Genomic DNA, 57,671 nt, shown 5'->3' with positions numbered 1-57,671 from the left:
CATTTCGGTACTATCCGTGCGCAATACACTCGCATTGATAACCAAGACAGTGAGACAGACAACGTATTCACTCTGCAATACGTGATGACATTTGGAGCGCACGGTGCTCATGCGTTCTAAGCTAACATTGAATAAATGCAGCTTGGTGATGATGGCGGCAGGATCTGCCATCATCTCTTCGCCAGCTTTGGCTCTCAACATTTTCGTTTGTGAGCCAGAATGGAAAGCCTTTCTTGAAAGCCACGCGCCAGATGCCAGTATTTATTCAGCGACAACGGTCAAGCAAGACCCACATTACGTACAAGCTCGCCCTTCTTTGATTGCGAAGATGCGCCAAGCGGACATGGCAATGTGTTCGGGCGCAGAACTAGAGGTGGGGTGGTTACCTATGCTGCAAGTTCGTAGCAGCAATGCGGCGGTGCAAAATGGTGCGCCGAGCATGATCTACGCGACGGACTTCGTGCGCATGTTAGATACTCATGCTCACGTTGACCGTAGCATGGGAGATATACACGCTCACGGTAACCCACATGTTCAATTTGCGGCAAATGACATGATTCCATTATCTCGTAAAGTCACGGAGCGCCTAAAAGCGATTGATCCCGACAACGCACAAAGTTACCAAGTGAATGGTATGAAGTTTCGTGCTCATTGGCGTAAAAAGCTTAAAGAATGGAATGAGAAAGGGGCTGCTTTAAAGGGTAAGCAAGTTGTCGGTTATCACGCGACGTATCGTTATTTGTACGATTGGCTCGGAATGAAGCAGATTGCCGATCTCGAACCTAAACCGGGCATTTCACCGACCACATCTCACCTGCAATCACTTACCAAGTTAGATGCTGACAGTTTTGATGCGATTGTTTACTCCTCTCATCAGGATCAGCGTCCAGCGAACTGGTTGCAAGATCATACTGACAAACCTGTGATTCAACTGCCATTGACCGTTTCTGAGAGTGAAAGCTTGGATGAGATGTACGATCAGGTCATTGATGATTTACTGGATGTGTTAGTGCCGCCCGTTCCTGAGAAGATCTAAGCCATGGCTGATTATGCATGGCTTTTACCTGCGGTTTTGTGTGGTTTAATTGCGTTAGTTGGCAACATCGTTCTGGGGCAACAAGTTCTTAATCGTCAGATCATCTTTATAGATTTGGCGGTGGCGCAAGTCGCGGCATTGGGGGCAGCACTAAGCCACTACTGGTTGAGCCAATACGCGCTGTTCTCAGGCTCATTCTTTGGCGAAATGATTGGCCCTTGGGTGATGTCTTTGATGCTTTGCGGTTTGATCGCCTTAATGGAGAAACGATACCAGCAGCATTTAGAGCCCATGATTGGCAGCTTGTTTGTCGTGTCTGCATCGCTGGCAATCCTGCTGGTGAGCAAAGACCCACACGGCGGAGACTTTATTCAAGGCATTCTTAATGGGCAACTGTTATGGGCGACTTGGGCAGACGTTTGGCCTTTGGCACTCATTACCACTGCGATGTTGCTATTAGTTTGGTTAAAACCTGCGTTTATGCGCGGTAGTGGTTTTTATCTGATCTTTGCTATTCTGATGCCCATTACGGTCAAGTTAACCGGCATTTATTTAGAATTTGCTTTGTTGGTGATTCCAGCTTTATGTGCGGCAGCATTGAAGGGAACTCGATTCTTTGTCGCTAGTATCAGCATTGGTATTGTTGGGATCTTATCGGGTATTGCCGCATCGGCTCGCTATGACTTACCGAGTGGTGCGAGTATTGTGATCACCCTGTTTATTGCTGGCATGTTGTTTAATCTCTTGCTTCAGCCTTTTCTGGTGAAAATAACAAAACCAGCTTTTGTAAGAGATTAAGAGACAAGTAATATTGGTTTGATGAAGTAGTATTTGAGTAATCAGACCAATACTTTTCTATCCAAGTCCTCCAATCGTTTAACTTTGCGCCCTCCAACACACTTTCTTACGTTGATCTTGCCATAGTCATCAAGTTGCCTTGATTAGTTCACATCCGACTCCCAGACTGTTTCTATAGTTTTTATAAGATATAAAAGACCCTGCGTATGAGAAGCGCAGTTGTAACGCGACTAGGCATAAAAACAAAAAACGCTAGGGATACAAGCGAATTTGTAATCTCAACATTTAAGGAAGACCAAGATGAAACCGGAAAAAGTAGCAGTAGTCACTGGTGCGGCTCGTGGTATTGGCCAAGCGATTTGTGAACAATTACTGGAGGATGGATTCCATGTTGTCGGGCTAGATATAGCGCCCGTGGAATGGAGTCAGTCGGCGCAGCTAAGCAGTTATCAAGTCAACTTGTGTGATGCCGAAGCCGTCAGTGAAGTAGTAGAAAGTGTTGTAGAGCAGCACGGAAGAATCGATGCTCTGGTTAACAACGCGGGCATCACTCGAGATGCATTGTTGCCAGATATGTTAGAGCAAGACTGGGACAGCGTGATCGACGTGAACCTAAAAGCGGTGTTCTTACTCACCCAACGTGTTGCTCCTGTCATGCTAGAGCAGGGCACAGGCAGTATTGTTAGCATTTCTTCTATAGTGGGAACGGATGGTAATATCGGCCAGAGCAACTACGGCGCAAGTAAAGGCGGCGTCATCTCAATGAGCAAAGGCTGGGCGAAAGAACTTTCAAGAAAGGGTGCACAGATACGCGTCAACTGTGTCGCGCCAGGCTTTATCGCCACCGACATGACCAAGAACCTGCCAGAGAAAGTCATTCAAATGATGGAAGGCAAAACCCCATTAGGGCGCATGGGCTCAGTTCAAGATATTGCCAGTGGCGTCTCTTTCCTAACCTCAGACAAGAGCGCCTACATCACAGGCCAAGTGCTCAAGATTGACGGTGGGTTGGTATTATAGCTCGTTAATCAAAATCTAAAATAAAAATGCCTTTTACTTATGTAAAGGGCTTTTTTGTTTGAGGAACCCGACTTATGCGAGTACTACTAACTAATAGAAAGCTTCGATGCCGCTTCGAGTTGAGTTTTTGAAGCAAAAGGCCAATACGTTTGAATAGCGTCTCCTCTTAAACACTGCATTCCCTAAAGCACCGTATTCCCAAAAGAAAAGCCCACCGAAAAGCGGGCTTTGTTCTCTTTTAGTAAAGAGAAGAATAACTAGTAGCTCGCTTGAATGCTGACACCGCTATAGTTTGAGTAACCTTGAATCATGACGTGATAACGTCCACTTTGCGTCGCACTGACCGTACATGTTTCATTGTTACCGTATTTGAAAGGTCGGCAGTCCCATGCATTCAGTGCTGGTTTTGCTCCAAAACGGAGATACAAATCCGCATCGCCACTGCCACCATACATTTGTACGGTTAAGCGCTGCCCAGTTTCTACATCAACATAGTAATACGCTACTTGACCAGTTGAACCACTTAAACCACTTACTGGCACGCCCGAGGTTAATTTGCCTTCTGGGTCCGGTGTTGGATCTGGGCCACCGCAGTCTTGGCCACAATCTGCATCCGTTAAGCTATAAAGTAGCTTGTTCACGCTGCCTCTTGTGTCCGTCACTTTTCCGCTAGTTGCGCGGCTAACGAGCAAGGACTCTACTTGGCTTGGAGACAGTGAACGGTTTTCTTGAAGATACAATGCTGCTACACCCGCCACATGTGGCGTCGCCATCGAAGTGCCACTAATGGTTTTGTAGCTACCGTCATACCATGCAGATTTGATTTGTGAACCTGGCGCAAATACATCCACACAACTGCCCCAGTTTGAAAAGCTCGAACGTGCGTCCGTGCTGGTGGTCGAGCCGACAGTTACTCCGGAAGCAACGCGTGCTGGAGAATAGTTACACGCATCGGCGTTGGAGTTACCTGCTGCTAGTATAAAGCTGACACCTGACTGAACCGCACTTTGCACCGCACTATCCAGAGCGACGGATTGACCGCCGCCTAAACTCATGTTGGCGACTGAAGGTCCGGAAGCGTTCGCAGCCACCCAGTCCACACCGGCAATAACACCAGAAGTAGAACCCGATCCGGTACAGCTCAATACTCTCACGCCGACAAGGTTGACGTTTTTCGCAACACCATACAAGCTGCCGCCAATGGTGCCAGCTACGTGTGTGCCGTGTCCATTACAGTCACTTGCATCTGCATCGTTATCGACAAAGTCATACCCTGAAACTGAGCGACCACCGAACTCAACATGCGCGTTATTCACACCAGTATCGATAACATAAGCCGTTACCCCAGTCCCATCAAAGTTGGCACTGTAGTTGTTATCGAGTGGCAAGTTTCGTTGGTCGATTCGGTCTAGTCCCCAAATGGCATTGGTTTGATTTGCGTCTGCCGAGACTATTGGGTCAAGCGATAGGATTCTGTCTTGCTCAATGTAGTCCACACGAGGATCAGAACGCAGATCTTTTAGTTGCTCAGGACTCAAGTTAGCGACAAATCCACTTATCGAGTGGTCAAAAACCGACTCCACTTGTATCGAATACAAACCAGACATGCGGTCTACGGATTGTTGCGTGAATTGCTCGAATTCCGTTGAATTGCTCACCATCATTTGCGGCTGTTGAAATACCACAATATAGCGATCTGCAATGGCGATGTCGTCCGGTGCAAGCATCAAAGTGGCAGGCAATGTGTCGGGAGCTTGTTGTAACTCTGCACTGTCCGCAATCTCATTGGGTTGCGAAAAAGCGAGAGAAGAATGAAAACAGAGCGCGGAGGTGATACAACAACTTAGTAGTTTCTTTAACATAAAATGTTCCTTGAAATCATAGTCTTGTTGATTTTTACCTAGTACCAAACTGTCAACACGAAAACACAGACAATCAGCGTAGTGCGTGCTGAAGTGACGTTACACAAGTCAAACTAGACAATGAGCAATCATATGCATAACTGATAATAATTCGCATACTCAGAAACATGATCAATAACCAAGCTTTATTGAAATTGAAATGCAAAGATTCATTTAGACTTAGAGCAAAATCCCTAAAATAGAATAATTCTACACACCTGACATATTGCCTGTTATATGACTTCATATTACCGATAATTTACGCAATAAAAACCTAACTATCCTTTTATTGGTCATAACTCAAATCGGTTGATAGATGTTAATATAGCCACCTGATTTCTGATGTTTTTAACTCATGGTTACTATCCAAGTTCAATATCGTTTCTGTAATAAAACAGAGCCCGTTCGTGAACATGGAAAAGGGCATTCTGGCTCTCCTCGCTCCAGATGTATCGAGTGTCGAAAGAGCTTTAACTCGATTACGTTTACGAAGCCCGCAAGCCAGATGTAAAAGAAAAAACTGTTGATATGTCAATGAATAGCTCTGGCGTTAGGGAAACAGTACAAGTGTTGAATGTCGCATACAACACAGTATTGAGTACTTTAAAAAATCTTGCCAAGGTAAGTAACCTCAATGCCTTTCGATAAAGCAAATATAAGACTAATTTGTAAACTTGAAAGGCTAGCTGTATTGGTTGAGGAATATGAGGAAAACACTTCCCCATTTAAGAACTGCAACACACCTTTGCCCCTTCTCGTGTTTCGACTGATTCCCCTTCCACCATTTTGTGCCACTATTTGACTAACTTTTTCTCATGTCATCAAAGTGCGTGATAAATTTTAGGCTCATCTGGTGACACAGATGGTAATCACTCATCAAGCGGTGAACTGCGCTTCATAAGACTACACGTCGCACGTCCAGAGACGAGTTACGACGCTTAGCTTTGGGATGCCTAGACTTGGGACAAATTAGCGGCTTAGATTCACTTAACTTGGTGTCTAAAATTGCTGGTGTGAATCATATTTTTACTAGGCCTAAAAGTAATCATCTGACCATTGATGTAATTTGTTACACTTGCTATTTCTAATCAGCTTTCAAAATGAATTCAGCACAATATAATCCCTACTATTCTTAGGTCATTGGCTCGTTTCTCAGTGAATTTATTTAAAACCCTAGCTCTTTCAATCACAGTATTTTTAGTAGGCTGTGCGTCTGGTTCAGCAATCATAGTTGGTGAGGCCAGACCCCCCATTGAACCTCAAGCCGTGACTTTGTACCTTGACGCGCCACTCAGCTACGAAAAAATTGCTTTGGTTAGCGCCGCAAGCAATGCTGGCTTTACAAAACAAGACTCTGTCAACTACGCAGTTGAAGAATTAAAAAAGCAAGCAGCAAAACTTGGGGCTAATGGGGTCATCTTACAGGCAACAGCTAGCAATAGTTCCGTTATGCTTGGCGGGCAGGGAACCGACTATCAATATCTGATTCCAGTTTCAGAGCAAGGAGTTAATGGACTCGCGATCTATACGGAGTAGTTACATGCTCAATACGATTCGAGGTTGGTTTGGAGAAAAGAAAACCGCTGCTACTATGTGGATGTCACTCAACACATCCACATATCAAAGGTTTCATGACCTGTATATCCCTACCTTTCATGGGACGGCCCAGATTGATCACCTATTGATTTCGCCATTTGGGATTTTTATCGTAGAGACGAAGAACCACAAAGGTTGGATATTCGGAGATAGGAACTCTCAACAATGGACACAATTACTTTTTGGAAAAAAGTACCGCTTCCAAAATCCGTTAAGGCAGGCATATCGTCAGAAAAAGGCGTTGGCTGCTTACTTCGGTATTGATGAAGGCCTAATTAATACGATTGTCTACTTCTCGGGAGACTGCGAACTAAAAACAGAGCTTCCTGCAAACGTACTAAATTGCAGTCTGGCACGTTACGTAAAGCGTTTTAAGAATATTGTGCTTACAGAGCATGAAATCGACGATCTATTACTTCGGGTACATCAACACATTGAAAACTCGACTACAACACGACGTCAACATGTGAAAGATCTCCGTTCTAGGCATAATTCAACGTCAGTATGCCCTAAATGCGGCTCATCTCTTGTTAAACGAGTAGCGCGTTCAGGCCCAAATGTTGGGAAAGCTTTCTTGGGTTGTGAGAGTTTCCCTCAATGTCGATTCACAAAGAATTAGACTAATTACATCCGTTCGCTGCGAGTACGATTTTCCTACAATGACATAATTAATGAGCCAGATTTAGTGGCATCCAATCATTGAAATCAGACTACCTCCAACCAATGCAACGTCTGTTTCGCTGAATATGGTTAGGGAAGCCCATCTCTACTAACATCTCTACTAAATAGTTCTCGGACTTGTTCCTAAACCGTTCGAGAGTTCCTTAAGTGACATTATCCGATTAAGAACTATTACTTACCTCCATCTATGCGTGTTCGCAGTGCCAATGAATCTTTAAAGTCGCTTATTCTTGTAGGCAACATAACGTTTACTGTTGGTACTTCTTAATTTAGAAGTGTCCAGAACCTTCGCAGTGGGCACTTTCTAACGCAAAAGTGCCCCAAAATGAGTTAGAACGATAATACGCCTCATTCTGCTTGTTGGTTTTTTCCCTACTAAAAATAATGGACAAGTAAAAGATCTGTCCCCCCTAGGCTTTTTGGATGAATGCCTATGAACACACCTTTTTCTATTCAATAGATTGATTAACAGGTTTATAGTTGTCGGAGTACCATTCTGTTTTGTAAGGAAATTTGCAAACATGTCAGTTGAATTAGTTAAAGAGCAAGTTCGAAGGTTCCTTTCCACCGATACTCCCGAAGTACTTGCTATCAAAGGCGATTGGGGAGTCGGTAAAACTTATAGTTGGGAGCAGTACATCGAAGAGTTCAAAATCGAATGCGCTTTAAAATCATACTCCTACGTTTCATTGTTTGGGATTAAGTCTATTGCTGAGCTAAAGCAAACTACATTTTTAAACACGATTGATACCAAGCGAATTGGAGAAGCGCCTAACATCAAAGGCTACTCTAAGAAAGTTGCTGACTTGGTGAAGGATACAAAGATTCCCTATGTGAGTAAGTATGTCGGGGGTATTGGCAGTCTTATTAATTCAGTGTCTCAGCTGGCGATGAACAAGACAATAATTTGCTTTGATGACTTAGAGCGCCACAGCAAGGGAATCACTATCAAAGACTTCATGGGGTTAGTTTCTTTCTTCAAGGAACAAAAAGGTTGCAAGGTTGTTTTGTTGCTTAATGAGGAAGCTGGTGACGATGCTTTCAAAGATTACAGGAAGTACAAAGAGAAAATCGTAGATAGACAACTTCACTTCGAACCAACCGCTGAACAGTGTTTCGATATAATGTTTGCTGACGAATTCGAGTTTAGAGATTATGTTCGTGATTGCTGTATTGGATTGAACATCAAAAACAAACGAGTCATCAGAAAGATTGTTGAGCAAACAAATGAGTTTTTGGAGCTTGTTGATGGTTTCGATGAAAGTATCAAGAAGCAAGTGATTCACTCCACTATAGTGCTCAGTTGGTGTTACTACTGCCATGGTGCTGATGAGGTGCACATTCCAGATTTTGCGTTTGTAAGCCAATCAGGGACGAGAAAGGAAAACGAGGAATCGGGATGGACGAAAGAAATAACGGTTCGTTGGAATATGACGTTAAATCGATATGGTTACGGATATACCGATGAAATCGACTTGGCTGTTGCTCGTGGTATTGAGCAAGGTTTTCTTGACAAAGAAAAGTTGATTCCTCTTTGTATGCATAAACAAAAAGAGTTAGAAATTCAGAAAACTAGTGAAAAATGGGAGCATGCTTGGAAGCTATTTCACGGCTCTTTTGGCAATAACGAAAGCGATATTGCTTTAGCTTTTGAAGAGGGAATGCGGGATATAGCACCTAGTACTTCGGCTTCTCAATATAGTTCTGGATTGAAGGTGTTACGAACGATCGGGCGAAACGATAAAGCGGATGAATTGATTGAGCTGTTCATCGACTCTAGGCGTGATAATCCTGAAGCTCTTGATGTTGATAGTGTATTTTCATTTGAAGTTAAAGATAAATTGTTTGTTGAAAGGTTACGTGAATCATATTTAGAGTTAAAACCAGAACCGACAGTGCAGGATATATTGGACTTGAGACGTGGCTCAAATTCTTATAGCTCGTCTGAAGCAGCTGTATTGGCTAAGCTCGAAGTCAATGAAATTTATGAATTATTTATGAGCTTTAAAGGTGAAGAGTTAACGGAATACATTCGTGTCTTTTTATTGCTTGCAGGAAGCAACGAAGATTTGGCAACTAAGGTTCATGAAGTTCTGGAGAAAATATCAAGTATCAGTGACTTAAACGCATACCGGATGGGTAAGTTTCGAAACTAGTATACGCATCGAAACTAGTATACTCATCAAAACTGTACTTGAGTAACGACTTTTTGATAAGCATTTCAAACATCCAGACCGATTGTTATTGTGCCAGAGATATCATTGGTTGATAGTCAAAGTGTATGCTGAGCGAGTGTAGTGGGCTAGTCGCACGTAGGATAGTCGTATACTTGCAGTACTTGAAATAATCCGAGTAATTAGAGTGCTCCAAAGGTCTTAACTCAGAATTGTCCAGTTAGCTTGAACTAGAACAACAAAGCGCTCTTCACAGAAAATGAAGGTCGTTTATCTCGTCTTAACAGCCTTTCAAGTTGTTTGAAATGAGGTATCGAGATCCGCTTCGCTCTTAGTTACGTTCAACCTTAGCTGCTACTTTTCATCAACAAATAGAGATGAGTTACCATCAAGGAGCATAGAGAAGCGAGTGAGCACTATTCTCTCAAATGAACACTAAACTCCTTCTTTGTAGCCTGTCACCTTCAAACTACTTCCTCTAGCGCTAACAATTAATTCAAATGTGCGCTGGTTAATGATTTTTCTGTAAGTAACACAATTGAACGTGATAGAAGTAACAAAATGGCCTCTTAGCGGTAACGTTCCCGAAAAGTTTATATATTATCGCCCTCATTGATACAAGTAGTAGAGACGCTCTGAGTCTGAGCGCTCTCAAATTCAGGCTTTAGATGGACATTTAAAGTCACCATAAGTTTGCGATTTTTCTTGGGAACGTTTGCAACATGCCTAAGTATAAATTTACGTGAGACTATGGAAATGAAACTACACACTTTGACGATGGCAGTAGCGCTTGGACTGGTTACTGCACCTGTATTCGCAGCAACAGATGTTGACGCTCTTGAAAAGCGAATTAATGAATTAGAACAGAGACTTGAGCAGACAGAAAAAGCATCCACAGAAGCAAATGAGAAAGCCTCAAGCTTTGAGTTTCATGGCTACGCTCGTTCCGGGCTACTGATTAATGACGATCTGAATGGTGCAGTGGGTACTGGTCCTTACATGACGGCAGCTGGTGCTATTGGCGCTCCAGTTGGGCGATTAGGGGTAGAGGATGATCATTATGTGGAAGCAAACCTTATTCACAAACGTTTTGCAGATGATGGTTCCAGCGCATTGTTCCGAATCATGTTGGCAGATAGTACGGAAACCAATAACGAATGGACGGCGAGCGAGAGTCAATTAAACGTTCGTCAGGTATATGCTGAGCTAAACAAGTTGAGTATGTTCTCTGAATCAAGAGCTTTTGCTGACGCGACGTTTTGGGCTGGTAAACGATTTGATCGTGATAATTTTGACATTCACTTCTTTGACTCGGATATTGTTTTCTTATCTGGCACTGGTGCTGGTGTGTATGACGTCCAAATGAGCGAATCATGGAAAGCAAACTTCTCGATCTATGGTCGTGATTTTGGTGAGATTGATAGCTCGTCAACGGATGTTGAAAACTATATCGCGACAATGAACAACCGCTTCGGTAATTGGCAATTGATGCTGAGCGGCATGACGTCAGCTGATAACAATGATCGCGTAGAAGGAGCAGCGGACAAAGGTTTACATGCGATGTTTGCCTACCATGGCGATAACTTCTTTGGCATGAGTGAAGGCTTCTCTAAAACCGGTATTTTGATGGGTGATGGACTGGGAGCGGAACTTAAAGGCATCGGTTCAAACGGAGATTTGTTAGAAGACGCAAAAGCCGTACGCTTGTTCAGCTATGGTGTAACACGCATCGGCGACAACTGGCGTGTAGCACCTGCGTTGCTAGCAGAACACAGCCAAGATCGCTTTGCTAAAAATGATGAATTTACGTGGGCATCGTTCAACATCCGCTTAGCGCAAGAGTTTACGCAGAACTTTGAGATGGTTTATGAAGGCTCATACCAATACATGGACCTAGACAATGCGATTGATAAAGCAAGTGGCAGTTTTTACAAAGCGACAATTGCACCAACGCTTAAGATGTCTACCGCAGCAGGTTTCTTTGACCGTCCGGAGCTACGTTTTGCTGTTAGCTACGTTGATTGGAACGAAGACTTAAATGGCTACTCGATTAGCCAGGATGCGGGCGCTGCAACGATGGGTGATGGTGGTGAAGTTCTGTTTGCACTGCAAATGGAAACTTGGTTCTAAAGGGATCTAACCGACAAAGAGTAATAAGAAAAGCGCCAACTGATTTCAGTTGGCGCTTTTTCATTAACAGGACTGACGCTCAATTGTTTTGAAGGTTAGTACCATCTTACTCATTTCAAAACTTCTGTTGGCAATTCTATCTAGTAGCAGTTTCGCACCATTTTCACCTGCTTTATCAAATGCATAGTTAAATGTTGATAAGGTTGGGGTGCACACTGATGCGAGCTCATCATCACCAACTCCTAGCACTAAAACGTCTTTACCCGGTGTTAACCCGAGCTCTTGAATCGCTCTCATCGCACCAATAGCAATACGGTCTGTCGCACAGAACAAGCCATCTAGCTTAGGGTTCTTTGTTAAATGTTGTTTTGCCAATGAATAGCCAGAATCGATGGTAAAGTCACCACGAGCATGGAAGTCGATCTCAAAACCATGGTGTTGCAGCGCTTGAACAAATCCTTCAGAGCGTTGCTTATCTACCGCGATATCGTCACCTTGCACACCAATAAAACCCATAGTTTGGCAACCTTTTGCAACCAGTCTATTTCCCGCTTCAAACCCTACTCGTGCGTCATCATGAATGATGCTTGGAATGTTAAACATGGAACCATCTTGACCGACGAGCACAACTGGAACGGCTGAGTTTTGAATTGCTTTTACCAGCTTGGAATCGAGGTGGGTGGCGTAAAGAATGATCCCTTCAACCCGTTTTTGGTTAAAGATCTGAATGTATTCCAGTTCTTTTTCGTGGGCTTGGTGAGTGCTAGCAAGTAAGACATGTTTCCCGGCTTTTTCAAGGACATCGGTTAATCCATCCACACCTTGGGATGTGGCATGAGAGGAAACCCGAGGAACAATGACACCAACCAGATTGGTCTTTTGAGATTTTAGATCTTTAGCGACTTGGTTCGGCACATAGCCACACTCCGCTACTGCTTGGCGGACCTTCTGTTTTGTCGCTTCTTTTACGCCATACTCATCGTTTATAACCCGTGACACTGTTGATTTTGATACGCCAGCCAGACGGGCGACATCATGCAGACTCGCCATTGTTCCTATCCATTCTGTTTTTCGTTTTTGGGATTGTTTGCAAAGAGAAGATGAAAAGCTCTTTGATAAGTAGCGATTCTAACCTCCTATACTGCTCTTAGGGAGAGAATTTGACGATCATTCTCACATTCTCTCTGCTTTATCTTTGATCATTTGGTTTTATTGAGCAAAAATCTGTTTTGCAAACGTTCCCGAAAATTTCGCAAGCTCAGATAATAATCCAATGGGGTATGAAATGAATTATCCGGCAGTAGCAAAAGAGTTGTTAACTCTATTAGGTGGTAAAAGCAACATCACCGCACTTGCGCATTGTGCGACACGCTTACGCCTTGCCGTTGCAGATGAGCAAAAAATAGATGAACAAGCGATTGATAACCTTGAAGGAGTAAAAGGGCAGTTCAAAGTTGCGGGTCAGTACCAAATCATTTTTGGATCAGGCATCGTAAACCAAGTTTATGCAGAAATGGCGAAGTTGACGGGGATGAATGAAATGTCCACCAACGACGTTGCGTCTGCTGGCGCAGAGAAACAAAACATTGTTCAGCGCGCGGTGAAAGGGCTGTCTGATATTTTCGTCCCAATCATTCCCGCAATCGTCGCTGGTGGTTTGTTGATGGGTATCTATAACCTATTGACTGCTCAAGGCTTGTTCATTGATGGCAAATCTTTGATTGATGCCAACCCAGGACTGACAGACTTGGCGAACATGATCAACACGTTTGCGAACGCGCCGTTTGTTTACCTGCCTATTCTGCTGGCATTTTCAGCCAGTAAGAAGTTTGGCGGTAACCCATATTTAGGGGCGGCGCTAGGTATGTTGATGGTTCACCCTGACTTGCTGAATGGTTGGGGATTCGGCGGCGCATCTGTGTCTGGCAACATTCCGGTTTGGAATATTCTTGGCTTTGAAATCCAAAAAGTGGGTTACCAAGGTTCGGTGTTACCGGTTTTGGTATCGGCATTCATTCTTGCGAAGGTTGAGCTAGGCTTACGTAAAGCCATACCTTCTGTTTTAGACAACCTTTTAACGCCATTACTGGCGATTTTCATAGCGGGTTTGCTGACGTTTACTGTCGTCGGTCCGTTCACGCGTGATATCGGTTTCCTATTGGGTGATGGTCTGAACTGGCTATACAACACTGCTGGCTTTGTTGGTGGTGCGGTATTTGGTCTTATTTATGCTCCGTTTGTTATTACTGGTATGCATCACAGCTTCATTGCGATTGAAACTCAACTTCTTGCGGATATTGCGACGACGGGTGGCACTTTTATCTTTCCTATTGCGGCGATGTCTAACGTTTCTCAAGGAGCGGCAGCGTTGGCGGTGGGCGTGATGAGCAAAGATAAGAAGATGAAAGGTATTGCGATTCCATCTGGTGTTACGGGTTTGCTGGGTATTACAGAACCGGCTATGTTTGGTGTTAACTTAAAACTACGTTACCCATTTATTGCGGCAGTTTGCGCTGCGGCGTTATCAAGTGCGTTCATCACAATGTTTAATGTGAAAGCTCAGGCATTGGGCGCAGCTGGTCTTCCAGGCATCATTTCCATTACGCCAGAGAAGATTGGGTACTACATCGCGGGTATGGTGATCGCGTTCTTGACCGCATTTGTTCTCACCATTGTTCTTGGTATGCGTGACCGCGCTAAAGTCGGTAGAAAAGCAGCGGCTTAATCTGAACTCCTTAGGGGTGGAGTCCCCCAAAATCCACTTCTTTTCCTAAATGTTTGGGGTGCTAGCCAAGCACTAATGGCTTGGCTAGCCTTTTTCAATTTTTACTTGGTAGTGAAGGTGTTCAACACGTTGGACTATCAGGGCTTTAATTTCAAGGTAAGCAAGATGAATCAAGTGTGGGTAACTGGTGATGCTGTTGTCGATCTAATACCGGAATCTGATACTTCTTTACTCAAATGTCCCGGTGGTGCACCAGCGAATGTCGCCGTAGCTATTGCTCGTCTATCTGGTAAGAGTGCGTTTTTTGGACGTGTGGGTGATGACCCATTTGGTCGCTTCATGCAATCAACGCTCGATCAAGAGGGCGTGAGCACGGAGTTTCTCGTTAAAGATCCTGAGCAAAGAACATCAACAGTGGTGGTGGATTTAGACGAGCAAGGTGAGCGCAGCTTTACGTTTATGGTAAAACCGAGCGCTGATCAGTTTATGTCTGTTGAAGACATCCCAAACTTTAAGCAAGGTGACTGGCTACACGTTTGCTCAATTTCACTGGCAAATGAGCCAAGTAGAAGCAGCACGTTTGAGGCGATCAAAAGAGCAAAAGCCGCTGGTGGTTTCATTAGCTTTGACCCTAACTTGCGCGATGAAGTGTGGCAAGATCAATCAGAGATCCAAGCTGTCGTGATGAAGGCTGTAGCGATGGCTGATGTGGTTAAGTTCTCTGAAGAGGAGCTTTTGTTCTTAACTGACTCAACATCGATGGCGCAAGGTTTACAACAAATAGCCTCTTTGAATATTGCTTTGGTCTTGGTGACACAAGGTGCTAAAGGCGTTTGGCGCGTCTTTGAAAATCAGAGTGAGCTGATCACTGGTCAAGTCGTTAGTCCGATTGATACCACAGGTGCGGGTGATGCTTTTGTCGGAGGGCTACTGGCATGTCTGTCTCAGCATGACGATTGGAAAAATCATCCTGTTGTTAGCTCTGCGATTCAATGGGCAAATGGCTGTGGTGCATTAGCGACGACGCAAAAAGGCGCAATGACTGCGCTTCCTACCCAGACAGAGTTGCTGCAATTTATTGGGCAATGATCTCCAGATCCAATTTCAGTTGAGAAAAATTATGAGCTTAAACAACCGTTGGACTGTAGAGCAAAGATATCGCCGACTTGAGCAAATCCCTCAGTGTGATATCGAAGAAATGACACTTTCACGTCAGCAAGATAAAGGCTTTCCTAGTTTTCATATCGCCCCTAGATTTGGGCTGTTAAATGACCCAAATGGGTTGTGCTATTTCAATGGTGAGCACCACATCTTTTACCAGTGGACGCCTGTGGGACCAGTCCATGGAATGAAGTATTGGTACCACCTTTCTACTAAAGACTTCATCCATTTTACTGATCATGGTGTGGGTCTTCATCCCGACCAAGACTACGATTCACATGGTGTCTATTCGGGCGGTGCTTTGGTGGAAAACAACAAGGCTTTGCTGTTTTTTACTGGTAATAAGCGTGACCAAAACTGGAATCGAATTCCAACACAGTGCTTTGCCACCATGGATTCAGATGGCAACATTGAAAAGCATGGTGTGGTCATTGAGAACGAACATTACACGGAGCACTTTCGTGATCCAAAAGTTTGGAAGAAAGGCGACGACTATTTGATGGTGGTGGGTGCTCAAACCAAAACCGAGCATGGTTCAATGGCGCTCTATCAAAGCAAAGATTTGAAAACGTGGCAGCATAAAGGTCCAATTAAGACCAAGTTTTCTGACCTTGGGTACATGTGGGAGTGTCCTGATTTCTTTGAGATTAATGGTCAATCGGTGATGCTGTTTTCTCCACAGGGCGTGAGCAGTAGTAATCCTTATGATTTCAAAAACATCTATTCTGTCGCATATATCGTGGGTGATCAGTTGAACCTAGAGTCGATGACTTTAGAAAACCACCAAGATATTTTGCAGCCAGATTATGGGTTTGATTTCTACGCCCCACAAACCTATTTAGATGAGAATGGGCGTCGCATTCTTATTGCATGGATAGGGTTGCCAGAAATCGATACACCATCGGTCACACACCAGTGGGCAGGAATGTTGTCTCTTCCTAGAGAACTAACGTTGAAAGATGGTTTTCTTGTTCAAACTCCGCTCCCTGAGCTGAAGAATTTAAGAAAAGAAGAGGTGGTCTTTGCACAATCCCATACACTGGAAAGCACCAGTTGTTTGATCCAACTAGACCTTGAGGGCGATGGCTTTGAACTTGAGCTGAGTAACCTCAAAGGTGACAACATCGTCTTTAGTGCGACAGAGCACGAGTTTATGCTGGACCGTCGTCATATGTCTCATTTGTACGCAGAAGAATTTGGTGGTATTCGAAAAGCACCAAGATTGGACGCTAAGCAGACGATTGAGATGTATATCGACAATTCTGTCATCGAGATTTTCATTAATGGCGGCAAACACACGATGACCAGTCGTTTCTTTATTGATGACCTCAATACGGTAACGTTGAGAGGGTTGGAGCAAGCAAGGCTTTTCCCTTTGAAAGGTATTACAGGCTTGTTTGAGTCATCTTTATAATTGGTCATATCAAGCGGAGTGCCTTTTGATATACGAGCCTTTTGATATAACAGCTCCTCAGTAGGCATCAAAAACGCCCTTCATATCTCCATGAAGGGCGTTTTTTGTTCAAAATACCTAGGTAGATTATCTTTCACGCACGTAGGTCGTTTGAACTAAAGTATCCAAAACAACTTCACTCTTGGTGACTTTGAAGTTTAGCGGTTGTTCTAAATCCCCAAATAGAGGTGCGCCGCCGCCAAGTAGGATAGGGAAGCGCGTGATCACCATTTCATCGATAAGATCTTCTTTCAGGAAGTTCTGAATCGTCACTCCGCCGTCGATGTAAAGATCGTTAAAGCCTTTTGCGTTTAGCTCCGCAAGCACATCTTTTTGCTCGCCTTTTACTAGAAAGACTTTGTCTTCGTAGCCTTGTGGCACTTCTGTCATGGTATTGCTGAGTACAAACACAGGTTTGCTGTATGGCCAATCGCAATCAAAGCTCAGTACGACATCTAGGGTGTTGCGCCCCATTACCAAGCCATCAATACGCTCCATCAGTGAGAAGAAACCAGTATCAATGTTGTCTGGATTTGGTACTGAATGTAGCCAGTCGAGTTTGCCCTGCTTATCTGCGATGTAACCGTCCAGACTGGTTGCAATAAATACGATATTTGCCATGAGTACCTCATCAAAATGGTGATGCTTGAGCCAAGCTAAAGTATGGTTTAAAATTAATTCTACAATGTAGAATAAGTGTGAGTTTATCGAGAAGATCAAATGTCTGTCAACGAAAAGAAACGCGGGAGACCAGCCGCTAAGCAGTCGCAGTTAAGCGCAGAAAGCATCCTAGATACAGCTAAGTCATTGATGAAAAAGGATAGCAAGGTACCAAGTATTCGCTCGTTAGCGACGCAATTAAATGTGGATCCTATGGCGATCTATTACTACTTCAAAAACAAGAATGCGTTGCTTGAAGCGTTGACCACATCGCTGGTGGAGGAAATTTATCAACCGAAAGTGAATGAAGATTGGCAAGGCGAACTCAAAAATTTGTGTGTTAGCTACATTGAACTGCTGCGTGAGTACAACGGGTTATTGCAAACCATGCTGAGCATGACATCGTATGGCCCTGCTCAAGTGTTTACCGAGCGCTATCAAATCATTGTTCAGCCTTTGGCACTGTCTCCGCAAGTGGAGAAAGACAGTTTGGATCTATTGGCAGATTACCTACACGGGTTCGCTTTCTCGATCAGTTGTTGCCACGATACGAGTTTGATTCAGACGGAGATGATGGATGGGCCGTTGAATCTGATCTGTTCTTCGTTATTGGCATCTCGAACCTAGTTCACATTATCGCGACGTTTTTACTTATAGCGTGAAAGAAAATCCCATAACCAAAGGTTCTAACTAAAAGAGATTGCAGGACTTTTATTTGGCGAATTCGACCTAATATCTTGAGTATGCCTAATCGCAGTTGGCGAAGAGGTGATGTTAATAATGCTTGCTGGCGCGTAAGACCCGTCAGTTTGAAGATGCATTCAAACACAATAAGGGAAAACAATGGCTAACGAATACATTCCACCAAAAGTTTGGACAAACGATAATGAAAACGGCGGTCAGTGGGCGAGCATCAACCGTCCGGATTCTGGCGCACGTCATGAGCAAGAGCTTCCAGTTGGTGAGCACCCATTCCAACTTTACTCAATGGGTACCCCAAATGGTCAGAAAGTGACGATCATGTTTGAAGAGCTTTTGGCGGCTGGCGTAACGGCAGCAGAATACGATGCATACCTGATTAAGATTGGCGATGGCGACCAGTTTGGCTCTGGCTTTGTGGCTGTTAACCCAAACTCTAAAATTCCGGCATTGGTTGACCGTTCGGGTTCTGAGCCAGTGAACGTGTTTGAATCTGGCAACATCTTGTTTTATCTAGCAGAGAAGTTTGATCATTTCTTACCAAAAGAAGGCGCTAAGCGTGCTGAGGTAATGAACTGGTTATTCTGGCTGCAAGGTTCTGCGCCATATCTAGGCGGTGGTTTTGGTCACTTCTACGCGTACGCACCAGAGAAGTTCGAGTACCCAATCAACCGCTTTACAATGGAAGCAAAACGTCAGTTAGATGTATTAGACAAGCGTCTTGCGAACAATGAATTCCTAGGTGGCGATGAGTACAGCATCGCTGATATCGCAACATGGCCATGGTACGGCAACCTTGTGTTGGGTCGTGCTTACGATGCGGCTGAATTCTTAGACGTAGAAAGCTACAAAAACGTTGTGCGTTGGGCAAAAGTAATTGATGAGCGTGAAGCGGTAAAACGTGGTCGAATTGTGAACCGTTCATGGGGTGAAGAATGGGAGCAGTTACCTGAGCGACACAGCGCAGAAGATATTGATAAAGTATTGAAACTTAAACCATAAGCAATCTTGGCCTAGCTACGTCAAATGAGTTTAGTTTTATCTATGCTTATACAGTGACCTTAATCAAATCTATAGCGCACCATATACGGTGCGCTATTTTTATTCTCATTTAGTCTCGAAATGCTAATTTATATCACCTCTTGAAGAGTATTTAGTTCGTAGATGAATCTTTAATGTATTTATATATTATGATGCAAAACAAAGCTCATATTTCCATGTTAAATATGGACTGGTCATACTGCTTTCTAATAATTAAATTATTTAAAAATTATAAACTGATTTTATATCCATTATAAATAAAATTAATGATAATTAATATTTGACATAACCACTAAATTTATGTGGAATATGCGGGTTGATTTGTTTTGAAGAAATAAAATTAATTTCTAGTACTTTTATTTAAGACAAGCTTAGCTTTTAGCGATGTTTAATTATTAATGCTTATATCATGAAAGAGGATATGTATGATGTCGTCGTTTGAGTCGTACTGGGTTGGGATACGTCAAAGAATAGCCGCACAAACCGAAGGTAACCGCAGTTTAAAGTCTCTAGTCATTAAAAAGCAGCGTGTGAACTTAAATAACAGTGGGTTATCCTTTCGCGCTAAGTCCGGATGCCTTATCCCTCACTGTTATACCAAGTTCTCTGATGAGATAAACCTAAAAACATCGAAAAAATCGTCTCTTAGTTTTAAAAAAGGAAAGCTGTATTTTTCTCCAGTTTAATAATAAATGAAATTTACATAAATTATAATATTAGGTTTTTAAATTTATCGATAATTAATTACGATTTTATGATGCGTTTTCAATATGTTTTCTTGGTAAATAATTAGCTGGGCTTATTGTTGATTGTTTTTGTTGTTTCCTATTTAGATATGGATAAAAGCTCAATTACTTTTCCTATACCAACTTACTCCCTGAATTGACTTGCGCGCTTTTTCTCCCCTCTCAAAAAACATAGCGTTACGGAATTATTTTCGCTCCTGTTTCATTCTTCAAGACGAAAGCTCTACCTACCTCTCATTATTTTCGACAAACATTGAGTAAAAGTAACCAATCGTAACAAGGTGGCTGTAACTGAGCGCCGTTTCAATATACTCGTTTTTTAACTAGGTAATCCCGCGCTTTGAATTCATTCGGGTACCGTTTGTAAGCCTTAAATGCTACTAAGATAAGATGTCATGATGAGAAAAAGTACTATATTACACACAGTGTTAATTACAGGGTTCGCTGCTGTATCCTCGTTGGCTTATGCTGCGCCTTCAGTTGTGCCAAATGCGCCGGAACTCAGTTCTCGTGGTTATGTTTTGATGGACTTCCATACGGGGAAAGTACTGGTTGAACGTGATGCCCACAAACGTTTAAACCCCGCGAGTTTAACGAAGTTGATGACTGCTTATGTAGCTGGTCAAGAAATTAATACAGGCAATATTACGTTGAATGATGAGGTTGTCATCAGCCGAAATGCTTGGGCAAAAAATTTCCCAGATTCTTCAAAAATGTTTATTGAAGTCAATACTTCCGTTTCTTTGTCTGACTTATACCGTGGTCTGATTGTTCAATCTGGTAACGATGCCAGTGTCGCTATTGCTGAGCATGTTGCGGGAAGTGAATCAGGGTTTGTGAGTTTGATGAATAGTTGGGCCGCCAAGCTTGAATTGTCTAACACGGCATTCACCAACCCTCACGGCCTAGACAGTGACGGTTTATATTCGACACCTTATGATATTGCCAAGTTGGGCCAAGCGATTATTCGTGACTTACCTGATATCTATCCGCTGTATAGCGAAACCTCGTTTACTTACAATGGCATCACTCAATACAACCGTAATGGCTTGCTTCGTGATCGTAGTATGAATGTCGATGGCATGAAAACTGGTTATACAAGCGGCGCGGGTTATAGTCTAGCGACTTCTGCAACACAAGGTGATATGCGTTTGATTGCCGTAGTGATGGGAGCGAAGAGTGAGAATGTTCGTGAATCAGAAAGCAAGCAGCTGTTAAGTTATGGCTTCCGCTTTTACGATACGGTAATGCCGACTGAGGCGGGTGCGGAACTTGCGAAAGCTCGAGTTTGGATGGGCGAAAAAGACGAGCTTACTGTCGGCGTAGCTAACGATGTGTATCTCACTTTGTCAAAAGGAGATGTAAAAAATCTGCAAGCGGATGTTGAATACAACGGTGATTTAGTTGCGCCAATTTCTGAGCAACAAGTGGTTGGTAAAGTGCTTTACAAAGTCGACGGTAAGGTCGTAAATGAAGCCGAGCTCGTTGCATTGGAGTCCGTGGAGGAAGGCAGTTTATTCAAGCGAATTTTAGACTGGTTTAAGCAATTGGTCGCTAGCTGGTTCTAAACAGTAGCGAACTTCTGTCTATATCACTCTATCTTGTTAATTTTCTATTAAATCAGTTTACTAAGGCGACCAACGTGGTCGCCTTACGTTTTTGGAATACTCGTTGCGTTAAAACGCAGGCCTTCTTGTAAGGGTGTGTTTTACCTGACCAAGAGCGTTTTGTGTTTTTGGGTGCGAGAGAAAAGAAACTAGAACAAGAATGGAGTGACACGTGCACAAGATTTTATCTTTGACATTGATTTTATCGCTCATGGGCTGCGCTATGCCTTACCAGCAGGAGGTCGATAGCGGCCAATGTGTTGGAGTCATGACCTCTCAGGATGCATATGGTTATTTAAACCCAAACCATTACACGATGCAGGTACTCGCGCTAAAGCAAGAAAAAGATGTGAAAGATTATATTCGCTATATCGATCCTAAGCATCCGGTTTGGGTTAACTGGAAAAACAGCCGAGGCACGCGTTGGTATACGGTAACTGTTGGTGATTTTAAAACGAAACAGGATGCCTACAATGCGCTTTCTTCATTACCAAGCCGTGTAAAGCAGTCATCCCCGTTTGTGCTGACTTTTGCGGAAATGCAGCGTAAGCAACAAACGAGTGTTGTGAGAATGCGTTAGCCAACAAAAAACGGAAGCGATGGCTTCCGTTTTTGTATTTAGGAGTAAGCTTAAAGCGCCGCTAAAATCGTTTCTGCTTTGCTTGCTTCAAACTCTTTTGGCTCTTCAACGTTAAGCTTAGTCACTGTGCCGTTTTCAATGATCATCGCGTAACGTTGTGAGCGAATACCACCAAAGCCGCCTGTATCCATTTCAAGACCTAATGCTTTAGTAAAGCTAGCGTCGCCATCACCCAACATCAGAATCTCAGAAGCGTTTTGAGCTTCGCCCCACGCTTGCATCACAAATGCATCGTTTACAGAAACGCAAGCAATTAAATCAACACCTTTTGCCTTTAGCTCATCAGCTAATACCACATAGCCTGGTAGATGAGCTTCTGAACAGGTAGGGGTGAATGCGCCAGGTACAGCAAAGAGTACGACTTTCTTGTTCGCAAACAGTTCTGTAACGTCGTGGTTAACCATACCATCGGCAGTCAACTCACTAAGAGTTGCAACTGGTAGAGCTTGGCCTTGTTGAATCATGATTCTATTCCTTTTTGTGTGCTAGTTTAGCTTTCTCAGTCTAGCGTTTATAAATGCGGTTAACCACAGAGTCTTTGTAGGGTTTTAATACCTACGCGTTTGACCTAAGGCGTGGCACTGATGCCTTTATTGCAACGCTTCGTGCTGGTTTACGTATTGGCTAACAAGGTGACGATATTTCGCCTTTAACTCGTTATCGATAAAGCTGGCATCAATCGCGTTCATTGTAAATTGGGCAAGTTCACTCTTACTCATTGGATGTGCGTTGTTGACGGCCAGAAAGTTATCCGTCATGTAGCCACCAAAGTACACAGGATCGTCTGAGTTAATCGTTACGGCGACACCTTTTCGTAGCAAATCCACAATATTGTGATCTTTCATATCGTCGAATACACATAGCTTAAGATTCGATAACGGACACACTGTCAGTGGCATTTGGCTTTCGATTAAGGATTCAACTAATGCTTCATCATCAACACAGCGAACACCGTGATCCACGCGGCTCACGTAAAGCATTTCAATTGCATCGCTAATATTTTGTGCGGGGCCTTCTTCACCTGCGTGAGCAACGGTAAGTAAGCCTTCTTCTACTGCTTGTTTAAATACGCGCTTGAATTTAGCTGGCGGATGACCTTGTTCTGAAGAATCTAGTCCAACACCAATGATCTTATCACGGTGTTTCAGAATAGCCTGTAGGGTCTCTATGGCGCTCTCTTCTGGAAGGTGACGGAGAAAACACGCAATAATTTGCGAGGTAATGCCAAGTTTTTCGTGACCATCTTTTAGCGCGCGAGCGATTCCATTGATAACGGTGTCAAAGTCTATGCCGCGTTCTGTGTGTGTTTGAGGGTCAAAAAAGATTTCGGTATGAATAACGTTGTCTTCTTTACAGTGCAGTAAGTATTCCCAAGTGAGATCGTAAAAATCTTGCTCCGTACGCAGAACTCCCGCTCCTTGGTAATAGAGGTCGAGAAATGATTGTAAGTCTGTGAACTGATATGCGCTGCGTAGTTCACTCGGAGAAGAGTAAGGGATCTCGATGCCGTTTCGTTTTGCTAATTTGAATAAGAGTTCCGGCTCAAGTGAACCTTCGATATGTAAGTGCAGCTCTACTTTTGGAAGACCTTGAATAAATGCGTTCATATTCCACCTTATGTGTATTGTGGATGCAGTTACTCTAAGAATAGGTATAGATAGAAATAAATCGAACGCTATCACAAAGAGTAAGACCCACGATGATCTCAACTCTTCGTAATCAGCACTTTGCGGGAACTGGTAGAGACCCCCAAACCATATCATTGGGGTTATACGAAGCAAACGAGAGGGATTATACGCAAAAATATCGCTTTGGCTATACGCAAATAACCTAGCTGTCATTAGTCACGGGGTTTCCTGTGAGCGAAACGACTATTTGCAAGTCACTTGAGTATAGAGGAGCCAGTTGTTTTTGCGTGTGTGAGAGGGACGTGTAATTAGAAGAGTAGTCTAAAAGAGTGGAGATTCGTTTGAGCAAAGGTAGGTGGCGGTACCTTGCACAACGATAAAGGCAGAGAAAGCACTAGAGAGCATTTATAGATCGAATAACTTATCAAATTCTCTTTGTTCCATAATGTCTTCTATGCGGCGTCGAGTTTTCTGCTTTACCGCCGCCGTGTTTTGTTCAGACTCTTTTTTGTCTTTTTCTGACTGCTTCTTACTTTTTCTAGCCATTGGATACCTTCCAAATTAGTTGCATTATCCATTAATGCATGAAAACTGAATCAGTTAACAGTAAAACTTCCTAACTTTGAACCTGAATCACAGAGAATAGTTCCAGATTGCGTTTTCTCACAATATTCAAAATCGATCATGAAGCTATGATAAAGAAGTTTCGGTAATACGTGTCTTCGTAAAATATCACCATTTAATTGATGTATTTTAGCGTTCCAAGAGGTTTGAGGTTGTTCTAAATTAAATTCAATTTCTAACATTTATTCTCCTGTTTTTTAGTGATTTTCTCTTTGTTAAGTAATTGATACCAATGCCTTTGACGGCCAGTTCTTTTTGAGGACATGATTTTTCCTATAAATAATAAATTAAGCAGTACTATTCAGTTTATTTTAGATAGCACAAAGCAATGCCTAAAATTAGGCTGAGTGATTGATGAAAGAATATTTTTGAAGGAGAGAGGTTTGGTGCAGCATGGGCATGCTACACCAAGAAAAGCAGTCTTATAGAGGAGTTACTTCAGTCGCTTGAGGACCTTTTTTACCTTGCTCTACATTGAAGCTTACTTTCTGACCTTCAGTCAGTGTTTTGAAACCGTCAGAAACGATAGCGTTAAAGTGTACGAATACATCTTGGCCGCCGTTGTCTTGAGATAGAAAACCGAAGCCTTTAGTTTCGTTAAACCATTTTACTGAACCAGTTACTTTAGACATAAAAATACCTTTGAATTAAACATAAAAATTATGATTTGTTTTGTGGATCTTTTCTAAGCTATTGAATGTTCAATCAAGAGGAAGTTGTACGCAGGTGTCTGAATTGGGGATTCAAGATTTTACTGAGAGGAAACTTAAACTAAATGTTGCATTAACAGCTCTCTTCTAAGAGCCAAGGCACACTATACACCTTGTTTAGAAAATAGCTACATTTATTTTAGATAAATTAAATGTGCTCATTATTAACTCGATAAATTGTATTGTTCGAAAAAGTTGAATAAGTAGAACGAATAGTATGGCTCATAATTTTAGCTCATCAACCTAAAATAGAACCTTATCGATAGCCATAGATTGAACATGCGATTTGCAAGCGGTCACAAAGATAAACTAGGAGAACTAGTATGAGTACATTCAGAGACATTCGTCAGCTTATTCCTGCGCAACCTACTGCTGATGGCGATGGAGTGAAAATTCGCCGAGTAGCGGGTTTCAATCATGCTAGCTTTTCTCCATTTTTGATGATGGATGAACTCAAATCAGAAGACCGTGCTGACTATATCGGCGGTTTCCCTCCGCATCCGCACCGCGGTATCGAGACGCTTACTTATATGTTGAAAGGTCATTTCCAGCATCGTGATCATATGGATAATGTTGGCGAGCTTCGTTCCGGTGGTGCACAGTGGATGGCGGCAGGAAGAGGCGTCATCCATAGCGAAATGCCTATTATGAAGGAAGGCGAACTGCATGGTTTCCAAATTTGGATTAACCAGCCTGCGAAAAATAAGATGCAGCCAGCTCAATATCATGACTTTCAACCTGAAACGATCACTGAGTTTGATACTCCGAATACGGGGGTTGTACGTTTGATTGCGGGTCATATGACTATAAACAACGAACGAATTCAGGGGCCGCTAACAGAGACAGGTGTTGCTGCCACGGTAGCCGATTGGAGAGCGATGGGTGGTCAAGCTTTGAATTTGAACACGGAGCAAGACAACAACATGATGCTCTATGTCTATAAAGGTCGTATTCAATTAAAAGGTCGTGAGATCAATCAAGGCGAAATGGCCATTTTATCGAAAGGTGAATGGGCTGAATTGCAGGCCGAAAAAGAGAGTGGTGCACTGATCTTTATAGGTGAGCCAATTAATGAACCCGTGGTGCATTATGGCCCTTTTGTCATGAATAGCATGGAAGAGATAGAACAAGCCATCCAAGACTACAACTCTGGGTTGTTTGAAACTTACTAGTTTTGACAGCCTACTCGCTTTTTCAGTTAGCGAGCAAATTAAAACAGTTTTGAGCCTGAATATTGGGCTCGACCAGAAGCAAATACGATAATCCACTGCCATCGAATTTGCGTTAGCCACGTTTAATCCACGTGGCTTTTTTCTACTTCTGACTCCATCGTATGATGGCTTCCTTTCCTGCTTCAATTCCTAACTCATAAGCATGACGCAGTGGTGCTGGCGATCGACTCAGCCGTTTCAACTTGAATGTTTCAGGAGGACACACTTGAATGATTTCGATACCAGGTGGAGGGTTGTTGATCAGCGCTAAGGTCTGATTGTAGCGAACTTCACGTGTCAACATCGGTTCAATTAATCCGGGCGTTTCTTTCAACATCCTCTTAGTTAGGGCGCTGAATCTTCCTCTTGGCTTTTGATAGCTTGCGGGCTGACTGCGTAAAACCATAATCTTTTTGGCTCCTCGCTTTATTGCTTCTGCAACAGGAAGTGCGTCTGAGACGCCACCATCAACGTATTGAATTCCGTTCAGTGATACGCCATTTCGGTAAAGTACAGGCAGTGCGCTGCTGGCTTTCATTGTTTCTGCCAAGTCGTCGACATCAGGAAGGTGGTACTCCGCTTGCCCATTGTCTTGACGCGTCACGCCTAAAAAGAAAGGTCGTGAATCAGCTTTGAGCGCAGATTTATCGATGCCAAGTTCTTCGAGGGTGACATTCCACATCCAGTCTAAGTTCATCATATCACCACCACGTAGAAGTTGAGATGGAGAGATAAATTCTTTTCTTAAGCTGTAATCGAGGTAGATTTTTAAGTTACGTCCGGGCATTTTAGCTAAGTAGGCAGCCAAGTTGCTAGCACCCGCAGACACTCCCCAAAAGCTATCAAATGGAGAGAACTCGCTAGCAAGAAAATGATCGAGTATGCCGCATGAAAATACGCCTCGCATGGCTCCACCTTCGACAATCAATGCTCGAGAGCCTACTTTTTCCATCACTTCGCTCCACTCTTTATCAATCGGATAATAGCGTGCAGCTTAACGCATAATGGTTTTATACCCAAGTGGGCCAAAGGTCTAGGTTGCGTTCCTTTGAATAAAAAGGGCATCAATGGATGCCCTTGTCACTTTTAGCCTATGGAATTGCGGGTAATTGAGTCGCTAATTTAGTGAAGGAGAGCCGAGCCGACTAGCCCCCTTACATAGAGCCATACCTGTAGTCCCATACTGATCGTTGTTGGAATAGTTTGATGATCACTTGTTAAATAGGCATACAAACACTATCCAGAGCGTTGTAAGCAAAAGTAATGGGGGGAATACTTTCTGGATAGAAGCGCCATCAGTTAAATTGTAAATTTTGATGGATTCATTATAGAACGCTCGTTTGAATTCTTTGAAGCTAATGTCGCTCTTCGCATGCGACTGTTCATAGTGCTGGTGCGCAGCGTCCGATAGCTGGTATTCCAAGTCTTGGAGCTCGTACTCCTTGTTAAAAAACGCATCCCAAGCCGAAAGGCGGGCTATCGTTTTAGGAGATGGATCCCCATTTAGTTTCTCTAGACGCTTAGCATAAGCTGCTTGATATTTATCCACGGTATATTCCTGTCTGAATAGACGTTGAGTTAGAACATATGTAAAAAGAAAAATAAGTAATAAAAGGTTTTTTACGTTCTATACCTGTGATAAATGCTAAAAAGTTCAATGCTCTAGCACTCCGATGTCGCAAATGATATTGATGGAATTACTCTGCGACAAATAAAATAATTACTCTAGATAACAACGAATTTTTGTTGTTTTTTAAAAAAACTGATCATGAGATTGAGTGGGGAGTTTTACCGAGAAGAATTTCGCTACTGTAACTCTCTATATTTACTCAAAAAGAGAAAATCTTAGAAGCTTTCTTTGATTGATGTGAGATATTTTAGGTCGAAAAGCATTAATTTTGGCTATGCTTATAGTTCGTCTTTTTTGTTGTTGAACTCTACTTCGAGGGGGAAAGAACCCATATTTCGAGCATAGGATAGCTCGCTTTTTCGTTACGTCGTTCTTGGAGTTTGAATCAGTGACGACGCTATGAGTCTAGCATCTTGAACTCACTTGGGTGTATTGATTAATTATAAAAGTAAAGCAGTGCTGAGCTAGGATAAACTTCAACGTAAAGGTGACGGTATGAATATACAATCAGCCATTATTGAATATGCGATAGCGATTATAGGCTTACTTTTGACGGGCGTTACCCTCTGAGCATGACTGCCCAGAGGATAGAAAGTGCATTAGCCGATCGCTAACGATTGATGTTATATCGAGCCATTGCAGCTTCTTCAGACGATACAACCGTTTTACCAATTGGTGCGAGTGAAATAACCGCTAGTTTGAGGTGTTGGAGCGCAAACGGAATGCCGATTATGGTGACAAAGCATGCTGCTGCAGAAAGTACGTGACCGATAGCTAACCAAAGGCCTGCAAACACAAACCAAAGGACGTTACCAATAACGCCGAGCGGACTCGTGCCAATGTCCATTTCATTGGTCAATTCATCGCGTGAGATGGCCTCTTTACCGAATGGGAAAAAGGAAAAATTACCCATAACGATACACGCACGCCCCCAAGGTATTCCGATGATGCTAATAAAGGCCAAAATACCAAAAAACCACCATAGCAACCCCATAAATACGCCACCAAATACAAACCAAATGATGTTACCAAGTGTTCTCATTCTATTTCCTTTATTCTTGAATGTGATGATTCAGATACCTGAGAGTACCGTAAAACAAATCTAAACCGTCTGTTTTGTCGATGTGTGCTTCCGTGCCCTCATTCACCTGATTGATAGAATAATCGCAGTAGTCTTAACAGAGAATGAATGCCTTCCTTAAGGCAAGTCTTTTTAGTATAGAGCGTAATACTCAATCAAGCATATAGCCAAGAATCGCATTATCTAGAGACAACTTTCTCGAGATATTGACAAATTTGCTCTGCCAATCGATGGCTGGCAATGTTGCGTGTTACTACTTCATCAGCAATATTTCCAGACTCAACGACGCCAAACCAATCGAGCAACATCGAATGGAAACCTTTACTCGTCAGCATTGGCGTCCAGTCTTTCAAATTGATTTTTTGCTCTTGGTTAGCTTGCCATAGTTTGCCTTCAACGAAGGAGTCGAACTCAACTGCCTTGTTTGCATAACAAGCTTGAACGCGCTCTGTAGTGATACCGAAGTGGCGATTCATCGAGGCGTGGAGCAAAGTATCTCCATGTTGCCACTGAATATCTAAACGCGCCAACTGACCACCTTCAAGTTGATGAGTTACATAAGCATCTTTTAGATCGGCTTTGGCTGTGACGTTAACGCTGTCTAATGGGTGAATAAAATCATCAAATATAAAGGTACGAACATCCCCCGGTAGTTGGTGACGGTTCTTTTCCCAGCGTAGCGACTTTAAGTCAGATATGTTGCCTTGCTGTACTTGTGGCATATGTTGGTTGTAAAGTGGAATGTGACGACGGTTAAAGCCCACATAGAGTGGCTGTCTCTCTTTTTCGGCAATGTCGTACAGCTTTTCCACGTCATCAGTACTATTCGCTAATGGTTTGTCGACAAAGGTTGGAATTCCATGCTGCAGAAAAAATGCCGCTATTTGAGGGTGTACGCTTGTTGCCGCATGAATCATGACGGCATCGACGCCAAAGTGCAGAAGTCGCTGGTAGTCTTGGCAGATCTCTGAGATTCGATACTGCTTAGCCAGGCTCTCAAGTGTGTTTGGGTTGCGGGTACAAAATACAAGTTCGATATTTGGAAGCTGAGTGATAACAGGAAGGTATGCTTTCTGAGCGATATCCCCTAGACCAATAATACCAATTTTCATCCTAGTCCTTATCTCGATGTATGGATCGCGGACTGTCAGTATAACGCTTGGCGCGGCGATGAGTTTAAATACCTTGTTAGAAAAAGCCTGATTCACACTTTGAGCCAGGCTTTATTGAATGATTTAGGAAACGGCTCGGCAGGCTTTGAATATATCTAACTTGCTATCGTAGGCTTGAGTTTGTACATCCATAATGCCTAATAAAGAGTGGAACACGTTATCATGTGAGTATTGGCCTGCATTCTGTGCTTGTTTATATAAACAGTCGGTATTGATCTGCTTCGCTTGTTTAAAGCCCGAAGACAGCCACATAATCAAAGGAACGCGTTTTTGGAAATCTGGTGCAAGGCCATAAGGCATACCATGTAAGAACAATCCGTTTTCGCCTAGTGACTCACCGTGATCCGATATGTAAATTAGCGCGGTATTATACTCAGACTCTAATGCTTTGAGTTTGTTGATGGTTTCTGCCAACACAAGATCAGTGTAGCGTATCGTATTGTCGTACGTATTCACGATTTGTTCGACGCTACAGTTTTCTATATCTGCACGTGGGCAGTCTGGTTTGAAAAACGCTTTGTCTCTAGGATAACGCTGGAAGTAGGTCGGACCGTGGCTTCCTATAAGGTGCATGGCGACCACTCGGTTACCGTGCATATCCGCGACTTCCTGATCAAAATGATCTAATAGCGCCATGTCGTAACAAGTTTGGCCATTACACATAGGGCTTACTTGCTTTCGATCCACTTCAATTTTCTTGATCTTGTGGGCTACTTCTTTATCCCCACCGTCATTTTCTTTCCAAATGAGGTCAACCCCGGCGCGCTGCATTATATCGAGAGCATTGTCCTGGTTATCCGCTTTGGCGCGTTCAAACTCGTTTCGCGTGAGCTGTGAAAACATACAAGGCACAGATACAGCAGTCGCGGTGCCACAAGACGCGACGTCTTGAAATGAGATAACATCCAGTTTACTAGTATAAGGGTTTGTCTCTCGTGTATAGCCATTGAGTTGGTAGTTCTGAGTTCGAGCGGTTTCTCCTACGACAAAAACCAGTAGTGTTGGTTTGCTCTGTGCTTGCTGTACGGCGCTATTTGACTGCTTTGCATCTGTGCCGATTTCTCGATATGGCTCTGGCGTGGTGAAATATTTTTCCTTCACATACCCGGTCGCGCTATAAACGAACTGGGTGGGTATGATGATTTTTTTCAGGTGGCTATTGTTGCGCCCTACAGATGCGTAGTCTTGATAGTACACGCTGGCAATGACGGCGATGACAGCTAGCGACGACAGCATCGATACTAATTTGGTAACAGAGAAGTACAGTAATTGGTGGCGTTGAGATTGCAGCTTGACCTTAAAGACAATTATCGCTGGGATAACTCCCATAATCAGCGTCCAAATTACAGAGTGAGCACTCAGGTAAGAACTCGCCTCGCTCGAATCGGTTTCAACAATATTGGCAATCATTCCAGAATCGAAAAGTGTGCCATAGTTATAGCTTGCGTAGCTCACCATACTTGAAACAATGATTAAAATTATAAAGAACGGCTTGCCGATCCAAGGCCAACTAAATAAATTAAAAAGGAAATTGAGCGCGGCAAGAAAGAAAATTGGTATTGTGATAATGAATCCAATCTTGACATTATCTAAGTGTGTAAAGATGCCGATCAGTTCTTTACAAATAGGGATATTTACGACGAGAGCGAAATACAGCGCCAACAGGAAAGTAAAGGTAACGTAAGAGATACCTCTCTGTTGTAAATCATGTGTCTTCATAATGAGTGTCTTGAATAAAAATTAGAGCAAGAACGAAGCCCAAATAAAAAGGGCAAGAGTTAACGCAACAAATACTGCTGCTGAGCCAATATCTTTGGCTCTACCACTGAGCTCGTGCCAGTCATCGCTAACACGGTCGACAACCGCTTCTACGGCGGAATTAATGAGTTCGACGATCAATACCAAGAACAGGCTACTGATCATCAGCACTCTTTCATATGTGGTGACAGGAAGGAAAAAAGCACAGACGGAAAGCACCAAGGCGAGAATCAATTCTTGTCTAAAAGCGGCTTCGTGTGTCCATGCGGCTTTCAATCCTTGAAATGAATAGCCGGTCGCATCCATGACACGGCGTATACCTGTTTTACCTGGCTTCAAAATATGACCTTACTATTTAAGCATTGGGATGGAACACATATCCCAGAGAGGTAACGAGATTAATCGTTACAGCGTGAAACATTTGTGAATAGAATCCATCGCGCGATAATTTAAGAAAAGTGCTTATTTAATCAAGATCGTAGACGGTATAGCCTTTGTTCTGGAGACATTTACGCAATACGAGAGATTGGGTTTTGGTTGAATCATTTGTTCCACTCAAAGCACCAGCTCCAGCTCCTACAGCTCCGCCGGCAGCAGCACCGACAGCCGCTCCACCTAATCCGTCTTCTAGCGCACCAGCAGCTGCGCCGATCAATGCGCCTGTAACCGCCCCATTAGTGGCTTCAGATTTCGCTGCCTCTGATTTGTCGACATTTTCTGCATAGCCTTGGCAGTAAAGAAAGTCTTGTTCATATGTACTAGGGTCGACATTGGTCATGTCGACGACAGGTTTTTGGTTGTAGGCGCAAGCTGTAAGCGTAGAAGTAAGCGCCATAATCAGGATAAAAGATTTATACATGAGTACTATCCATTTAGTGTGTGAATCTTATGGATTAAATGTACACTGTTTTATTGTTGGGCTCTGTCGCTTGAGTGTATTGAAGTGTCGTCTTCTGTAAATGGGGTAGGAAGGTTAAGTTAACTGTCTGATTTTTTTGAGGCTAAGTGTGAAGCAAGCTCCTCCAAGTGGGCTATGGCAAATCGAAACTTCTCCACGTTGAAGCTCCATTATCTGTCTGACAATCGCCAAACCGAGCCCAAACCCGCTCGTCTTTTTGTTGCGAGATTCATCCGCGCTGTAAAATGGTTCGAATAGATGAGGCCAATGCTTTTCTTCAATACCTATGCCATCATCATGAACATTGATGAAGCAGCGGTGCTGATCGTGTTTTATCTCTACTAAAATCTGCTTATCCGCGTACCGCATTGCATTGCGCAGCAAGTTATCTAAGGCTCGCTTTAACAATTTTGGGTCAGCAAACGCGAGAACGTTTTCTGAGTTTACTTCTTGAAGCGAAATACCGAGCGTAGTCTCTTTTTGCCATCTCTGTCGTAATTCTTTGACTAAGTTGAATAGGACGACTTCTTCTTGAGTTTGTAATGCTGTGTCAGGACGCTCCATCTTTGCGTAGTAAAGCAATTCTTCAACCATTTCTTCCATCTCGTCAATGTCTTCGACGATACTGTAAACATACTTTTTCTGTTGTTCAGTTAAGGTTGAATCCGATAACAAATCTGCTTGCCATTGTAAGCGGAAGATTGGGGTACGCAATTCATGTGCAACGGCGTTAGTTAGCATTTTATTGCTAGTGATCAAGCGAGATACTTTATCGGCCATCGTGTTAAAGCTTTTGTTTAACGTCCCAACAGACTTAGCGCTTGAGGTACTAGCTCGAGCCTTGAAGTTACCTGAGGCAAACTCAACGGTCACTCTCTCTAGCTCTCGAATCCGACGGCTTAAGAACCAGATCAACAATATGCAATACAGAGCAAATCCAGCTAAAAAGAACAACCAAACGATATTGTCATCAAAGTTGGCTGCTTTAACCACAGGACTATTCGGATTATCGCTCATTTTAAAGATAGGCGTGCTCGCATCTAGGCGGAACCAGATATCCCTTTCTTCATCGTAAGCGACGTTAACGGAGGTATCACTTTCAAACGCCTTTTTGATGTCTGTTGGAAGCTCTTCAAGCGTATGAGGCACCAACAAACGATGGCTTGATGTGGCAAATTGTTCCAACTGTTGTTGAGTATATTCTAATCCGTGTTCTTTATAGATAGGGTAGATCAGATCGTGAAAAGCTTGACCCTCATGCTCTTGTAACAGGTAGTCATAATCTGTGTTGATCTCATAAACTAAGAACTCGTATCCCCACAAGCTAGCCATAAACAGAATGATAAGGCCAACAAAGCTTTCCAGATAAATCCGTCTCATTATTCATTCCATGCATCAGGCATAAATAGGTAGCCTTTGCCGCGAACGGTAATGATTTTTTGTGGTGAGCAAGAAGCATCGCCTAGCTTCTTTCTCAGTGTCACTATGCGATTATCAATGGTGCGGTCTGTTCCATCGTATTCAATACCACGCAGTGTTTTGGTCAGCCACTCGCGTGATAGTGTTTTTTCAGCATGCGTTGCAAGAACCCACAACAAATCGAACTCGCCGTCTGTCAGCGCAATTTCTTCTTGGTTCATTACGCACGATTTACGTAATCGGTTTAAACACAGAACACCAATTTGTAGGCCGTTTTCGGACTCGGTAGGCGCCGCCTCTTTTCTTCTTAACAGCATGCGAATACGAGCTAGCAATACGCGAGGTTTGATGGGTTTAGTAACAAAGTCATCTGCGCCTATTTCTAATGCGGCGACATGATCGAAGTCATCATCACTTGCTGTTAGCATCAACACTTTGCCTTTGTAGCATTCTCGGATTTGACGACATACACTCAGACCATCTTGCCCGGGTAGCATCAAATCTAACAGCACCACGTCTGGTTGTGTGTCAATAATCGCATTGGGTGCGTCCGTCCCATTGTCGATACATTTGACCTGAAAACCTTGTTCAACAAAATACTCACCCAACATAGTTTGTAATTTGGGATCGTCTTCCACAATGATTAGAGATGGTTTGATTTGTTGTGCGTTCATTTAAGTGATGTATACAATATTTAATATCAATGGAACTTAAACAAATTTACGAATTATTTCAAATAAAGCTTTCTCAGAATAAGGTTATCGGATGAGTTAATTGGATAAAATTGCCAATTAATGATTTAAATCTAATCACCAATCACATTTCGAGAGATGTAAAAAGGCGCAACGTTTGCGCCTAGGTATGGAATCTTAAAGCGAAATTACCGCTTATTCGGTGGTACATACGACGCTGTTGTCGCTGCCAAATGCATTTGGAACGTAAGCATCAGCTTGTGGGTCATTTTCCCACTTCGCGTCATCGAGCAAGTAACGGAACTGAACATTCTGCGCTTTAGGTAAGCGGGTTTTAAATTTAAACTGACGACTTTTCTTCACTAATTTCATCGGTTCTGGCTGCCAGTTGTTGAAGTCTCCAGCAATTTGGACAGAGTCCCACTGATCTTTATCTAGCTCGAACGTGACTTCGACTTCATCTTTTGTCTTAAAGAATCTCTTTTTAAGCATTGATCTTTCCTTGTTCGTACAAAAACCGTTCTAACTATTACTCGTGTTTCATAATGATTTCAAGTTTTATCGAATTGTTGCTGGTATCTGATGAGGGGAGTATCCGAACGGTGAATAGTTCGTTGTGCTGGTTTCGTGTACTGAGGGATCGTTAGAGAGAAAATTCACTAGCCTAAAATGGTCAAAGAACAGAGTTTGTTAGCGAGCCGAGAGTCCGTATCTTGAAGTCAAACCGTTATCATGTATTATCTTAAATCACCATTTTCCTTGATGTAGCTATGTTGAAGTTTAACCGTACATTGTTGACTGCGATAGTTTGCTTAGTTGCTATGCTTTTGAGTAGTGTCGCTCCTGTGGCGCAGGCTTCCGCTCCGATGAAAACAATTGAAGTACGCGATCTTATTGTTCAACAGGCTGCTCTGCACAAACAACTTGGCGTCAATGACGACTGCGTAGAATCACATCACGATGAGTCAGCCATCAATAAGGCACAACAATCTCACACGAGTTGTAGCTCTTCCTGCATGGTCAAAATTCCCGCCAACTTATCTCAAAACGACTTACTGCTTCTTCCTTATAGCCTTGCCTTGATTGATAGGCCTCTAGTCGAAAAAGTAGTGACAGTGATCACCAAGCTTTATCGTCCTCCGATTGTTTAATTCCTCATCTCAAATTACTTGGGGTTTCCCCCCTTTTTACCAAATGAAATGATTTGGCATTTGAATGCCACAAGGAAATAAACAATGAAAAAACTACTTGCCTTATGTAGTGCACTTTTACTGACTTTTACCGCTCATGCAGCGCAATTTGAAGAAGGGAAGCACTACAAAGTTCTGGATGTTAAGAAAGCATCGAAACCTGTTGTGACGGAATTCTTTTCTTTTTATTGCCCACATTGCTACAAGTTTGAGTCGCTTATTGAGCGTTTAAAACCTGCTCTGCCAAAAGAGGCAAAGTTTGAAAAGGTACATGTGGGGTTCATGGGCGGAGATATGGCGATTCCGATGGCCAAGTCCTACGCGACGATGGTGTCGCTCGGGGTTGAAGATACAATGATTCCTGCCATGTTTGCCCAAATTCATCAAAAGCGACAAGCGCCAAAAGACGAAGCTGAGCTGAAACAACTCTTCGTTGATAATGGCGTAGAAGGTAAGAAGTTTGATGCGGCTTACAACAGTTTCGCCGTAAACTCAATGCAGAAAGGTTTTGATAAGCAATTCTCTGCCAGCACGTTAAGAGGGGTTCCGGGTGTGGTTGTGAACAATAAATACATTGTTTTGGCCAACGAAATTCGTACTTACGACGAGTACAATCAATTAGTTAATTACTTATTGACGCTGTAACTGTAAATAGCATTGATGCTTAAAAATGGCGACGGTAGAGTCGCCATTTTTTATGCTTATCACACTCGTATTATCTAAGAACGCTTGTACATGCTTGAGTCGGAACACTAGTCATAAATATGGCATGCGGATAAAACAAGCTAGCAGCAGTGATTGCAACATTACATGGCTGAGCAATCGTAGTTTTAATCACATTGGTAAGCACAGCACCTGTATTATTTACTGTTTGAGCGGCGGCTTGTTGTGCCTGGTAAGACACGCAACCTGTCGTTGCATTGATCATCGCAGTGCTAAACAAAAGTTTGCGAAAAAACATATTCATATCCTTTGTGAATGCTTTGAATTACTTATATGTGGATTGATTCATAAATGAAACAAAACAGTGTTCAAAATATGTGTGCATTCACGAAATGAACATTGTTTTATAAAAAGACGTTTTTTTGTGATCTTAGTACTGGACAGACCAGGTTATGAAACTAAAGCCAATCCGTGCATTACGATTACGCCGAAGGTCAGTTTGCTCCTCATTCCTTGATATCCCTTGGGCTCGGCGTCTTGTTCGACTTTCCTCACGAGCTTTTCTGCATACCAAACAGCAAGATACCCAATTGCTAAGAGTAGGGTTGCGACTGCGTAATGTTTGTGGCCCTGCAGTAATGCGCCCCAAGCCAGTAAGACAAAAAGGTTGCTGAGAATTAATACATTTCGGCTAAGGCGATGGTAGTAATGCTCAATGCCATTACCCCAAAGGATGCCGGATAAAAAACTTAATATAACGGCGCTATATGCGATGAAAAATTGCTGACCACTTAAATTGAAGAGTGAGATGTCAGTGAAAATCAGCCCTAAACTAAACACAAATGGAACCAGGCCTAAGTAACCGAGTTGTAGCATGGTTGAGCGTGTTGTCATGGTCGTCACCTTATAATTGTTGCTCTATCATATTGGTAAGCGTAGTACTTGTCGGTGATGTGGAGCTTGGAAAAGTAGCAATAACTTTACCTTCAGAGCTAATTAGAAACTTGTAGAAGTTCCATTTTGGTTTTATGCCTGCTTGGTTAGTAATCTGGTTGAAGACTGGGTTCGCATCTACACCTAATACTGAAGAGCGAGCCATCATTGGAAAGGTTACCCCGTAATCGAGATAACAGACTTTCGCTGTGTTTGTTTCGCTTCCTCTATCTTGTCGAAAGTCATTGCTCGGGAAACCGATAACGGTGAAGTTTTGGTCTTTGTAAGTTTGATAGAGGGTTTCTAACTGTTCAAACTGAGGAGTGAAGCCGCACTGGCTTGCTGTATTGACGATTAGTAGTGTCTTTCCCTTAAAGCTTTCGCATAGATCGACTTCTTCCGTTGAGTTTAACAACCTTTGCTTACCTTGAAGAATATCAGGGCACTCAGATGCAAGAGCAAGCGAATTCATGGAGAGAAAGCTAACGAGAGCGGCGAAGTTCAGTAATCCTTTCATGGTGTTGTTCCCCTTGTTTTCAATAAGTATAACTACTTAAGTGCAAAGAGGATCGATCAAAAAAGCCGCACAAATGCGCGGCTTTTTCAAGAGCTGAGATCTGACTATGCCAGTTTCAACTCGAACTGGTTCAGGTACATTACCATGTCTTCAATCGTCAGTACCGGCATGTTGTGCAGGCGACCGAATGCTACGATCTCCGGTGCCTTTGCCATCGTGCCATCTGGATTGGTCACTTCACACAGTACGCCAGCGGGTTGAAGCCCTGCCATTTGCATCAGATCAATCGTACCTTCTGTGTGACCACGGCGAGTCATTACACCACCTGGACGTGCGCGCAGAGGGAATACGTGACCCGGGCGAGCAAGATCTTCCGGTTTTGCGTGCGGGTTTGCCGCCGTTTTAATGGTCGTTACGCGGTCTGCTGCTGAAACACCCGTTGTTACACCAACTTTCGCTTCAATAGAAACCGTAAATGCGGTTTGGTTTGCGCTGTTGTTGTTTACCACCATTGGAGGCAGTTCCAGTTTGTCTGCTTGAGCATCTGTTAAGCACAAACAAACGATGCCGCTACATTCGCGGATCATCAATGCCATTTGCTCGTTAGTGAGGTGCTCGACTGAATAAATGATATCGCCTTCGTTTTCGCGATCTTCATCATCAAGAAGCAGTACGCCACGGCCTTCTTTTAAAGCGATAAGTGCGTTTTCAACGCGAGTAATTGGGTCGCCGAATTCGGCAAGTAGTGATGACTGATTCATGGTTAACTCCTAAATTTCACCAGAATCAGGGCGGTATGAGAGATCGCCGTAAAATACGATCAAAAAGAAGTGCACCAGCATTCTTAACGATCTGACTCGCTATGCTGGTGTATTCTTATTCTCTTTCATCCGGACTATAACCGTCGGCTCTGGCATCTCACCAGATCTGCTGACCTCGACGAATCGAGCGCTCGCGGGCTCACTTGAAAAAGTATACCGCCGGTGGGGAATTTCGCCCCGCCCTGAGAACAATTAAAAATGTACCACTTCATCCAAGTTGTGAAGAAGTGGAGCTAGGATAGTACTGCGAACTGAATAGCTTGGAAAGTCGATTCCATCTGTATGATGGAAAAGTGTGCTATCGACGGAAATAATCTGTGCGAATAAAGTAATCAATTTGCTGCGGCACGAAGGTGTTGTAAATCAGGCTCGTATGCGTTTGCTTCACTTCGATATGATCTTGCATACCGTCCAGTCTTGTCTCTTCTACGGTAACGGTACCGTCCGACATGGTGTTGTCATTACGGATCAACAATGGGCGAGCGCCAATCGGCATCGTTCCTGCGATACTGCCGAGTTTTTGAGGGAAATCCCAAGCGTCATCATGTTTGTTTAATCCGTGGTGTGGCGAATTGCCTAAAATTGCACCCAATCCGAGATCTTGAATCCGACCTACTATGGACGCGCCTTTAAGAGGCGAACCGATAGCGACAACATGAGAGATTAAGTTAGTGCTCGGTTTTCTGTTGGCGAGATAGCGCTTAATCATCAAGCCTCCCAAGCTGTGTCCCACGAGCACGTTTGTGGTCAGTGGATTAAGCGAATGATCAATAGAATCAAACAGTGAAGACTCATCGATAGCAACAGTGTTATAGCTGAGTACTTGCGTTTCGTATCCGAGTTTTCTCAGCTTTTGGCTAAGAGGCTGCATGACCAGCCCATGCATATAAAGACCATGTAAGATGATGATTTTCATAATACCTCCTAGATTTATGACGTCGTAGATATCCTACTCTAATTGACAAGAAACTACTTGTGCTTTGTGGTGCATATTTACGTTTTGCTGCAAAGTTTGACTGCTGTAGCAAGCGACTCAGCCCAGTAAATCCTGTACTTGTTGTTGCAATTGATGACGATTTAAAGACGCAGGACTTAACACTTCACCGATAACAACATCCACTTTTGACCAAAAACGAGTCGGTCGTTTTGTGAGAGCATGTCCGCCTTTGTGGCTGAAAAAAGAACCCCAAAGCCCTTTTAACGCCATAGGGATGACAGGAACAGGGTTACGTTCAAGGATTTTCTCTACACCAGGGCGAAACTCACCCAATTGACCGTTAGACGTTAAACGACCCTCAGGGAAGATACAGACAACCTCACCGTCGTTAAGTGCTTGTTCAATCTGTTCAAATGCTCGTCGGTAAGTGTCGGCACACTTACGTGGAGAACAGATCGGGATAACACCTGCATGACGGAATACATATTTAAGAACAGGTAGCTCGCTGATGGACTTGTCCATCACAAAACGAACCGGGCGAGTAGAGGTTCCCATCAAAATCAATGCATCGACATAGCTAACATGGTTAGCCACGATTAACGCAGCACCTTGTTCAGGAATATGTTGGCGCCCCTTTACGGACACACGATACATACAATGGCTGAGTAAATAACTGATAAAGCGTTGTGTGAATTCCGGTACTTGACGATAGACATAGATCGCCACGAAGAAGTTACCTATTGCCATCATGGCAAACAGTTCCACAATAGAAAGCTCTAGTACGCTGAGTACAACGATCGAAACCAAAGCAGACACCACCATAAACAACGCATTCATGATGTTGTTAGCAGCAATGGCACGTGCACACTCCCCTTTGTTTGAACGCGATTGGATGAACGCATAAAGAGGAACAATAAAGACACCGCCGCTTACACCAACAAGGAACAGGTCAATCATGACGCGCAGATGTTTTGATTCAGCAACGAAGCTTTGCACATCATAAAAGTGCACCGGAAGTGATGGATAACTTGGGACTGCCCATAGCAAGTCGACGCCAAAGACTGTCAGACCAAGGATACCGAATGGCAAAATACCAAGCTCAACGTGGTTGAAAGAAAGTTTTTCACACAACCAAGAGCCTGTCGCGATACCAATGGAAAACAATGCCAACAGTAAAGAAACGACAGTGCTATCTGCGAACAAATGTTCGCGTGCGAAGTTAGGGAATTGAGTTAGGTAAGTCGCACCCATGAACCAGAACCAACTGATGGCAAGAATAGACATCCAGATGCCTCTCTGCTTTTTTGCCACTTTTAACGTGTTCTTTAAACCAGAAATCGGTTCAAATTTCGCTTTGTCATTTGATTGGCTAGGCATCGCTGGAATATTCACGCTGCTCATGAACCCAAGCAAAGACAAGGCAATCACGGTACAAGAAGCAATCAAGGTACCATTAGGAATGGCTAGCAGCAGGCCTGCGCTAAGCGTACCTATAAGAATCGAAAGAAACGTGCCCATTTCAACCCAAGCATTTCCTTTAACAAGCTCATTTGGTTTGAGCGCTTGTGGTATCAAGGCGTATTTCACGGGACCAAAATAGGCCGATTGAGTGCCTGTCATAAACAGCAGAACCAGCATCAGCATGGCACTTTGGGTGGCAATAGCGGTTGCTGCGCAAGACATGATAGCTAGTTCGATGAGCTTTAGACGTCGGATTAATTTGGCTTTGTCCATGCTGTCAGCGACGGCACCAGCATGCGCTGAGAATAGAAAGAAAGGTAGGATGAATAAGCCTGCCGCCAAATTAACGAATAGATTGACGGATATTGGTAGGTTATCAATTTGGCTGTATGTCACCATCAATAACAGAACGTTTTTGTAGATGTTGTCATTGAGTGCGCCAAGGCATTGCGTCACAAAGTAAGGAAAAAAGCGTTTTGAGAAAAACATACGGGCCCCGATTAAACAAAGTCGAATGAGATGGGAGCACTTTATGCTCAATGAACGATTAAACCAGCTTTCTCTTTCAAGTGACGTTGTATGCTACCAAAAGTAACGAAATTCGTTACTTTTATTTCCATTTGTTTATTGAGTTACTAATTGCGAGACTTCTGCGTAGGTTTTCTTTCCCATGGTTCAAACAGAGGGAACGTCCAACGACGCATCGCAATAATCACAGAGGTGCCGTGCTTTTCGTCCATATCGAGAGAGCTATCACTTTGGCAAGCCTGATAAAACTCATCGATGACCTTTTGCAGTTTCTGTTGTAGCTTCTTGTTGGTTGGTACACTCATCAATCCTGTTGCCATGGAGAACTTTTCATCTTCACCAGAAAAGTAGCTTTGGAAAAAGGCGTCTTGAACTTGCTGTTGGAAGAACCGTTGAATAGGGCCGCCCATCTGCCACTTAAATGTCGGAGATATACGCAAACGAATTTTGTTATTTGGCTGCAAGTCGATGATGTTCAGCCGATCCAAATGAGCAAGCTTTTGCACCAGTTCCAACTCATTGAAGGTATATTGCTGAACGATTTGTTCAAACTGATAGCCATTTACAACACAGATCGCCACGAGCAGCAGGGCTTTATCGTCAACCAGCTGCTTTTCTTGCTCTAACGTTAGCGACTCTAGACCTTTATTGTGCGCAGCCGCGAGCTTAAATAGTTCCGCCATTTCTAAACCAATCAATTGGCAAATTCGTTCTAAGCGCTCAAGGCTAATGTGCTGACCTTCAGCGAGTAAACGTTTGACGCTTCCTTCACTTAAATCAAGGTGTTGTGCAACATCGGCATAATGCAGCCCAGCTAACTTTAGTTGGCGTTTAAGCTCTTTAATTAACGTATAGCTTTCTGACATTTACGCTGTTACCTCGTCGTGTAACTGCTCTAGGTACGTTTGCATAAAGGTTTTGCGTTTTTGCGCTTCGCGTCTTGCTGACTCTGTGTTCATGGTTTCAGCGATTTTGAATAACTTGGTCTGAAAGTGATCCAGAGTGAATTGTTTATCGTTAAGTTCACGTTCTTCGGCAAATATATCGCTGTCGTTGTAAAGTTGCGCGTTAAATTGAGTGCTGACTTGAATGCATCGCGTCACGCCAATTGCGCCTAAAGCGTCCAGACGGTCGGCATCTTGGACGATTTTGGCTTCCAACGTATTTGGCCTGATGTTTGCGCTAAAGCTGTGTGCCTCTATCGCATGAGCAATGGCATCATGATATTGCTGCGGATAATCGATACTCTCTAAAAATGCGACCGCTTTTTTGGCTGCGATGATTGAGCTCTCTTTGCGATTTGGGTGATCTTTCGGGTAAGTAAAGCAATCATGCAAATAGGCAGCCGGTAATACAATCGCGATGTCTGCATTTTCTTCTTTGCAGAGCTGTTTCGCTGTTTTGACCACGCGTTTTACGTGTTTAAGATCATGAGCTGCATCTACTTGCATCTCTTGCTGCATAAATTCCAAAAATTGCGGTTCTATCTGGCTTAATGACGTCATGGTTCATATCTACAACTAAAATGAAGTCAGAAGTATGCCCAACGCTTAGAATAATTTCCAAGTGCGATGGTGTAATTGAGATTCAGCCACCAGAACCTTGTGCAACGTTTGGTACTGAGCCGTTTTATATGGCCTTTCAATGTGTTCAGTGGTTTATGAGACAAGAATAGACAGAGCGAGCAGTGATGTTTACCAGTAGAAAAAAGGCCTGACGATGTCGTCAGGCCTTTTTCGTTTCGCCGATCTTTTTAGCGTTTGAACGTTACTTGCTCTGCTTGTTCAAGATGAATATGAGTTGTCGCAGGCTGTGTTTCTGCAATCACTTTACCGTGACGAACAGAGTAACGAATCGGCACTTGGCGACGTACTGCGTCAAAACCATCTTCTGCGGGAAGAATCAGTAAACTACCTGGTTTGCCTTCTTCAATGCCGTGCTTGTCTTGAATGTTCAGTGTACGTGCTGAATTGTTGCTGATCAGATCCAGTGAGTTGTTGATTTGGTCGTAACCCATCACCTGACACACGTGCAGACCCATATGCAGCACTTGCAGCATGTTTGCAGTGCCTAGTGGGTACCAAGGGTCAAATACATCATCGTGTCCAAAGCAGACGTTGATGTTGGCATTCAGCATCTCTTTCACTCGTGTTACGCCGCGACGTTTTGGGTAATCATCAAAACGGCCTTGTAAGTGAATGTTCACCAATGGATTTGCCACGAAGTTGATACCGGACATGCGTAATAAACGGAACAGGCGAGATGCGTATGCACCGTTGTAGGAACCCATCGCTGTGGTGTGACTGGCCGTGACTTTATTCCCCATATCAAACTTGTGCGCTAATGCTGCCAGTGTTTCAACAAAGCGAGATTGCTCGTCATCGATTTCATCACAATGCACGTCGATCAGGCGGTCGTATTTTTGCGCTAACTCGAATACGTAGTGCAGCGATTCAATGCCATATTCGCGTGTGAATTCAAAGTGTGGAATCGCGCCAATCACGTCCGCACCTAATTTGACGGCTTCTTCTAGCAGCTCTTTGCCATTTGGGTAAGAGAGAATTCCTTCCTGCGGGAAGGCGACGATTTGGATATCTACCCATTCTTTCATCTCTTCACGCACTTCTACCATCGCTTTTAGGGCAATTAGGGTAGGGTCTGAAACATCGACGTGGGTACGAACGTGTTGTACGCCGTTTGCTATCTGCCATTTTAAGGTTTGTTTTGCGCGCGCTTTAACGTCTTCAATCGATAGCATTTCTTTGCGCTCAGCCCAACGTTCAATACCCTCAAACAATGTGCCAGAGATGTTCCAGCTTGGCTCACCTGCGGTTTGAGTTGTATCTAAGTGAATGTGTGGCTCGCAGAAAGGCGCAACCGCCATACCGCCTTCAGCATCGATGATGTCACCGTTATGACTAAGCTCCACATCGTTGCTTTCAATGCGCTTGAATTGACCATCTTCAATCAAAATTTGCTGCAGACCTTCTTGTCCTTTTAGCGTTACGTTTTTGATCAGTAGTGTTGTCATGATGGTTCCTTACGCTGGCTGTGTAGCCAGTGCTTTTTTGTTAAGAATAGGATTAAGAATCAGGAAGCTAATTGCGCCGCCAAGTACAGCGTTAATCGGCACTACGCCAGGCAGGAAGTGTCCCGCACCAACGCCAATCGCTACAGCGATAATGCCAGCCCAGTTTACGCTTTGGAACTGGGCGGCTTCAAAGTTTGCGTAGCGTTTACGGTTCGTGAAGAAGTCAGCGATGATCACGCCGCCAATCGGTGGAATTGCCAACGATAAAAAGGTCAGCCAGCCAACAAAGTTATTGTAGAGCCAGAGAGCGCAAAGTGTGCCAACAAGACCGTTCGCCATCGAGATGTATTTACTTGGTAAGCCAGTGATGTTGGAAAATCCAAGACCCGATGCGTAGAGCGCGTTGTCGTTGGTCGTCCAGATGTTCAAGCCAAGAACGATGATAGCTGGAATAAGAAGACCTTGCGCGATCATCACTTCAGAAATGTCTGATTGACCCGTCACCGACGCCCCTGCCGCGCCAAAGATAAACATTAACGAGTTACCGATGAAAAATGCCACCATGGTGATCATCACGGCGCTGCGCGGCTTTTTACCAAAGCGTACGAAATCCGCCGTTAATGTACCAGCACTGACAAAAGAGCCGACAACCATCGCGAGAGCTATTGAAAAATCGAGTGGCTCGGTTGGTTGAACTTGTTGTAGTTCGCCAATACCACCAACGCTATTTACTGCCTCGATGACAGAGTAGCCGCCAAGTAGTGCAATGGCAGGAACGGCGATTGCTGACAACACCATCAGTGCGGAGATGCCAAAGTAAACGGTCGCGGTCATGAGCAAACCGGAGACAAGGATCAAAGTATTGGTATCGATGCCCGTTGCTTTATGCACCGGAATCGCAAACATCGCGACACCAACTCCAAACCACCCAACTTGAGTTCCGCCAAGAAGAGCAGAAGGAAGCCAAGAGCCTTTAGAACCAAAAGAGAAACGAGCAAGAAGGTGAGTAGAGAGACCAGTAGAAGCGCCGATGTAACCGAGGAAAGAAGTGTAAATACCGAGGATTAGGTTACCGATGAGAACAGCGAGGAAAAAATCATTAAAGGAGATCCCAGTACCGAGAGAACCACCTGTCCACATACTTGCGGAGAAAAAAGTGAGTCCTAACATCACCATGGTTAGTGACGCCACGCCTTTTCTGGCCGTGTTGGGAACTGGTCCAAGACTGTAGTTATTGTCTCCAGCCATTATTGCCTCCGCACATTGAAATATTAAATTATAGCACCTGATTTTCAGGCAAACGGCGCGTATTATCGTGATGTAAATTTAATAGTCAATGATAAAATTGCAATTTAAACGTTTGCTTGGTTTTTATTTGTATTTTTTCTTTTAATAACAATGGTTTGGTTTTTAAATTCTAAAAGTGGAAAGTTTGTTTTTACGTATTTTCTATGATTTATAGACAGGTTTTCTATGTGAAATTAATGTTTTGAATTGCTATTTGTTTTTATGGATTAAATTTATCTATAACTCTGGATTGTTCAGTCGATTTCTATTAAAGGAAAACGATTTCATGATGAGGTTTTTGGTTTGGACGTTATTTGTTCTTTTCTTGGGTGTGTTTTCTTGGTTTTATTTTATGTAGGTGATTTATTTTTGTTGAAGCTGGCATTTCTAATGGTTTAGTGGGCGAATATTTGAATTTTATAAACAGTAAACAATCTGTTGTGGGTAAGAAAAGTACAACCGAGCTCGGTCAGAGGATAAGAGGGCAATAGCCACATAAAAAAATAGCCAACCGCAAAGAGTGCGATTGGCTTATATACATGTGAACAAAATCAAGTTCACTAACAACGTCAGTTGGCTAGGTGACCCTCGGCTTAAGAAGGGTCGATTTATATAATGCAGTTACTGTGCCAACTTTAATATGCCCTAAAATACGTAGTTTCTGTGACATGCGTTGCTTAAAGTTTGAGTATGTTTGCAATTTGCAACTGCGTTATGCAATTTGACTCTATTATGCTAATGATTGATTAATAAACAATGAACCTTTTAAAGCATGACTAAACTCGCCGTTCCTAAAAAGGCGAAAAAACCAACTACATCTGTCACTGTTGTTAGAATCACCGAGCCAGCCAAAGCGGGGTCCAATTTAAACTTATCCAGAATAATGGGAATCAGCACACCAAATAAAGCTGCGGTAATAATATTGACGATAATGGCCAGCGCGATGGTTCCCCCAAGAACCGGAGATTGAAACCACAATCCGGCGAGCCCGCCGATGATTAACGCCCAAGCAATGCCGTTCAGAGAGCCAATACCCAACTCATTTTTCAATAGCTTGAAACGGTTACCTGGGGTGATCTGATTAAGCGCCATCGCACGAATCATTAGAGTGAGCGTTTGGCTGCCAGCAATGCCCCCCATGGATGCAACAATTGGCATGAGCACCGCCAAAGCCACCACCTGCGCAATTACATCTTCAAATAGTCCGATAGTGACAGACGCCAAAATCGCAGTAAGCAAATTGATGCCTAACCAAACACCGCGCTTTTGCGAGCTTTTTAATACTGGCGCAAACAAGTCATCGCCTTCATCCATACCTGTACCGGCCATCAAACGTGCTTCGTAGATTTCACGCTGTGTACTCAATGCAAACTGCCAATCGACTTCACCGATCAGTGTTTGGTCTGCATCAGTTACAGGGAGAGCGGGCAGTGTGCTGTGTTCTAATGCCTCTACCGCTTCAGGAAGCATCATTTTACTGTCTAGCACCGTCACTGCCTCAATAACGAGTGTTTTTAAGCGAATATCGGGGTCACCACGTAAGATATCGAAGTAATTGACCGTTCCACGATACTGTTTATTACGATTAATCAGATATACCTGTTGAGGCGTGTCGTAGCTATAGCGCTCCATTAACTGCTTAGCTGTCCCAATCGTAATGTTGAAGGGAAGGGTGATGATCTTACGTTCAGCCCAGTGGCCGAGTTCTTCATCAGCATACTCGTTTGCTTGATCGTAAAGTTCCAACTCATCTTTTTCTATCAACGAGAGAGCTTCGTTTATGATCGACTCTGGTAACGAATCGGCCCATTCGATGAGCGATAAGTTGTCGAGTTTAGCGAGAGTGAGTTTTAGCTCGACTTCAGATAACGCGTTGATGATAGAGAAACGTACGTCCGCACGCATTTCCGTTAACACGTCGATATGTAGCTCTAGTGGTAAAGCTCGCCATAAGCGAACACGATCGTCGATTGGAAAGGCTTCTAGAATCAGGGCAACCGCGCCGGGCTCGAGGCCCGCTTCAATAGATTCATTGAGCGTTGCGACTTGATCCACTTCTTCGGCTTGGCCAATTTGCTGGATTAGAGTGGAGAGATCTTGAAACTTGCTCACCGAGTACCCCGATAGTTAATTCGTTTTATGGAAGTATGGCATGTTATTGAGATGCACAACTATGCATCTTAACCTTGCTCAAGGTACTTGAAAGTAACAGAAAAACAATAGGCTATTTGCTGTTGATGGTGAGATATGGCTGTACCAATTGGCGAATGTTCACTTTTGCGCCAATACGGGCTGCCAGCAAGTACATTCCGCCGATTTTTCTGTGTAAAAATAGGGCATCTGCTGGTGGAGTATGCCAGTATTCTTGCTCCATGCTTAGAATGGTGCCAGCCTCGCGAAGCTTTTGTGCTAAGTCGCTGGCTTTAAAGTCATAAGGCTCATCAACTAACATCGGTTCACATGCCATTTTTACTAAGTCGAGAATCGCTTGGCGTTGGTCTGGAAGGATGGTTTGGCTGAAGAAGCCTATTTGTTCAAGCGCATCATTCAAGCCTTGTTCGTCATTATTCACGACAGATGCAAAAGCTTGGCGATAGCCGGTACTGAACCGTTCGTTGTACTCGCGAGTGGCCCCGAAATCTAGCAAGCCGATTTGACGAGTGTTTTCGATATATAAGTAGTTGGCGAAATTTGGGTCGGTTTGTACCATCTTAAATTCGAACAGCTCTCGAAACAGTAATTCGAGTAGGCTGTGCATGACAAAATCCCGTGTACTCTGATCATAATGTTCGATTTGCTCAATCGGACTGCCATCAATGAATTCCATCGCGAGAACGGAGTCTGAGCAACTTCCAGTATGAATCTTCGGTACGACAAAATGAGGGTGCTCCTTCAAAGCGTCATGATAACGAATGGCAAATTGCGCCTCTCGTGCGTAATCGGCTTCATCATGTAGCTGCTTTTTCGCTTCTTCGAGCAATCCTTTGTAGTCGACAGACTCGGGAATCAACCCAACGACCTTGAGCAGTGTACCGACATTGTCGACGTCGCTATCGATACTTTTCCGTATGCCCGGATATTGCACTTTGACGGCTAGGTTATCGCCCGCATCGCTGTAGGCTTGGTGCACTTGTCCTATTGATGCACTGGCGATTGGTTTGAAGTTAAATGACAGAAACTCAGCTTTCCAATTCGTTCCCAGCGAACTTTCCATTACTGCGTTGAGTTGTTTTGCAGGCATTGGGTCTGCGTCGGAACGAAGACGGGAAAGAATATCGGCAAGTTCAGGTTCTAAAACATCACCAGCATCCATTGAGAGCATTTGTCCAAGCTTCATTGCAGCGCCACGTAGGTGAGCAAGTTGGTCAGTTAAACGCGCGATGTTCTGTGGCGTCAGCAAGAGGTCTTTCGCTTTTGGTTTGTTGCCTTTGGCTATCTGCTTCGTGCCTTCTGCAATCACATTGCCTGCGACACGGGTAGCAAGTGAAGCGAACTTGCTGAATCTTGAGATGCGATGGGTAGGTAGGCTTCTTTCCTTTACCGACATGAATCTTCTCCGCTATTTACTAACTAATTGTTATACGGGAAAAGGATATGTTTGGATACAAATGAAAAGAAAACCGCCAGCGTAACTGGCGGTTTGCGAGTTTAGATAGAGTAGAAGAAGTACAGTTGAGACTTCATTCGGATGATGATCCCGCGAATCACATCTAAGAAGGCCATGAAGCCTATCGGTTTTTCACCGCTGACCCATGCGAGGCCAACAGAGCCAACAGGGATGTCGTAACCTTCTGGCTCATCAATCTTAAGACGAACAAAGTGGTGTTTGTTCTGTAAGTTCTTTCCAGTGGTGACACGTACGGAATCATCGAAACCCAGTAGATTACCTTGTGATTCACCTGTTGCCTCAACAATGCCCTCGACCGTCGCTGAGAAGATCTTACCTGGATAAACCGAAGAGGAGAATTCCGCAGGTTGACCCGGTTTGATGTTACGAATCGCCTGGTGGTTGACTCGCATCAGCACGTACTTCTCGTTAGTGTACATGTTGATACGCGGCATCATCGATACACGCTGACCTTCACGCAGGATAAAGTTGGTGACAAAGCCATCTGTTGGGGCATGAACTTTTGTGCTATTCAAATCCCATTGCGCTTTTGCAATTTGCTCTTCAGCTTGGCGCAGTTCGGCTTGTTTGGTTTCAACTGCAAGTTCCGATTTATGAATCGCCAGTTTTGCACGGGAAATATCGACTTGTTTCTTCTTGATTTGAGACTCAAGGGCCAACACGTTGTGACGTGCCATATCAACCGCACTCGATTGTTTGTCGATATCGCTTTCCGTGATGGTGTTGTGCACCACTCGGTTTTGCTCAACATAACGATCTAGCATTTTTTTCTGCAATTTGTAGTCAACTTTCGCCGCTTCCAACTGGCTCTTGGATGTTTCTAGATCTTGCACTAGCGCCTCGTGGTTAGCTTCTTCAATCTCGATGTCGCCTTTTGCTGTAGCTAATGCAACGCGAGCAGAATCAGCGGATACGTTCGCTTGATTTAATGCGATTTTGTATTGCGTTGGGTCAAGTTCATAAATTAGCTGACCTTCTTTAACTTTCTGATTCGGCTCAATGTAAATGTGGTCAACTTTACCTTTTACATTGGTTGAATCTGGACGCAATTGGATGTGTGGTGACTGCACGACAGAACCGCCGGATAAATCCATCGGGGTGAAGTTAATCAAACCTACCCAGACGAACATTAGCCAACCCAAGCCGCCAAGATAAGCGAACGATTTGGTTGCTTTGTTCCAAGGCATGCCAACCAAACGCAACAGATAAATGAAGAGTGCCCATACCGCTAAACCTTCTAACATTATGCTTCCTCTTTTGGCTGTGTTTCTGTTTGCGGTTTACTTTTCCATGTATCACGCAGATTGATGATGGCTTTTTCCATATCAACAAATGCAAAGATCACGGCTAGCACCCAAACCCAGTGCCAGACAAACCCTATCCAGGTCAGCGCAGTGATGAGCCCTATCTGATGATGGTCTTTGCTGTGTGCTTTATTGATAGGCAATTCATGGATTTTCCAAAAGCCGTAACACGCGCCCGCGACACTCGCAATTAAAACGACAGCAGCGACAACATGTAACGCCGTATCTGCGCCTGTACCGACAAATGGGACACTCAGTAAACTCATTAAACACTCCTCTATCAAACTGTTGGCGTATTGTGATCTGAATTTGATTTGCGGCTTTCTTTGTGACAGATTCAATCACTACAGGATTAAATTTGATGTGATTGGTTATGAAAACGGTTCGGTTTATTCGCGCGATGGGCATTCTAAACATACATAACCTCGCGTTATCTAAATACAATTTGGACTCGGATGAGTTAGGGATCCCAGCATCGGTGTTTCGTAACCCAATGACACTGATCCCGCTAAAAGCCGTTGCGGAATGGTACCGTTGTGTTGAACAAGCCAGTTGTGACCCGGATGTGGTGTTGAGTCTCAGCCGAGGTATTGAACTGCAAAAGCTAGGGCCAGTGGGACGCTGGTTATTCTCCGGCAATGATTTAGCCAGTACCATTCGGCGAGTGAATTATGGTGTGAGCAACCTACAATCAGGGGCGTTTTTTGCTGGCGAACAGTCGGGTAAAATCATCAAATGGACTTACCACAACCCGTTTATAGAAACGTCAGTAAAGGTGCACGATAGTATCCGCTGTGCGGTATTTATGATTAAGGTGTTACGCGAATTTCTTGGCAAAGATTACCAGCCTTTACGTGTCAAGGTTTCAGGCTCGAGAAAAAATACTGAGCGATACCGGGAATATTTCGGCTGCGAGGTGGAATGGAGTCAGCCAAAAACAGAGATATGGATCCCGGGAGATGACCGACTAGCTTCTCGCCAAGTGAGCCATCGAGAAGACAGCCGTCTAGCGATGAGTTTTTCCGATTTGGATGATTTGCTTAATATGCCCGATCCAGAAGACGAGTTGAAAGTGATTTATGAAGTGGTGAACTACAGCAGCCATTATGGATTGCCAACGTTAGAGCGCGTGTCTTCTCTGCTTGATTTATCTGAACAGCAGTTTCAACGTCGTTTGCATAAATTAGGGCTCAATTTTTCGACGGTTTCTGGCTATGTATTGAGTAATATTGCAGCTGGTTTGTTGAGTAAGCGCGTGAGTATTGATGACATTGCCACGCGCCTTGGTTACACCAATGTGGCGAGCTTCAATCGTATGTTTAAGAAACATCGTGGATTAACGCCCAAGCAGTATACGGGAAGATTAGAGAAGTAGTGCTCCACTTATCTCTATGAGTACAAGCAATAAAAGCCCTCAAAGTTGAGGGCTTTGTTATTTTTTTGTGTCGTTTTATGTGGTGGCTATTTCTTAGGACGCCAACTTAGTGCACTTGCAACAGCGCCGATGGCAATTACATCCTTTTTTTGTTCGCTAAGTTCAGGGAGCATCTGTACCGCAATGGTACCGTTCGTCTGCACTGCGGCAATTTCTTGTGTGCCCTCCTTAAAGCTATAACCCAATGGAATGTCTACCGCCATCATGGCGTCAGGACTAGTATGTACAGTTTCTACATTAAAGTGGGTGCTACCAATACGCACTACGCCTGTCTCTTTTTTCTCAAAGCTGATGTCGATGAGAGCCGATTTTGGCTCCATCGCAAACTCACCGACTTTTTTACCATCTTGAGTAATGTCACAGGTGTAAGGATCATTCCCACCAAAATCGACGCCCATGTAGTTAACCGACATACCGCCTCCGGTGCAGTTCAAAAGCCAAGTTTCCCCGCTGTCGATACGAGTCACTTCTGCGCCCATTGAACCTTCTTTGAAAGAGATACGGTTAAACCAACTTGAGTTAGAAGCACTGCGTGAATACTTGCCTTTGTACTTACCAGCAAAATCAAAATGGCCATCTGCACCGAATCCCCAAAAATCACCGTCGGTTTTGATCAGCATTTCTGGTTGTGCTTTTACGGCATCAGTACGATCCATGACGGCTAGGCCACCACAACCAGCAAGGAGCAAGGGAGCGAATAGAATAAGTTTCTTCATGTTTTTCATTGTTTATAGCTTGGTTACATCTAGGGTTTGGTCGGTGAATTGGATGTTCTGAATGTCGTACAACTCGTCAGTGCCTGTATTTGGGCACTCAACAGAAACGCTCTTTGCTTTGATAACAGTACATTCCGCCAGTTTGTGTGGCACGATATAGGTGTTGATACCGCCTTCACCATAAATGCTGTTGTCTTTGCTGTTGCCTTCAAAAGTATTGTTTTGATCATTACCGATCACATTCATCGCGTCGTCGCCAATGATCTTCACTTTTGTTAACCACTGAGATTTGTAGGTGTACGCTTCTATCAAACCGTCTTTGTTGGGAGCCATACGGAAGGTAGGTACTGTGCCTGGATTTGTCTTTTCTGTGTAGAGCTTGACGCCCGCAGAGTCGATATTCGCGGTATATTGCAAGTATCCGTGGAATAAGCCACTGATCCAATCAACGGCTTGTGGATCTTGGGTTTGCATTTCTTCACGCGTTAACGCTTGGTAGCCATCTAAACCATGTCCGTTTGCTTTTGCTACACCCATGTAAGCTTCAAAAGCGGCAGCAAAATATTCGTGAGAATATGAAGGGCCCGTTTGTTTCACACTTTCAGGATCGAAGTCGTCCGATTTCCAATCGTCCCAGTCATACTGAGTAGGGCGCCACACCGTCGGTTTGCCCGATTGAATATCGTTATAGATGCTTAACGCATGAGCTTGAATGTCATTTTGCAGTGCCGCAGTCGCCGTGTTAGGTGCAATACCTTGCGCTTGGACCAAGTGTAAAATTTCTTCAAAAGCGGCGTCTCGTTCGGCTTTTTTACCAAGATTGGCGCAGTAATCGGCAAAATTACTCATGTAATGGCAATCGCCTTCAACTGTCAGTTCTCGATACATTAAAGATTGGCTATTCCTTAGCCAGTTTGGTGTTTCTTTACTAGTTACTAATGTTGACGCGATAGAAGTGACAAGTGTATCCATATCATCTTCGTTAAGTACCATTATGCTTACAACAAACTTTTCTAGAGAACTCGTATCAAAAGAGTGTGCTAAGCCCGAGTTTGTAACTGCGTCGTTCAGTTTGTCTTGGCGAATCAGTTCGTTGATAAAGATTTTGGTTAACATCTCATCATTCTGTTCGTCGTTTTCGGTCAGCATTAGTGTGGCATCACGCTCGGCTAATGTCTTAGCGATACGAGACTTGTCAGCACCGTACTTAGAGTCTGGTTGGTTTGTGAGAAGGTGTTGGATGATTTTGGCTGCACGAAAGATTTTTTCATTATTCGCACCGTCATCAACAGCCACAATGTGAAATGTATCGTTGTTGTTTGCTTCGGAAAGGGAGATTTTCACATAGTGGGTGAAGCCCGAATCAGCAGCCACTTTTAACTTGGCTGGAAACTTTGTAGAAACGACAGTTGGGATTGTGACAGTGCTCAATGTTGGCATTGGTGGTGTTGGAGGTGTCGTTGTCGATGGTTTCGAATTAGATTCACTGCCGCCACAAGCAGTTAGACTTATCGCGCAAAATATGGCTAAAGGTGTTAATTTGGAATATCTCATTTCATGTTACTCGTAGACTTTATTAGAGCAGGAAACTTAGAAGCAACATAAAGTCCTGTCTATATAAGCAAACTAAGTCATATATGTTGATATTATTTTTTGGTAAGACCTATTATTCGATATATTTAAAAATATAGTGGATTTTTATTCCGAATTTTATTTTCTATGTGAAGCTATATTCTGATAATGAATAAAACCTCAGGTTATTGCATGGCTTTAGGGGTATAGAATGATTAGGATTATCGTATATGTATGGTTTGTAAGCGTATGTAAGCCTGCGTTTTATTAAAATTATCATTTAAGTAGGTTGCGCAGTATAGGACGAGCGATATACTCCCTCCATCATATTGGTGGAGTATATGATTCATGGTGGGTAATACAATCTTACTGGTAGAAGACGACTCAGAGATTGCTCGATTAACCAAAATGTACCTCGAAGCCGAAGGATATACGGTAACTGTCATCGATAACGGTCAAAATGCATTAGAAACGATTAAGGGGCTCAAGCCGGACCTAGTGCTGTTAGATTTGATGTTACCAGGAAAAAATGGCGCAGAAATATGCCAAGAGGCGCGTAAGTTTTATCATGGTATTATCATTGTTTTGACTGCGACCGATGATGAAATGAGCGAGGTGAGCTTATTTAAGTTTGGTGCTGATGATTACCTTACCAAACCGATAAAAGGCAATATCCTTCTCGCCCGTATTGAAGCAGCGTTGCGTCGCTATTGTCGTCAAGTTGATATCGTTGAAGAAGAAAAGCTGAGCCGATATGGCATTAGTCTTTGTCTTCGTCGCTCCCAAGCATTTTATTTGCAAAATGATATTGGTTTAACGAGTTCTGAGTTTGAAATTTTAGAGCTCCTGATGCTGAATGTCGATAAGCCAGTATCTCGTGAATCATGTTGCCGTCTTGCCCGAGGCATTGAATACTGTATTACTGATCGTTCGATTGATATGCGTATATCCTCACTAAGGAAGAAATTCTCTAAGGCTCATATCCATACGGCTACCATTAAAACCATACGTCACCACGGCTACATGCTGACAGGTAAATGACGCATGTTTTCCCTGTTTACTCGTCTATATGTGGGGTTAGTAACTGGCCTTGCGCTGACTGTTGCTTTGTTTCTCTTTATGGGGGAAGAGTACATGCGCAAAACAGAAGTCGGTGTTTTTTTGAGTGACGGTGCTTATTTTGTCGATCAATACATTGAGCAACGAGGCACTCCGGATTCTCTCTACAAGAAGTTAACCGAAAACGGCAAGCAAGATTTCTTTATCTTTGATTTAACATTGGTTGAAAACTGGGACGGATCACCGCCTTGTCGAGATTGTAATCTGCTGTACCGTATGCAAGGGATACCTGTTTATCTTATTGATGGCAGTACCTATGCTGCGGTATTCCCTTTGCCTAACACTTCGAAGAGTTTAGTTTTCAAAGAAAAAACGGATTTCTTTAGCCCACACGTTGATTGGAATGAAGATTCTGAGATTGTATTTATACTTACTCTACTTTTGGTTGTTGTATGCAGTTTAGGCATTATGGTTTACATACCTGTACGACGTCTTGACCGCCAAATTCGGCAACTAACGGCTGCGCAACAACAATTTGGTTCTGGTGAGTTGAATACGCGAGTCGAGCTAAAGCAATTTTCGCAACCCGTGAAAGAGCTCGCCCAAGGCTTCAACTGCATGTCTGAAGAGATTGAGAGACGAGTGCGCCAAACACACATCTTTACTCAAGCTATTCCTCATGAAGTGCGCACTCCGCTGAGTCGTATTCAGCTAGCGACGGATTTAGCTCGACGCACGAGTGGTGAAATGCAGGCAGAGTTACATGACGATATTGAACGATACGTTGATGTCGTGACGGATTTAACGTCCGACATTGTCATGCTGTCTCGCTTGAGTGTGAAAAACCACTCATGGATCGATTCTGTTGAAACCATGGAACTGCCACTTTGGTGTAAAAGCCGCATGAACTACCTAGGCTTAGAGTCCGCCATGTTGAGAGCAGAAAATAAACTCGCGAACCAATTGATTCACTTTCAGCCTACTTTGGGTAACCTTGTCCTCGATAATTTACTGCAAAACGCCAAGCGTTATGGTGAGTCCTGCGTTGAGGTGACGATTCGAACGGTAGCGGATTGCTGGAGCATCGATATTGAGGACGATGGTCCGGGCATCCCTGAGGCGATGCGAGAAGAAGTATTTATGCCATTTTCGCGCTTAGACAAAAGCCGCAACGCCGACATGAAAGGCTTTGGTTTAGGGCTTGCCATCGCTACCAGTGCAGCGCGGCAACTGGGGTGGGAGCTTTCTGTCGGCGAGAGTCACTTAGGCGGCGCACGTTTTACGGTGCTTATTCCTGCCAACGGTTAGAGTAGGCACTGCGGTAGTCTGGCTCTTCGATACCTTCATACAAATCGTCACAAGCTTGCAGTGGACCTACGACGGTTCGGTAGGGTAGGACACCTGCCCAAACAGGGATGTCCATGTCTTCCGCATCGTCGTTGACGCCAAAATTGCTGATTTTCACTGATGCTTCTAGGAGTGGAATACGCAGCAGCATGGTGGCTTTGAGTTCTTTTTCATTACTCAAACGGACTTGTTCTGTTCTCCCCGGAGCGATCTGTTCAATAAAGTGATTCAGCAACCTGTCTTTCTCTTGGTTATCTTCCACCACCTCAAACTGGCCAAAGACCACAACACTGCGATAATGCGCACTGTGGTGAAACGCACTTCGAGCCAATACCCAACCATCAAACAAAG

At 43.6% G+C, this 57,671-nt stretch carries 56 protein-coding genes, 1 pseudogene and 2 riboswitches (2 of these 59 cut by a window edge); of the genes and pseudogenes, 22 read left to right on the top strand and 35 right to left on the bottom strand.

Annotation, left to right across the window (positions count from 1 at the left end):
• From R7D93_RS09910 to fabG, 4 genes are all read left to right on the top strand, one after another.
• Positions 1-120, top strand: partial view of a hypothetical protein gene (locus R7D93_RS09910; RefSeq protein ID WP_054577734.1) — the 3' end only. The gene continues 1,023 nt to the left of window position 1, outside the view; only the last 120 of its 1,143 coding nucleotides appear in the window; the start codon falls outside the window, past its left edge; its stop codon occupies positions 118-120.
• Complete coding sequence (locus tag R7D93_RS09905; protein WP_213867587.1) at positions 110-1,036, top strand: metal ABC transporter solute-binding protein, Zn/Mn family; 927 nt, start codon at positions 110-112, stop codon at positions 1,034-1,036. Before R7D93_RS09910 ends, R7D93_RS09905 begins: the two co-directional genes overlap by 11 nt.
• A gap of 3 nt (positions 1,037-1,039) precedes the next feature.
• The gene (locus tag R7D93_RS09900) at positions 1,040-1,834 is read left to right on the top strand and encodes a metal ABC transporter permease (RefSeq protein ID WP_206970364.1); all 795 of its coding nucleotides are present in this window, start codon (positions 1,040-1,042) and stop codon (positions 1,832-1,834) included.
• Positions 1,835-2,134: 300 nt separating this feature from the next.
• Positions 2,135-2,854: a 3-oxoacyl-ACP reductase FabG gene (gene fabG, locus R7D93_RS09895; protein ID WP_206970363.1), complete on the top strand. Its 720-nt coding sequence runs from the start codon at positions 2,135-2,137 to the stop codon at positions 2,852-2,854.
• Positions 2,855-3,111: 257 nt separating this feature from the next.
• Here the strand turns inward: fabG and R7D93_RS09890 are convergent, their stop codons facing one another.
• Entirely contained in the window at positions 3,112-4,716 is a 1,605-nt protein-coding gene (locus tag R7D93_RS09890) for a S8 family peptidase (RefSeq protein WP_225496436.1), read from the bottom strand.
• 394 nt (positions 4,717-5,110) lie between these two features.
• Between R7D93_RS09890 and R7D93_RS09885 the strand changes: the two are divergent.
• The 5 genes and pseudogenes from R7D93_RS09885 to R7D93_RS09865 form a co-directional block, all read left to right on the top strand.
• Positions 5,111-5,434 (top strand): annotated as a pseudogene (locus R7D93_RS09885) (IS1-like element transposase); the annotation flags it as partial.
• 476 nt (positions 5,435-5,910) lie between these two features.
• The gene (locus R7D93_RS09880) at positions 5,911-6,291 is read left to right on the top strand and encodes a hypothetical protein (RefSeq protein WP_213867589.1); all 381 of its coding nucleotides are present in this window, start codon (positions 5,911-5,913) and stop codon (positions 6,289-6,291) included.
• Positions 6,292-6,295: 4 nt separating this feature from the next.
• Complete coding sequence (locus R7D93_RS09875) at positions 6,296-6,970, top strand: nuclease-related domain-containing protein (RefSeq protein ID WP_225496435.1); 675 nt, start codon at positions 6,296-6,298, stop codon at positions 6,968-6,970.
• A 583-nt stretch (positions 6,971-7,553) separates the two neighbouring features.
• A complete protein-coding gene (locus R7D93_RS09870) occupies positions 7,554-9,188 on the top strand; it encodes a KAP family NTPase (protein ID WP_213867590.1) in 1,635 nt (544 codons plus the stop codon).
• Between the two features lie 774 nt (positions 9,189-9,962).
• Positions 9,963-11,336 (top strand): carbohydrate porin, encoded by a 1,374-nt coding sequence (locus R7D93_RS09865; RefSeq protein ID WP_213868003.1) that lies wholly within the window; start codon positions 9,963-9,965, stop codon positions 11,334-11,336.
• 63 nt (positions 11,337-11,399) lie between these two features.
• Here the strand turns inward: R7D93_RS09865 and R7D93_RS09860 are convergent, their stop codons facing one another.
• Entirely contained in the window at positions 11,400-12,386 is a 987-nt protein-coding gene (locus tag R7D93_RS09860) for a LacI family DNA-binding transcriptional regulator (protein ID WP_225496434.1), read from the bottom strand.
• 235 nt (positions 12,387-12,621) lie between these two features.
• Between R7D93_RS09860 and R7D93_RS09855 the strand changes: the two genes are divergently transcribed.
• The 3 genes from R7D93_RS09855 to R7D93_RS09845 all read left to right on the top strand — a co-directional run bounded on the left by R7D93_RS09855 (position 12,622) and on the right by R7D93_RS09845 (position 16,636).
• The gene (locus R7D93_RS09855) at positions 12,622-14,061 is read left to right on the top strand and encodes a sucrose-specific PTS transporter subunit IIBC (RefSeq protein ID WP_213876888.1); all 1,440 of its coding nucleotides are present in this window, start codon (positions 12,622-12,624) and stop codon (positions 14,059-14,061) included.
• 165 nt (positions 14,062-14,226) lie between these two features.
• Positions 14,227-15,150: an aminoimidazole riboside kinase gene (locus R7D93_RS09850; protein WP_213876890.1), complete on the top strand. Its 924-nt coding sequence runs from the start codon at positions 14,227-14,229 to the stop codon at positions 15,148-15,150.
• A 31-nt stretch (positions 15,151-15,181) separates the two neighbouring features.
• The gene (locus R7D93_RS09845) at positions 15,182-16,636 is read left to right on the top strand and encodes a sucrose-6-phosphate hydrolase (protein WP_213876892.1); all 1,455 of its coding nucleotides are present in this window, start codon (positions 15,182-15,184) and stop codon (positions 16,634-16,636) included.
• Positions 16,637-16,762: 126 nt separating this feature from the next.
• Here R7D93_RS09845 and R7D93_RS09840 read toward each other — a convergent pair whose 3' ends face one another.
• The gene (locus R7D93_RS09840) at positions 16,763-17,296 is read right to left on the bottom strand and encodes a dihydrofolate reductase family protein (RefSeq protein WP_154204224.1); all 534 of its coding nucleotides are present in this window, start codon (positions 17,294-17,296) and stop codon (positions 16,763-16,765) included.
• 99 nt (positions 17,297-17,395) lie between these two features.
• On the opposite strand from R7D93_RS09840, the gene R7D93_RS09835 reads away from it, so the two are divergent.
• The 4 genes from R7D93_RS09835 (at position 17,396) to R7D93_RS09820 (ending at position 22,008) form a co-directional block, all read left to right on the top strand.
• On the top strand, positions 17,396-17,962 hold the full coding sequence (locus R7D93_RS09835; RefSeq protein ID WP_213876893.1) for a TetR/AcrR family transcriptional regulator: 567 nt from the start codon (positions 17,396-17,398) through the stop codon (positions 17,960-17,962).
• A gap of 216 nt (positions 17,963-18,178) precedes the next feature.
• Entirely contained in the window at positions 18,179-19,036 is an 858-nt protein-coding gene (yghU, locus tag R7D93_RS09830) for a glutathione-dependent disulfide-bond oxidoreductase (protein WP_005373705.1), read from the top strand.
• Between the two features lie 1,183 nt (positions 19,037-20,219).
• Positions 20,220-21,389: a D-alanyl-D-alanine carboxypeptidase family protein gene (locus R7D93_RS09825; protein ID WP_047102741.1), complete on the top strand. Its 1,170-nt coding sequence runs from the start codon at positions 20,220-20,222 to the stop codon at positions 21,387-21,389.
• 211 nt (positions 21,390-21,600) lie between these two features.
• The gene (locus R7D93_RS09820) at positions 21,601-22,008 is read left to right on the top strand and encodes an SPOR domain-containing protein (protein ID WP_005373701.1); all 408 of its coding nucleotides are present in this window, start codon (positions 21,601-21,603) and stop codon (positions 22,006-22,008) included.
• A 50-nt stretch (positions 22,009-22,058) separates the two neighbouring features.
• Here the strand turns inward: R7D93_RS09820 and R7D93_RS09815 are convergent, their stop codons facing one another.
• The 5 genes from R7D93_RS09815 to R7D93_RS09795 all read right to left on the bottom strand — a co-directional run bounded on the left by R7D93_RS09815 (position 22,059) and on the right by R7D93_RS09795 (position 24,952).
• Positions 22,059-22,532, bottom strand: a complete 474-nt coding sequence (locus R7D93_RS09815; RefSeq protein WP_005373699.1) for a peroxiredoxin — start codon at positions 22,530-22,532, stop codon at positions 22,059-22,061.
• Between the two features lie 126 nt (positions 22,533-22,658).
• Entirely contained in the window at positions 22,659-23,675 is a 1,017-nt protein-coding gene (locus R7D93_RS09810; RefSeq protein ID WP_213867594.1) for an adenosine deaminase, read from the bottom strand.
• An 89-nt stretch (positions 23,676-23,764) separates the two neighbouring features.
• Positions 23,765-23,864: riboswitch (purine riboswitch) on the bottom strand.
• Positions 23,865-24,101: 237 nt separating this feature from the next.
• A complete protein-coding gene (locus tag R7D93_RS09805; RefSeq protein ID WP_213961400.1) occupies positions 24,102-24,242 on the bottom strand; it encodes a PA3496 family putative envelope integrity protein in 141 nt (46 codons plus the stop codon).
• A 50-nt stretch (positions 24,243-24,292) separates the two neighbouring features.
• The gene (locus tag R7D93_RS09800) at positions 24,293-24,502 is read right to left on the bottom strand and encodes a hypothetical protein (RefSeq protein ID WP_213876894.1); all 210 of its coding nucleotides are present in this window, start codon (positions 24,500-24,502) and stop codon (positions 24,293-24,295) included.
• 240 nt (positions 24,503-24,742) lie between these two features.
• Positions 24,743-24,952 (bottom strand): cold-shock protein, encoded by a 210-nt coding sequence (locus R7D93_RS09795; protein ID WP_005373691.1) that lies wholly within the window; start codon positions 24,950-24,952, stop codon positions 24,743-24,745.
• A 401-nt stretch (positions 24,953-25,353) separates the two neighbouring features.
• On the opposite strand from R7D93_RS09795, the gene R7D93_RS09790 reads away from it, so the two are divergent.
• The gene (locus R7D93_RS09790) at positions 25,354-26,202 is read left to right on the top strand and encodes a pirin family protein (RefSeq protein WP_213876895.1); all 849 of its coding nucleotides are present in this window, start codon (positions 25,354-25,356) and stop codon (positions 26,200-26,202) included.
• Between the two features lie 142 nt (positions 26,203-26,344).
• Here the strand turns inward: R7D93_RS09790 and R7D93_RS09785 are convergent, their stop codons facing one another.
• The 10 genes from R7D93_RS09785 to R7D93_RS09740 all read right to left on the bottom strand — a co-directional run bounded on the left by R7D93_RS09785 (position 26,345) and on the right by R7D93_RS09740 (position 35,383).
• Positions 26,345-27,193 carry a patatin family protein gene (locus tag R7D93_RS09785; RefSeq protein ID WP_054577745.1) on the bottom strand — a complete coding sequence of 283 codons (849 nt, stop codon included), beginning with the start codon at positions 27,191-27,193 and terminating at the stop codon, positions 26,345-26,347.
• A gap of 258 nt (positions 27,194-27,451) precedes the next feature.
• The gene (locus R7D93_RS09780) at positions 27,452-27,790 is read right to left on the bottom strand and encodes a hypothetical protein (protein ID WP_213876896.1); all 339 of its coding nucleotides are present in this window, start codon (positions 27,788-27,790) and stop codon (positions 27,452-27,454) included.
• A gap of 691 nt (positions 27,791-28,481) precedes the next feature.
• Positions 28,482-28,913, bottom strand: a complete 432-nt coding sequence (locus R7D93_RS09775; protein ID WP_005373685.1) for a YccF domain-containing protein — start codon at positions 28,911-28,913, stop codon at positions 28,482-28,484.
• A 218-nt stretch (positions 28,914-29,131) separates the two neighbouring features.
• Positions 29,132-30,064, bottom strand: a complete 933-nt coding sequence (locus R7D93_RS09770; RefSeq protein WP_213876897.1) for a Gfo/Idh/MocA family protein — start codon at positions 30,062-30,064, stop codon at positions 29,132-29,134.
• Positions 30,065-30,187: 123 nt separating this feature from the next.
• The gene (locus R7D93_RS09765; protein ID WP_213876898.1) at positions 30,188-31,843 is read right to left on the bottom strand and encodes a phosphoethanolamine transferase; all 1,656 of its coding nucleotides are present in this window, start codon (positions 31,841-31,843) and stop codon (positions 30,188-30,190) included.
• Positions 31,844-31,864: 21 nt separating this feature from the next.
• Positions 31,865-32,221: a diacylglycerol kinase gene (locus R7D93_RS09760; RefSeq protein ID WP_017635149.1), complete on the bottom strand. Its 357-nt coding sequence runs from the start codon at positions 32,219-32,221 to the stop codon at positions 31,865-31,867.
• 127 nt (positions 32,222-32,348) lie between these two features.
• On the bottom strand, positions 32,349-32,741 hold the full coding sequence (locus R7D93_RS09755) for a glycine zipper family protein (RefSeq protein ID WP_005373677.1): 393 nt from the start codon (positions 32,739-32,741) through the stop codon (positions 32,349-32,351).
• 114 nt (positions 32,742-32,855) lie between these two features.
• Positions 32,856-34,160, bottom strand: a complete 1,305-nt coding sequence (locus R7D93_RS09750) for an ATP-binding protein (protein WP_225496433.1) — start codon at positions 34,158-34,160, stop codon at positions 32,856-32,858.
• On the bottom strand, positions 34,160-34,873 hold the full coding sequence (locus tag R7D93_RS09745) for a response regulator (RefSeq protein WP_005373673.1): 714 nt from the start codon (positions 34,871-34,873) through the stop codon (positions 34,160-34,162). The genes R7D93_RS09750 and R7D93_RS09745 overlap by 1 nt, the downstream gene beginning before the upstream one ends.
• Before the next feature lie 213 nt (positions 34,874-35,086).
• Complete coding sequence (locus R7D93_RS09740; protein WP_005373671.1) at positions 35,087-35,383, bottom strand: isoamylase early set domain-containing protein; 297 nt, start codon at positions 35,381-35,383, stop codon at positions 35,087-35,089.
• Between the two features lie 278 nt (positions 35,384-35,661).
• On the opposite strand from R7D93_RS09740, the gene R7D93_RS09735 reads away from it, so the two are divergent.
• Both R7D93_RS09735 and R7D93_RS09730 read left to right on the top strand, forming a co-directional pair.
• Positions 35,662-36,042, top strand: a complete 381-nt coding sequence (locus R7D93_RS09735; protein WP_005373669.1) for a hypothetical protein — start codon at positions 35,662-35,664, stop codon at positions 36,040-36,042.
• Positions 36,043-36,126: 84 nt separating this feature from the next.
• A complete protein-coding gene (locus tag R7D93_RS09730) occupies positions 36,127-36,726 on the top strand; it encodes a thiol:disulfide interchange protein DsbA/DsbL (RefSeq protein ID WP_005373667.1) in 600 nt (199 codons plus the stop codon).
• Between the two features lie 70 nt (positions 36,727-36,796).
• On the opposite strand, the gene R7D93_RS09725 is transcribed toward R7D93_RS09730, so the two are convergent.
• From R7D93_RS09725 to R7D93_RS09660, 14 genes are all read right to left on the bottom strand, one after another.
• Positions 36,797-37,042 carry a hypothetical protein gene (locus R7D93_RS09725; RefSeq protein WP_005373664.1) on the bottom strand — a complete coding sequence of 82 codons (246 nt, stop codon included), beginning with the start codon at positions 37,040-37,042 and terminating at the stop codon, positions 36,797-36,799.
• A gap of 152 nt (positions 37,043-37,194) precedes the next feature.
• Complete coding sequence (locus tag R7D93_RS09720) at positions 37,195-37,638, bottom strand: DUF3429 domain-containing protein (RefSeq protein WP_017819861.1); 444 nt, start codon at positions 37,636-37,638, stop codon at positions 37,195-37,197.
• Positions 37,639-37,648: 10 nt separating this feature from the next.
• Complete coding sequence (locus R7D93_RS09715) at positions 37,649-38,194, bottom strand: glutathione peroxidase (RefSeq protein WP_005373657.1); 546 nt, start codon at positions 38,192-38,194, stop codon at positions 37,649-37,651.
• A 104-nt stretch (positions 38,195-38,298) separates the two neighbouring features.
• Positions 38,299-38,955: a 3,4-dihydroxy-2-butanone-4-phosphate synthase gene (gene ribB / locus R7D93_RS09710; RefSeq protein ID WP_005373655.1), complete on the bottom strand. Its 657-nt coding sequence runs from the start codon at positions 38,953-38,955 to the stop codon at positions 38,299-38,301.
• 113 nt (positions 38,956-39,068) lie between these two features.
• Positions 39,069-39,209: riboswitch (FMN riboswitch) on the bottom strand.
• A gap of 104 nt (positions 39,210-39,313) precedes the next feature.
• Entirely contained in the window at positions 39,314-39,931 is a 618-nt protein-coding gene (locus tag R7D93_RS09705) for a triacylglycerol lipase (protein ID WP_225496432.1), read from the bottom strand.
• A 117-nt stretch (positions 39,932-40,048) separates the two neighbouring features.
• Positions 40,049-41,902, bottom strand: coding sequence for an MFS transporter (locus R7D93_RS09700; protein ID WP_225496426.1), 1,854 nt, complete (start codon positions 41,900-41,902; stop codon positions 40,049-40,051).
• Between the two features lie 146 nt (positions 41,903-42,048).
• Positions 42,049-42,807, bottom strand: coding sequence for a helix-turn-helix domain-containing protein (locus R7D93_RS09695; protein ID WP_225496424.1), 759 nt, complete (start codon positions 42,805-42,807; stop codon positions 42,049-42,051).
• A complete protein-coding gene (locus R7D93_RS09690; RefSeq protein WP_017819864.1) occupies positions 42,808-43,446 on the bottom strand; it encodes an HD domain-containing protein in 639 nt (212 codons plus the stop codon).
• A 248-nt stretch (positions 43,447-43,694) separates the two neighbouring features.
• Entirely contained in the window at positions 43,695-44,972 is a 1,278-nt protein-coding gene (locus tag R7D93_RS09685) for a cytosine deaminase (RefSeq protein ID WP_225496422.1), read from the bottom strand.
• Positions 44,973-44,981: 9 nt separating this feature from the next.
• Positions 44,982-46,220 (bottom strand): cytosine permease, encoded by a 1,239-nt coding sequence (gene codB, locus R7D93_RS09680; RefSeq protein WP_225496420.1) that lies wholly within the window; start codon positions 46,218-46,220, stop codon positions 44,982-44,984.
• Positions 46,221-47,024: 804 nt separating this feature from the next.
• Positions 47,025-48,371: a magnesium transporter gene (locus tag R7D93_RS09675; protein ID WP_047101165.1), complete on the bottom strand. Its 1,347-nt coding sequence runs from the start codon at positions 48,369-48,371 to the stop codon at positions 47,025-47,027.
• Positions 48,372-48,483: 112 nt separating this feature from the next.
• Positions 48,484-49,806, bottom strand: a complete 1,323-nt coding sequence (locus R7D93_RS09670; protein WP_225496418.1) for an ABC1 kinase family protein — start codon at positions 49,804-49,806, stop codon at positions 48,484-48,486.
• Between the two features lie 101 nt (positions 49,807-49,907).
• Complete coding sequence (locus tag R7D93_RS09665) at positions 49,908-51,131, bottom strand: HlyD family secretion protein (protein WP_225496416.1); 1,224 nt, start codon at positions 51,129-51,131, stop codon at positions 49,908-49,910.
• Positions 51,131-51,457, bottom strand: coding sequence for an MFS transporter (locus R7D93_RS09660; RefSeq protein WP_017635162.1), 327 nt, complete (start codon positions 51,455-51,457; stop codon positions 51,131-51,133). Before R7D93_RS09660 ends, R7D93_RS09665 begins: the two co-directional genes overlap by 1 nt.
• Positions 51,458-51,564: 107 nt before the next feature.
• On the opposite strand from R7D93_RS09660, the gene R7D93_RS09655 reads away from it, so the two are divergent.
• Positions 51,565-52,566, top strand: a complete 1,002-nt coding sequence (locus R7D93_RS09655; protein WP_225496414.1) for an AraC family transcriptional regulator — start codon at positions 51,565-51,567, stop codon at positions 52,564-52,566.
• An 86-nt stretch (positions 52,567-52,652) separates the two neighbouring features.
• On the opposite strand, the gene R7D93_RS09650 is transcribed toward R7D93_RS09655, so the two are convergent.
• Complete coding sequence (locus R7D93_RS09650) at positions 52,653-53,342, bottom strand: hypothetical protein (RefSeq protein WP_031778833.1); 690 nt, start codon at positions 53,340-53,342, stop codon at positions 52,653-52,655.
• 12 nt (positions 53,343-53,354) lie between these two features.
• Positions 53,355-54,896 carry a hypothetical protein gene (locus R7D93_RS09645; RefSeq protein ID WP_225496412.1) on the bottom strand — a complete coding sequence of 514 codons (1,542 nt, stop codon included), beginning with the start codon at positions 54,894-54,896 and terminating at the stop codon, positions 53,355-53,357.
• A gap of 366 nt (positions 54,897-55,262) precedes the next feature.
• Here R7D93_RS09645 and R7D93_RS09640 point away from each other — a divergent pair, with 366 nt between their 5' ends.
• Positions 55,263-55,955 carry a response regulator transcription factor gene (locus R7D93_RS09640; protein WP_225496410.1) on the top strand — a complete coding sequence of 231 codons (693 nt, stop codon included), beginning with the start codon at positions 55,263-55,265 and terminating at the stop codon, positions 55,953-55,955.
• Between the two features lie 3 nt (positions 55,956-55,958).
• On the top strand, positions 55,959-57,281 hold the full coding sequence (locus R7D93_RS09635; protein ID WP_005373622.1) for an ATP-binding protein: 1,323 nt from the start codon (positions 55,959-55,961) through the stop codon (positions 57,279-57,281).
• Here the strand turns inward: R7D93_RS09635 and R7D93_RS09630 are convergent.
• Positions 57,262-57,671, bottom strand: partial view of a pyridoxamine 5'-phosphate oxidase family protein gene (locus R7D93_RS09630; RefSeq protein ID WP_213867606.1) — the 3' portion only. The gene runs 247 nt beyond the window's last position; the window shows 410 of its 657 coding nt (coding positions 248-657); its start codon lies off the right edge, out of view; the stop codon is at positions 57,262-57,264. The genes R7D93_RS09635 and R7D93_RS09630 overlap by 20 nt on opposite strands.

It is taken from the genome of Vibrio sp. YT-15 (assembly GCF_033337445.1).
Taxonomy (GTDB): Bacteria; Pseudomonadota; Gammaproteobacteria; order Enterobacterales; family Vibrionaceae; genus Vibrio; species Vibrio alginolyticus.
This window is presented reverse-complemented; position numbering and strand designations above follow the sequence as displayed.

Bases quoted from the DNA above. Each gene is read 5' to 3' on its own strand.
- R7D93_RS09765 (WP_213876898.1), bottom strand. From the start codon at position 31,843: ATGAAGACACATGATTTACAACAGAGAGGTATCTCTTACGTTACCTTT.
- R7D93_RS09720 (WP_017819861.1), bottom strand. From the start codon at position 37,638: ATGACAACACGCTCAACCATGCTACAACTCGGTTACTTAGGCCTGGTT.
- R7D93_RS09650 (WP_031778833.1), bottom strand. From the start codon at position 53,342: ATGAAGAAACTTATTCTATTCGCTCCCTTGCTCCTTGCTGGTTGTGGT.
- R7D93_RS09790 (WP_213876895.1), top strand. From the start codon at position 25,354: ATGAGTACATTCAGAGACATTCGTCAGCTTATTCCTGCGCAACCTACT.
- ribB (WP_005373655.1), bottom strand. From the start codon at position 38,955: ATGAATCAGTCATCACTACTTGCCGAATTCGGCGACCCAATTACTCGC.
- R7D93_RS09865 (WP_213868003.1), top strand. From the start codon at position 9,963: ATGAAACTACACACTTTGACGATGGCAGTAGCGCTTGGACTGGTTACT.
- R7D93_RS09905 (WP_213867587.1), top strand. From the start codon at position 110: ATGCGTTCTAAGCTAACATTGAATAAATGCAGCTTGGTGATGATGGCG.
- R7D93_RS09775 (WP_005373685.1), bottom strand. From the start codon at position 28,913: ATGAGAACACTTGGTAACATCATTTGGTTTGTATTTGGTGGCGTATTT.
- yghU (WP_005373705.1), top strand. From the start codon at position 18,179: ATGGCTAACGAATACATTCCACCAAAAGTTTGGACAAACGATAATGAA.
- R7D93_RS09745 (WP_005373673.1), bottom strand. From the start codon at position 34,873: ATGAACGCACAACAAATCAAACCATCTCTAATCATTGTGGAAGACGAT.
- R7D93_RS09805 (WP_213961400.1), bottom strand. From the start codon at position 24,242: ATGGCTAGAAAAAGTAAGAAGCAGTCAGAAAAAGACAAAAAAGAGTCT.
- R7D93_RS09660 (WP_017635162.1), bottom strand. From the start codon at position 51,457: ATGAGTTTACTGAGTGTCCCATTTGTCGGTACAGGCGCAGATACGGCG.
- R7D93_RS09755 (WP_005373677.1), bottom strand. From the start codon at position 32,741: ATGTATAAATCTTTTATCCTGATTATGGCGCTTACTTCTACGCTTACA.
- R7D93_RS09705 (WP_225496432.1), bottom strand. From the start codon at position 39,931: ATGAAAATCATCATCTTACATGGTCTTTATATGCATGGGCTGGTCATG.
- R7D93_RS09870 (WP_213867590.1), top strand. From the start codon at position 7,554: ATGTCAGTTGAATTAGTTAAAGAGCAAGTTCGAAGGTTCCTTTCCACC.
- R7D93_RS09890 (WP_225496436.1), bottom strand. From the start codon at position 4,716: ATGTTAAAGAAACTACTAAGTTGTTGTATCACCTCCGCGCTCTGTTTT.
- fabG (WP_206970363.1), top strand. From the start codon at position 2,135: ATGAAACCGGAAAAAGTAGCAGTAGTCACTGGTGCGGCTCGTGGTATT.
- R7D93_RS09875 (WP_225496435.1), top strand. From the start codon at position 6,296: ATGCTCAATACGATTCGAGGTTGGTTTGGAGAAAAGAAAACCGCTGCT.
- R7D93_RS09750 (WP_225496433.1), bottom strand. From the start codon at position 34,160: ATGAGACGGATTTATCTGGAAAGCTTTGTTGGCCTTATCATTCTGTTT.
- R7D93_RS09670 (WP_225496418.1), bottom strand. From the start codon at position 49,806: ATGTCGGTAAAGGAAAGAAGCCTACCTACCCATCGCATCTCAAGATTC.
- R7D93_RS09735 (WP_005373669.1), top strand. From the start codon at position 35,662: ATGTTGAAGTTTAACCGTACATTGTTGACTGCGATAGTTTGCTTAGTT.
- R7D93_RS09740 (WP_005373671.1), bottom strand. From the start codon at position 35,383: ATGCTTAAAAAGAGATTCTTTAAGACAAAAGATGAAGTCGAAGTCACG.
- R7D93_RS09665 (WP_225496416.1), bottom strand. From the start codon at position 51,131: ATGTTAGAAGGTTTAGCGGTATGGGCACTCTTCATTTATCTGTTGCGT.
- R7D93_RS09690 (WP_017819864.1), bottom strand. From the start codon at position 43,446: ATGACGTCATTAAGCCAGATAGAACCGCAATTTTTGGAATTTATGCAG.
- R7D93_RS09700 (WP_225496426.1), bottom strand. From the start codon at position 41,902: ATGTTTTTCTCAAAACGCTTTTTTCCTTACTTTGTGACGCAATGCCTT.
- codB (WP_225496420.1), bottom strand. From the start codon at position 46,220: ATGGCTGGAGACAATAACTACAGTCTTGGACCAGTTCCCAACACGGCC.
- R7D93_RS09855 (WP_213876888.1), top strand. From the start codon at position 12,622: ATGAATTATCCGGCAGTAGCAAAAGAGTTGTTAACTCTATTAGGTGGT.
- R7D93_RS09645 (WP_225496412.1), bottom strand. From the start codon at position 54,896: ATGAGATATTCCAAATTAACACCTTTAGCCATATTTTGCGCGATAAGT.
- R7D93_RS09860 (WP_225496434.1), bottom strand. From the start codon at position 12,386: ATGGCGAGTCTGCATGATGTCGCCCGTCTGGCTGGCGTATCAAAATCA.
- R7D93_RS09730 (WP_005373667.1), top strand. From the start codon at position 36,127: ATGAAAAAACTACTTGCCTTATGTAGTGCACTTTTACTGACTTTTACC.
- R7D93_RS09800 (WP_213876894.1), bottom strand. From the start codon at position 24,502: ATGTTAGAAATTGAATTTAATTTAGAACAACCTCAAACCTCTTGGAAC.
- R7D93_RS09785 (WP_054577745.1), bottom strand. From the start codon at position 27,193: ATGGAAAAAGTAGGCTCTCGAGCATTGATTGTCGAAGGTGGAGCCATG.
- R7D93_RS09795 (WP_005373691.1), bottom strand. From the start codon at position 24,952: ATGTCTAAAGTAACTGGTTCAGTAAAATGGTTTAACGAAACTAAAGGC.
- R7D93_RS09770 (WP_213876897.1), bottom strand. From the start codon at position 30,064: ATGAAAATTGGTATTATTGGTCTAGGGGATATCGCTCAGAAAGCATAC.
- R7D93_RS09845 (WP_213876892.1), top strand. From the start codon at position 15,182: ATGAGCTTAAACAACCGTTGGACTGTAGAGCAAAGATATCGCCGACTT.
- R7D93_RS09835 (WP_213876893.1), top strand. From the start codon at position 17,396: ATGTCTGTCAACGAAAAGAAACGCGGGAGACCAGCCGCTAAGCAGTCG.
- R7D93_RS09695 (WP_225496424.1), bottom strand. From the start codon at position 42,807: ATGTCAGAAAGCTATACGTTAATTAAAGAGCTTAAACGCCAACTAAAG.
- R7D93_RS09685 (WP_225496422.1), bottom strand. From the start codon at position 44,972: ATGACAACACTACTGATCAAAAACGTAACGCTAAAAGGACAAGAAGGT.
- R7D93_RS09850 (WP_213876890.1), top strand. From the start codon at position 14,227: ATGAATCAAGTGTGGGTAACTGGTGATGCTGTTGTCGATCTAATACCG.
- R7D93_RS09635 (WP_005373622.1), top strand. From the start codon at position 55,959: ATGTTTTCCCTGTTTACTCGTCTATATGTGGGGTTAGTAACTGGCCTT.
- R7D93_RS09655 (WP_225496414.1), top strand. From the start codon at position 51,565: ATGAAAACGGTTCGGTTTATTCGCGCGATGGGCATTCTAAACATACAT.
- R7D93_RS09810 (WP_213867594.1), bottom strand. From the start codon at position 23,675: ATGAACGCATTTATTCAAGGTCTTCCAAAAGTAGAGCTGCACTTACAT.
- R7D93_RS09900 (WP_206970364.1), top strand. From the start codon at position 1,040: ATGGCTGATTATGCATGGCTTTTACCTGCGGTTTTGTGTGGTTTAATT.
- R7D93_RS09825 (WP_047102741.1), top strand. From the start codon at position 20,220: ATGAGAAAAAGTACTATATTACACACAGTGTTAATTACAGGGTTCGCT.
- R7D93_RS09715 (WP_005373657.1), bottom strand. From the start codon at position 38,194: ATGAAAGGATTACTGAACTTCGCCGCTCTCGTTAGCTTTCTCTCCATG.
- R7D93_RS09640 (WP_225496410.1), top strand. From the start codon at position 55,263: ATGGTGGGTAATACAATCTTACTGGTAGAAGACGACTCAGAGATTGCT.
- R7D93_RS09815 (WP_005373699.1), bottom strand. From the start codon at position 22,532: ATGATTCAACAAGGCCAAGCTCTACCAGTTGCAACTCTTAGTGAGTTG.
- R7D93_RS09840 (WP_154204224.1), bottom strand. From the start codon at position 17,296: ATGGCAAATATCGTATTTATTGCAACCAGTCTGGACGGTTACATCGCA.
- R7D93_RS09725 (WP_005373664.1), bottom strand. From the start codon at position 37,042: ATGTTTTTTCGCAAACTTTTGTTTAGCACTGCGATGATCAATGCAACG.